Source organism: Mesorhizobium sp. L103C131B0 (assembly GCF_000502275.1).
Taxonomy (GTDB): Bacteria; Pseudomonadota; Alphaproteobacteria; order Rhizobiales; family Rhizobiaceae; genus Mesorhizobium.
In genome coordinates this window covers 57,672-112,943 of record NZ_AYXC01000006.1, presented here as the reverse complement: position 1 = coordinate 112,943, position 55,272 = coordinate 57,672, and the positions used below count along the sequence as shown (strand labels likewise).

General features: G+C 60.7%; 58 protein-coding genes and 1 pseudogene (1 of these 59 cut by a window edge). 40 read left to right on the top strand and 19 right to left on the bottom strand.

Annotation, left to right across the window (positions count from 1 at the left end; all coding sequences use genetic code 11):
• The first annotated feature begins 129 nt into the window (after positions 1-129).
• Together X730_RS150730 and X730_RS1000000167530 are read left to right on the top strand one after the other, a co-directional pair.
• The gene (locus tag X730_RS150730) at positions 130-1,122 is read left to right on the top strand and encodes a YihY/virulence factor BrkB family protein (RefSeq protein WP_023739551.1); all 993 of its coding nucleotides are present in this window, start codon (positions 130-132) and stop codon (positions 1,120-1,122) included.
• A 171-nt stretch (positions 1,123-1,293) separates the two neighbouring features.
• Positions 1,294-1,491: a hypothetical protein gene (locus tag X730_RS1000000167530; RefSeq protein ID WP_023700030.1), complete on the top strand. Its 198-nt coding sequence runs from the start codon at positions 1,294-1,296 to the stop codon at positions 1,489-1,491.
• 91 nt (positions 1,492-1,582) lie between these two features.
• Here X730_RS1000000167530 and X730_RS150735 read toward each other — a convergent pair whose 3' ends face one another.
• Positions 1,583-2,983 carry a phospholipase D family protein gene (locus tag X730_RS150735; protein ID WP_023700029.1) on the bottom strand — a complete coding sequence of 467 codons (1,401 nt, stop codon included), beginning with the start codon at positions 2,981-2,983 and terminating at the stop codon, positions 1,583-1,585.
• A 413-nt stretch (positions 2,984-3,396) separates the two neighbouring features.
• Here X730_RS150735 and X730_RS150740 point away from each other — a divergent pair, with 413 nt between their 5' ends.
• From X730_RS150740 to X730_RS150760, 6 genes are all read left to right on the top strand, one after another.
• Positions 3,397-3,924, top strand: coding sequence for a ferritin-like domain-containing protein (locus X730_RS150740; protein ID WP_023681150.1), 528 nt, complete (start codon positions 3,397-3,399; stop codon positions 3,922-3,924).
• A 54-nt stretch (positions 3,925-3,978) separates the two neighbouring features.
• On the top strand, positions 3,979-4,143 hold the full coding sequence (locus X730_RS150745) for a hypothetical protein (protein ID WP_023713350.1): 165 nt from the start codon (positions 3,979-3,981) through the stop codon (positions 4,141-4,143).
• Positions 4,140-4,352, top strand: coding sequence for a hypothetical protein (locus tag X730_RS1000000166210; protein WP_245259911.1), 213 nt, complete (start codon positions 4,140-4,142; stop codon positions 4,350-4,352). Before X730_RS150745 ends, X730_RS1000000166210 begins: the two co-directional genes overlap by 4 nt.
• A 68-nt stretch (positions 4,353-4,420) precedes the next feature.
• Positions 4,421-5,197 (top strand): exodeoxyribonuclease III, encoded by a 777-nt coding sequence (gene xth, locus X730_RS150750; protein WP_023700027.1) that lies wholly within the window; start codon positions 4,421-4,423, stop codon positions 5,195-5,197.
• A 116-nt stretch (positions 5,198-5,313) separates the two neighbouring features.
• Positions 5,314-5,877: a hypothetical protein gene (locus tag X730_RS150755; RefSeq protein WP_032910046.1), complete on the top strand. Its 564-nt coding sequence runs from the start codon at positions 5,314-5,316 to the stop codon at positions 5,875-5,877.
• Between the two features lie 15 nt (positions 5,878-5,892).
• Positions 5,893-6,189 (top strand): SemiSWEET transporter, encoded by a 297-nt coding sequence (locus X730_RS150760; RefSeq protein WP_023687830.1) that lies wholly within the window; start codon positions 5,893-5,895, stop codon positions 6,187-6,189.
• Positions 6,190-6,306: 117 nt separating this feature from the next.
• On the opposite strand, the gene X730_RS15590 is transcribed toward X730_RS150760, so the two are convergent.
• Entirely contained in the window at positions 6,307-6,888 is a 582-nt protein-coding gene (locus X730_RS15590; protein ID WP_023826391.1) for a cupin, read from the bottom strand.
• A 40-nt stretch (positions 6,889-6,928) separates the two neighbouring features.
• A complete protein-coding gene (locus tag X730_RS150765; RefSeq protein ID WP_023700023.1) occupies positions 6,929-7,438 on the bottom strand; it encodes a pyridoxamine 5'-phosphate oxidase family protein in 510 nt (169 codons plus the stop codon).
• A 140-nt stretch (positions 7,439-7,578) separates the two neighbouring features.
• Here X730_RS150765 and X730_RS150770 point away from each other — a divergent pair, with 140 nt between their 5' ends.
• Positions 7,579-7,755: a hypothetical protein gene (locus tag X730_RS150770; RefSeq protein WP_155922451.1), complete on the top strand. Its 177-nt coding sequence runs from the start codon at positions 7,579-7,581 to the stop codon at positions 7,753-7,755.
• 183 nt (positions 7,756-7,938) lie between these two features.
• On the opposite strand, the gene X730_RS150775 is transcribed toward X730_RS150770, so the two are convergent.
• On the bottom strand, positions 7,939-8,856 hold the full coding sequence (locus tag X730_RS150775; RefSeq protein WP_023826390.1) for a hypothetical protein: 918 nt from the start codon (positions 8,854-8,856) through the stop codon (positions 7,939-7,941).
• Positions 8,857-9,209: 353 nt separating this feature from the next.
• Here X730_RS150775 and X730_RS150780 point away from each other — a divergent pair, with 353 nt between their 5' ends.
• From X730_RS150780 to X730_RS150790, 3 genes are read left to right on the top strand one after another with little or no spacing between them, the layout of a single operon-like run.
• Positions 9,210-10,382 carry a glycosyltransferase gene (locus X730_RS150780; RefSeq protein ID WP_031196947.1) on the top strand — a complete coding sequence of 391 codons (1,173 nt, stop codon included), beginning with the start codon at positions 9,210-9,212 and terminating at the stop codon, positions 10,380-10,382.
• Positions 10,383-10,384: 2 nt separating this feature from the next.
• Positions 10,385-11,527, top strand: a complete 1,143-nt coding sequence (gene glf, locus X730_RS150785) for a UDP-galactopyranose mutase (RefSeq protein WP_023668033.1) — start codon at positions 10,385-10,387, stop codon at positions 11,525-11,527.
• Positions 11,528-11,574: 47 nt separating this feature from the next.
• On the top strand, positions 11,575-12,096 hold the full coding sequence (locus tag X730_RS150790; protein WP_023687824.1) for a ferritin-like domain-containing protein: 522 nt from the start codon (positions 11,575-11,577) through the stop codon (positions 12,094-12,096).
• Positions 12,097-12,165: 69 nt separating this feature from the next.
• Here X730_RS150790 and X730_RS150795 read toward each other — a convergent pair whose 3' ends face one another.
• Complete coding sequence (locus X730_RS150795) at positions 12,166-13,323, bottom strand: hypothetical protein (protein WP_023691420.1); 1,158 nt, start codon at positions 13,321-13,323, stop codon at positions 12,166-12,168.
• Between the two features lie 299 nt (positions 13,324-13,622).
• Between X730_RS150795 and X730_RS150800 the strand changes: the two genes are divergently transcribed.
• The 5 genes from X730_RS150800 to cyoD all read left to right on the top strand — a co-directional run bounded on the left by X730_RS150800 (position 13,623) and on the right by cyoD (position 18,769).
• The gene (locus X730_RS150800) at positions 13,623-14,513 is read left to right on the top strand and encodes an MBL fold metallo-hydrolase (protein ID WP_023668030.1); all 891 of its coding nucleotides are present in this window, start codon (positions 13,623-13,625) and stop codon (positions 14,511-14,513) included.
• A 197-nt stretch (positions 14,514-14,710) separates the two neighbouring features.
• Positions 14,711-15,676 (top strand): ubiquinol oxidase subunit II, encoded by a 966-nt coding sequence (gene cyoA, locus X730_RS15635; protein WP_084627195.1) that lies wholly within the window; start codon positions 14,711-14,713, stop codon positions 15,674-15,676.
• A gap of 2 nt (positions 15,677-15,678) precedes the next feature.
• Positions 15,679-17,679, top strand: coding sequence for a cytochrome o ubiquinol oxidase subunit I (gene cyoB / locus X730_RS150805; protein WP_032910044.1), 2,001 nt, complete (start codon positions 15,679-15,681; stop codon positions 17,677-17,679).
• Positions 17,676-18,362 (top strand): cytochrome (ubi)quinol oxidase subunit III, encoded by a 687-nt coding sequence (locus tag X730_RS150810; protein ID WP_023668027.1) that lies wholly within the window; start codon positions 17,676-17,678, stop codon positions 18,360-18,362. Before cyoB ends, X730_RS150810 begins: the two co-directional genes overlap by 4 nt.
• Positions 18,359-18,769 (top strand): cytochrome o ubiquinol oxidase subunit IV, encoded by a 411-nt coding sequence (gene cyoD / locus X730_RS150815; protein WP_023668026.1) that lies wholly within the window; start codon positions 18,359-18,361, stop codon positions 18,767-18,769. The genes X730_RS150810 and cyoD overlap by 4 nt, the downstream gene beginning before the upstream one ends.
• 70 nt (positions 18,770-18,839) lie before the next feature.
• Here the strand turns inward: cyoD and X730_RS150820 are convergent, their stop codons facing one another.
• Positions 18,840-22,169 carry a DEAD/DEAH box helicase gene (locus X730_RS150820; protein WP_023696344.1) on the bottom strand — a complete coding sequence of 1,110 codons (3,330 nt, stop codon included), beginning with the start codon at positions 22,167-22,169 and terminating at the stop codon, positions 18,840-18,842.
• Positions 22,170-22,381: 212 nt separating this feature from the next.
• Here X730_RS150820 and X730_RS150825 point away from each other — a divergent pair, with 212 nt between their 5' ends.
• The 3 genes from X730_RS150825 to X730_RS0133780 all read left to right on the top strand — a co-directional run bounded on the left by X730_RS150825 (position 22,382) and on the right by X730_RS0133780 (position 23,941).
• Positions 22,382-23,317, top strand: a complete 936-nt coding sequence (locus X730_RS150825) for a Crp/Fnr family transcriptional regulator (RefSeq protein WP_245260109.1) — start codon at positions 22,382-22,384, stop codon at positions 23,315-23,317.
• Between the two features lie 19 nt (positions 23,318-23,336).
• Positions 23,337-23,573, top strand: a complete 237-nt coding sequence (locus tag X730_RS150830) for a hypothetical protein (protein ID WP_023668023.1) — start codon at positions 23,337-23,339, stop codon at positions 23,571-23,573.
• Positions 23,574-23,764: 191 nt separating this feature from the next.
• Positions 23,765-23,941, top strand: coding sequence for a hypothetical protein (locus X730_RS0133780; RefSeq protein WP_023687819.1), 177 nt, complete (start codon positions 23,765-23,767; stop codon positions 23,939-23,941).
• Positions 23,942-24,127: 186 nt separating this feature from the next.
• Here X730_RS0133780 and X730_RS150835 read toward each other — a convergent pair whose 3' ends face one another.
• The 4 genes from X730_RS150835 to X730_RS150845 all read right to left on the bottom strand — a co-directional run bounded on the left by X730_RS150835 (position 24,128) and on the right by X730_RS150845 (position 26,748).
• On the bottom strand, positions 24,128-24,520 hold the full coding sequence (locus X730_RS150835) for a response regulator (protein ID WP_023687818.1): 393 nt from the start codon (positions 24,518-24,520) through the stop codon (positions 24,128-24,130).
• A gap of 240 nt (positions 24,521-24,760) precedes the next feature.
• A complete protein-coding gene (locus X730_RS150840) occupies positions 24,761-25,291 on the bottom strand; it encodes a DUF1003 domain-containing protein (RefSeq protein ID WP_023687817.1) in 531 nt (176 codons plus the stop codon).
• A 19-nt stretch (positions 25,292-25,310) separates the two neighbouring features.
• Complete coding sequence (locus X730_RS01000000164465; protein WP_245261362.1) at positions 25,311-26,480, bottom strand: alpha/beta hydrolase; 1,170 nt, start codon at positions 26,478-26,480, stop codon at positions 25,311-25,313.
• A gap of 13 nt (positions 26,481-26,493) precedes the next feature.
• On the bottom strand, positions 26,494-26,748 hold the full coding sequence (locus tag X730_RS150845) for a hypothetical protein (protein WP_023696347.1): 255 nt from the start codon (positions 26,746-26,748) through the stop codon (positions 26,494-26,496).
• Between the two features lie 114 nt (positions 26,749-26,862).
• On the opposite strand from X730_RS150845, the pseudogene X730_RS15685 reads away from it, so the two are divergent.
• From X730_RS15685 to X730_RS150905, 13 genes and pseudogenes are all read left to right on the top strand, one after another.
• Positions 26,863-29,295 (top strand): annotated as a pseudogene (locus X730_RS15685) (GAF domain-containing protein).
• A 367-nt stretch (positions 29,296-29,662) separates the two neighbouring features.
• Complete coding sequence (locus tag X730_RS150850) at positions 29,663-30,631, top strand: manganese catalase family protein (RefSeq protein WP_023681124.1); 969 nt, start codon at positions 29,663-29,665, stop codon at positions 30,629-30,631.
• Positions 30,632-30,772: 141 nt separating this feature from the next.
• Complete coding sequence (locus X730_RS150855; protein ID WP_023681123.1) at positions 30,773-31,822, top strand: chemotaxis protein CheB; 1,050 nt, start codon at positions 30,773-30,775, stop codon at positions 31,820-31,822.
• 273 nt (positions 31,823-32,095) lie between these two features.
• A complete protein-coding gene (locus tag X730_RS150860) occupies positions 32,096-32,878 on the top strand; it encodes a heme-binding protein (RefSeq protein ID WP_023826387.1) in 783 nt (260 codons plus the stop codon).
• Positions 32,875-34,752 (top strand): methanol/ethanol family PQQ-dependent dehydrogenase, encoded by a 1,878-nt coding sequence (locus X730_RS150865; protein ID WP_031196943.1) that lies wholly within the window; start codon positions 32,875-32,877, stop codon positions 34,750-34,752. Before X730_RS150860 ends, X730_RS150865 begins: the two co-directional genes overlap by 4 nt.
• A gap of 58 nt (positions 34,753-34,810) precedes the next feature.
• Positions 34,811-35,602 carry a substrate-binding domain-containing protein gene (locus tag X730_RS150870; RefSeq protein ID WP_023826386.1) on the top strand — a complete coding sequence of 264 codons (792 nt, stop codon included), beginning with the start codon at positions 34,811-34,813 and terminating at the stop codon, positions 35,600-35,602.
• Positions 35,599-36,132, top strand: coding sequence for a c-type cytochrome (locus tag X730_RS150875; protein ID WP_023681119.1), 534 nt, complete (start codon positions 35,599-35,601; stop codon positions 36,130-36,132). Before X730_RS150870 ends, X730_RS150875 begins: the two co-directional genes overlap by 4 nt.
• Positions 36,129-37,142: a cytochrome c oxidase subunit II gene (gene coxB / locus X730_RS150880; protein WP_245261361.1), complete on the top strand. Its 1,014-nt coding sequence runs from the start codon at positions 36,129-36,131 to the stop codon at positions 37,140-37,142. Before X730_RS150875 ends, coxB begins: the two co-directional genes overlap by 4 nt.
• A complete protein-coding gene (gene ctaD / locus X730_RS150885; RefSeq protein WP_023681117.1) occupies positions 37,139-39,109 on the top strand; it encodes a cytochrome c oxidase subunit I in 1,971 nt (656 codons plus the stop codon). Before coxB ends, ctaD begins: the two co-directional genes overlap by 4 nt.
• Positions 39,106-39,711 (top strand): cytochrome c oxidase subunit III, encoded by a 606-nt coding sequence (locus X730_RS150890; protein WP_023681116.1) that lies wholly within the window; start codon positions 39,106-39,108, stop codon positions 39,709-39,711. Before ctaD ends, X730_RS150890 begins: the two co-directional genes overlap by 4 nt.
• Positions 39,711-40,052, top strand: a complete 342-nt coding sequence (locus tag X730_RS150895; protein ID WP_023681115.1) for a hypothetical protein — start codon at positions 39,711-39,713, stop codon at positions 40,050-40,052. The genes X730_RS150890 and X730_RS150895 overlap by 1 nt, the downstream gene beginning before the upstream one ends.
• Entirely contained in the window at positions 40,049-40,927 is an 879-nt protein-coding gene (locus X730_RS150900; RefSeq protein ID WP_023704606.1) for a cytochrome c oxidase assembly protein, read from the top strand. Before X730_RS150895 ends, X730_RS150900 begins: the two co-directional genes overlap by 4 nt.
• Positions 40,908-41,324, top strand: a complete 417-nt coding sequence (locus tag X730_RS150905) for a c-type cytochrome (protein WP_023826384.1) — start codon at positions 40,908-40,910, stop codon at positions 41,322-41,324. Before X730_RS150900 ends, X730_RS150905 begins: the two co-directional genes overlap by 20 nt.
• Position 41,325: 1 nt before the next feature.
• Here the strand turns inward: X730_RS150905 and X730_RS150910 are convergent, their stop codons facing one another.
• The 8 genes from X730_RS150910 to X730_RS150945 all read right to left on the bottom strand — a co-directional run bounded on the left by X730_RS150910 (position 41,326) and on the right by X730_RS150945 (position 47,954).
• Complete coding sequence (locus tag X730_RS150910) at positions 41,326-42,132, bottom strand: ABC transporter permease (protein ID WP_023681112.1); 807 nt, start codon at positions 42,130-42,132, stop codon at positions 41,326-41,328.
• Entirely contained in the window at positions 42,129-42,854 is a 726-nt protein-coding gene (locus tag X730_RS150915; protein ID WP_023733211.1) for an ABC transporter ATP-binding protein, read from the bottom strand. The genes X730_RS150910 and X730_RS150915 overlap by 4 nt, the downstream gene beginning before the upstream one ends.
• Positions 42,851-43,813, bottom strand: a complete 963-nt coding sequence (locus X730_RS150920) for a PQQ-dependent catabolism-associated beta-propeller protein (RefSeq protein ID WP_023729523.1) — start codon at positions 43,811-43,813, stop codon at positions 42,851-42,853. The genes X730_RS150915 and X730_RS150920 overlap by 4 nt, the downstream gene beginning before the upstream one ends.
• Complete coding sequence (locus X730_RS150925) at positions 43,801-44,976, bottom strand: branched-chain amino acid ABC transporter substrate-binding protein (RefSeq protein WP_023826383.1); 1,176 nt, start codon at positions 44,974-44,976, stop codon at positions 43,801-43,803. Before X730_RS150925 ends, X730_RS150920 begins: the two co-directional genes overlap by 13 nt.
• On the bottom strand, positions 44,973-45,644 hold the full coding sequence (locus X730_RS150930; protein WP_023826382.1) for an ATP-binding cassette domain-containing protein: 672 nt from the start codon (positions 45,642-45,644) through the stop codon (positions 44,973-44,975). The genes X730_RS150925 and X730_RS150930 overlap by 4 nt, the downstream gene beginning before the upstream one ends.
• On the bottom strand, positions 45,644-46,411 hold the full coding sequence (locus X730_RS150935; RefSeq protein ID WP_023741839.1) for an ABC transporter permease subunit: 768 nt from the start codon (positions 46,409-46,411) through the stop codon (positions 45,644-45,646). The genes X730_RS150930 and X730_RS150935 overlap by 1 nt, the downstream gene beginning before the upstream one ends.
• 10 nt (positions 46,412-46,421) lie before the next feature.
• A complete protein-coding gene (locus X730_RS150940; protein ID WP_031196941.1) occupies positions 46,422-47,456 on the bottom strand; it encodes an ABC transporter substrate-binding protein in 1,035 nt (344 codons plus the stop codon).
• A 156-nt stretch (positions 47,457-47,612) separates the two neighbouring features.
• The gene (locus tag X730_RS150945; RefSeq protein WP_023696361.1) at positions 47,613-47,954 is read right to left on the bottom strand and encodes a DUF768 domain-containing protein; all 342 of its coding nucleotides are present in this window, start codon (positions 47,952-47,954) and stop codon (positions 47,613-47,615) included.
• 188 nt (positions 47,955-48,142) lie between these two features.
• On the opposite strand from X730_RS150945, the gene X730_RS150950 reads away from it, so the two are divergent.
• The 4 genes from X730_RS150950 (at position 48,143) to X730_RS0133770 (ending at position 51,470) form a co-directional block, all read left to right on the top strand.
• Positions 48,143-49,099 (top strand): NAD(P)/FAD-dependent oxidoreductase, encoded by a 957-nt coding sequence (locus tag X730_RS150950; RefSeq protein WP_031196940.1) that lies wholly within the window; start codon positions 48,143-48,145, stop codon positions 49,097-49,099.
• Between the two features lie 165 nt (positions 49,100-49,264).
• On the top strand, positions 49,265-50,551 hold the full coding sequence (locus X730_RS0133775; RefSeq protein ID WP_023725526.1) for an SDR family oxidoreductase: 1,287 nt from the start codon (positions 49,265-49,267) through the stop codon (positions 50,549-50,551).
• Positions 50,551-51,033 (top strand): DUF2269 domain-containing protein, encoded by a 483-nt coding sequence (locus X730_RS150955; protein ID WP_023687798.1) that lies wholly within the window; start codon positions 50,551-50,553, stop codon positions 51,031-51,033. Before X730_RS0133775 ends, X730_RS150955 begins: the two co-directional genes overlap by 1 nt.
• Before the next feature lie 110 nt (positions 51,034-51,143).
• Positions 51,144-51,470 (top strand): low affinity iron permease family protein, encoded by a 327-nt coding sequence (locus tag X730_RS0133770; protein ID WP_023681103.1) that lies wholly within the window; start codon positions 51,144-51,146, stop codon positions 51,468-51,470.
• 215 nt (positions 51,471-51,685) lie between these two features.
• Here X730_RS0133770 and X730_RS150960 read toward each other — a convergent pair whose 3' ends face one another.
• Positions 51,686-51,961 carry a hypothetical protein gene (locus X730_RS150960; protein WP_023667991.1) on the bottom strand — a complete coding sequence of 92 codons (276 nt, stop codon included), beginning with the start codon at positions 51,959-51,961 and terminating at the stop codon, positions 51,686-51,688.
• A 217-nt stretch (positions 51,962-52,178) separates the two neighbouring features.
• Here X730_RS150960 and X730_RS150965 point away from each other — a divergent pair, with 217 nt between their 5' ends.
• The 3 genes in view from X730_RS150965 to X730_RS150975 are tightly spaced (each overlapping or abutting the next) and all read left to right on the top strand, a layout consistent with a single transcriptional unit that may run on beyond the window.
• Positions 52,179-53,285: an SDR family NAD(P)-dependent oxidoreductase gene (locus X730_RS150965; RefSeq protein ID WP_023681102.1), complete on the top strand. Its 1,107-nt coding sequence runs from the start codon at positions 52,179-52,181 to the stop codon at positions 53,283-53,285.
• Positions 53,282-54,355, top strand: coding sequence for a GDP-mannose 4,6-dehydratase (locus X730_RS150970; protein ID WP_023696367.1), 1,074 nt, complete (start codon positions 53,282-53,284; stop codon positions 54,353-54,355). Before X730_RS150965 ends, X730_RS150970 begins: the two co-directional genes overlap by 4 nt.
• A protein-coding gene (locus tag X730_RS150975) for a TIGR04295 family B12-binding domain-containing radical SAM protein (protein ID WP_023725527.1) crosses the window boundary here: on the top strand, positions 54,352-55,272 show its 5' portion. The gene runs 372 nt beyond the window's last position; the window shows 921 of its 1,293 coding nt (coding positions 1-921); the start codon lies at positions 54,352-54,354; its stop codon lies off the right edge, out of view. Before X730_RS150970 ends, X730_RS150975 begins: the two co-directional genes overlap by 4 nt.

The window sequence follows — 55,272 nt, the reverse complement described above, 5'->3', positions numbered from 1 at the left end:
GAACATTTCTGGCCGTAGGTGCAGAGACAAGCGGGCGTGTCTCGGCAATCGCGCCTCGCGCACTGGCGGCAGGTCTCGCTTTCGTTGCCGACAGCACTAGGTTGCTCGTTGAGGTAAAAGGAATTCCCCATGCGGGTGGCACGCGAAGCCTGGGTTCTTGGCAAGGAGAGCATCCTCGGATTCATCAACGACAATGCCCTCAGCCACGGTGCGGCGATGGCATTCTATGCCGTTACGTCCCTGGCCCCGATCTTGTTGATCGTTGTTGCGATTGCTGGACTTGTCTTTGGGCATGAAGCAGCTCAACTCGCTCTGTCGGCCGAAATCGCAGGCGTGATGGGATCGCAAACCGGCGACCTTCTGCGCAGCACCATCGAAAGCGCTTCTCACAGAACCGCCGGCACTGTTGCCACTTTGGTGGGCATTGTCACCCTCTTCGTGACAGCCTCAGGGGTGTTTGGCGAAATGCAGCTTTCGCTCAACACAATCTGGAAGATTGAGCCACCACCCATGTCTGTGTCGCGATTGGTGCGGGCGCGGGCGGCCAGCCTGGGTCTGGTTGCAGCGTTGGGATTTCTACTGCTTGTCTCGTTGGCGGCGAGCGCCGCCATTTCCGCACTTGGCGCTGCCATCAACGCCCATCTGCCGTTCGGCACGATCATTCTCGCGTCGATAAACGGCATTGTATCGTTCGTGCTGATTTCCGCTCTGTTTGCCGCGATCTTCAAGATCCTGCCGGACCGGTCGCTCGCTTGGCGCGATGTCGCAATTGGCGCGGCAGTGACCGCTTTGCTCTTCACCATCGGCAAGTCGCTGATTGGCTGGTATATCGGAACCAGCGCGATCGCATCCTCCTATGGCGCGGCGGGTGCACTGCTGGTCGTGCTGCTTTGGGTTTACTATTCGTCTGAGATATTCCTGCTCGGCGCCGAGTTCACGCGGGCCTATTCCGTCCGTCTCGGCAGTCGGTCCGACCTTCAACCGATAGTGGAGGCAGAGAGCCCGTCGCGACAGACATCGAACCCTGGGCCAACCATCCAGCGCGAGGTGCAGGCCTGGATTGTGATCACGGGTTTGCTGACCTTCGTGGCGACACGGGTCTGGCCATCGCGGCGATCTTAGCTGCTTCCCACCAATTCTGTTTCTTTGGAACGCAACCCGGACACCGGAATTGCATAGGAACAGGAGGTTGCCCATGCCAAATTCCGCTTTGAGACGACAGTATCCGGCCAGACTACCGCTCTCGAGGAAGAGCTAGCGAGTGCGGAGATGGCCAGTCCGAGAGCAATAGAGATGGCGCGCGTAGCGGTGGCGGCGGATCCTGGGTCAGGAACCAAGCAATCGGGATCGACTATCAAGGTCTACGATGAAGCCGGATACCTGGTCGCCACAGTCAATTTTTCCGACGTGTTGCCGAGTGATCCGGACGCCGGACAGCATGGGATTGGCGACGCGGTTGTCGAAGAACCGGGTGTGATGCGGTCTGGCTGACCCGTGGTAGATCAGGGTTTCACGTTTCGCTCACGCGATCCCCGGCAGGGCAATTCGCTGAGATCGCGAGGTCCTCGGCCATCATCAGATGCTAGAGCTGAGATTCGATCGGGAGGTGACGGACGAAGACCGCCAGGATACGGCGAAAAAATCCGGCTTCTGGTTCATGCGTATAGTCCTGAATCTTGCCTTCGCCGCATCCATGCCAATGCAGAACATTGTGCTTCAGTTCGAGCCGATAGCTTGTTTCCGGAGATATTTCCGATTGGAATCGATGCCGCAGCTCGGCGACCAATTTCGGATCCTCAAACAGCACGCCCATTTCCGAGTTCAAGGACACTGACCGTGGATCGAAATTGAAGGAACCGACGAAGCCGATATTGTCGTCGACGGTGAAAGCTTTCGTATGCAGACTGGCGCCCTTCGAGCCAAACACCGAGATTGCGGAGCGCCGGTTGAACGGCTGAAGCTCGAAAATATTGACGCCATTCCTCAGCAGCCGCTTGCGATAATTTGCGTAAGCGCCATGGACTGCGGCGACATCCGTGGCGGCCAGGGAATTGGTCAGAACCGAAACGTCAACACCGGCGCCGACAAGGTCCAGCAAGATCGCTGTGCCCCTTTTGCCGGGGATGAAATAGGGCGACACAATTTCCAGACACCCGCGCGTGGATTGGATGATCGGACGCAGCTCTTTCATAAGCCAGCTGCGACGTCTCCAACCACGAACCTTCTCCGGCGGATCGGAAATGACCCGCACGCCATCCACCCAATGAACGTCGTTGCTGGCCGCAATAAACTCCGTGATCGAGCCCCGGTTGCCGATGCCGTTCAAGAATTTGGGATCGGGGCCGGTATCGCTTCCTTCAAGCCATTTGGCATGCTCATGCTCAGCCACTGATCCCAAGGTTTTGATTGGCTTGGCTTCATTGCAAGCCCAGAAGGCATCGAATATCGCCGCGGTTTGCCGTACCGCAGGCCCCAGGAGCAGCAGATCGAGGTCCCGGAAATTGGTTTCTGCCGCATCGAAATAGGCATCGCCAACATTCCGACCGCCGACAATGGCAAATTTGTCGTCAACGATCCAAGCCTTGTTGTGCATCCGTCGCGTCAATGCAAAGAGCCGCAACAGCACTTCCACACCACGCATGATCCGGCCGCGCCTGATACCGCTCGGATTGAACAACTTCAATTCGATGTTTGGATGGTTGTTCAGCGCCAGATATGCCGCATCATTTTTACGCGGATTGACGTCGTCAAGGAGCATGCGCACCCGAACACCGCGCTCAGCAGCTCGAAAAACCTCGCGAAGCAGCAAGCGGCCGGTGTGGTCATCATGCCAAAGGTAATACATCAGGTCGAGGCTGCGCTCAGCGCTCCTTGCCGCCAGCACGCGCACAGCGAAAGCGTCATAATTGTCCGAGACAAGCAGCAAGCCGCTCTTGCCGGTTTTGATGTTGTCGTCTGCGGTTCGCGAAAGTGATACGTCCATAAAAATTGCCACCTTTGGACGGTGCTCGCTGCCATCCCGCTCAAATCATAGCTAGAACCATTCTGAGGTATTCTGGTTGCATACGCATTGTCCAATCACCCAATTGCTGGATGCAAGCAGGGCCAGCAATCAAGCGGCTGCAGAGCGGTCAGGAGGCTTGAGAGGCGTTGCCCCGACTGCTCTGCTGCCGCCGCGGAACTTGCGTCTCCTGCAGTCAGACCGCACGACCGTTGGCGGGAGCCCGATGGCGTGCGCCCCGCCGCGGCTCTTCGACGAGAATGACGTGGTCGTTGTTCTCAGTGAAGCGCAGGACCCTTTAAATTTAGATATCTCCATTATCCCGGAACCGGGTTCGGGTTTCCGAGTTAAGAAAATGCTCGCGACGGGCAATTTTCAACAGAGGAGACGGCACAATGCCCACTGCCAAGAAAGCCAATGGCAACAACAAGGACCTGGAGGACCTTTTCCTCGATGGCCTCAAAGACATCTACTATGCCGAGAAGAAAATTCTGAAAGCCTTGCCGAAGATGGCCAAAGGCGCATCCGAAGAGCAAGTTTCGGCAGCATTCGAGAAGCACCTCGCTGAAACCGAGGGGCAGGTCGAACGTCTGGAGGAGGTCTTCGAGATTCTCGGCGCGGCCGCGCGCGGCAAAACCTGCCCGGCGATCGACGGCATCCTGGAGGAAGGATCTGAAATCCTTCAGGAGTACAAGGGTTCGACTTCGCTCGATGCAGGGCTCGTCGGTGCCGCGCAAGCCGTGGAGCACTATGAGATTGCCAGGTATGGAACCCTGATTGCCTGGGCTACGACGCTCGGCAAGGACGACGTGGTTGCGCTCCTCAATGCGACACTTGAGGAGGAGAAGGCCACCGACGAGGCGCTGACTGCCCTCGGTGAAGCCGGCGTCAACGAACGAGCGGCAGAACGGAAAGCGGCTTGATTGATCGCCTACCCAACCGCCTCGGCGACCTATGTGCCGAGGCGGTCCCGGGAGATGAAGGACATGATCACGCATATCTACAAAGGACTGGAATGTTTCCTGCTTGAGTGTTCGGCCGCGCTGGTCAGGCGCCGCGCCCTTGGTGGTTCGCGCAGCGATCCTCGGCAGTTGCGAGAACAGCGCAGAGATGAGTTCAGGGCCCGCAAAGGCGCCGAATGAGCGCCAAGATGGAGAGTCGGATGGGCTTCTTTGGAAAATATTTCTCAGGACTGTTGAGCAAGAAATCGACTGACGGCAAGGGGAGCGGCGATATGCGTAAAGCTACCGGCGCGGGTCCGGCGATTGCCGCGCATTCCAAAGATGCAAAGACATCCGCTGCTTCCGGTCAAAGCACCAATGCTTCGAGCAAAAATGCAGATGGACGATGACAAAAGGCAAGATTTGGCTACCGACCCTATGTCGCATCGAAGCGGCGCAAAGACGTTAAATCGTCGAGATGACCCGCATCGCAACCTTCAACGTCAATGGCGTCAACGGCCGACTGCCAGTGCTTCTCAAGTGGCTTGGCGAAACCGGCTATGACATCGTCTGCCTTCAAGAACTGAAGACCTCTGACGAAAAATATCCCGTCGATGCGATTAGAAACGCCGGCTATGGCGCAATCTGGCACGGACAGAAGTCCTACAATGGCGTGGCAATCCTCGCTCGCGGGATTGAGCCGCTGGAACGTCGTCGAGGTCTGCCGGGCGATCCCGACGATTCGCACAGCCGCTACATCGAGGCAGATGTGAATGGGCTTGTTGTCGGCTGCCTGTATTTGCCCAATGGCAATCCAGCGCCGGGGCCGAAGTTCGACTACAAACTTCGCTGGTTCCAACGTTTGATCACCTATGGCCAGGTGCTGCTCGGCGATAGCTCACCGACCATCCTGTGCGGCGACTATAACGTCGTTCCAGGCTCGATCGACGCGGCGGTGCCGGGGCGCTGGGTTGGCGATGCCGTTTACTTCCCCGAGAGCCGGAGCGCGTACGCCGAAATGCTTGCTCAGGGCTGGATCGATGCCGTCCGTCGCATTCATCCAGAAAAGGGAATTTACACCTATTGGAACTTCTCCTACCGCGGCGGGTACGATCGGAGTTCCGGGCTCCGGATGGACCATCTCTTGCTGAGTTCATCCCTATTGGATCGCCTGAAGAATGCCGGAGTAGATGCCGAAACGCGTGCATGGGACAAGCCGAGCGATCATGCGCCAGCCTGGATAGAACTTGATTGAGCTTCCTCGGCAAGGAGCCTGAAGACCTGGTGGCGCTCCTTCGTGATTAGATTTGGCCGCATGTCTATCGCCAACAATGAGGACTGCCGGCGCCAAGCGATTCAAAGGACGCAATGATGACAAACACTCAAAAGGAAGCTGAACTGATTGCGCGCCTTGCACGCCAGCATGGCGTCACTGATGGCGCTGTCATGGCTGTCCTTGAGGCGTTGCGGCGTGGTGGTGGAACCATGGCCCAGTTCAGCCACGTCGACTTCGGAGGAATGTCACAATGGTCCTCCGGCATGACGATGGTCGGCGACATGTTCGATGACAGCCTCAAGGCGAAGCTCAACACTATCGCGGCGGAGCTCTCGGCCTACCTGCGCGATCATCCCGCCAAGCCACAACGCGACGACACGAGCTATCATTCTGCAGCTATGGCCCACGCCGGCTCATGGTGGCCTGAGGAGTTTGGGAGCCCATCTGCCGCTGGTTCTCAAAACAATATGCGCTACGCAGCGTTTCCTGAGCAAAGCCGCCTGGTCATCGACGATCATGGAAAGATGGAGATTTATGACACAGGCGACCATCGCATATCCGGTGTTTCGCAGAGCCAGAGCACGGACTCCACCCTGACCTTTGTCAGCCAGCACGGCGTGGTCCGCGTATCTGATCTCAAGCGCGTATCTGCGACGTAGGTCAGGGCCGCTTCAATGCAGACAGTCACGCTCATCGGCTATCTCGCGACCGTCTGCTCGATGAGCAGTTTCACCCCGCAAGCCTGGAAAATCATCAGGACACGAGAGACAAGCGGCATCTCCGCACCGATGTATGCCATCACTGTGTTGGGCTTCGCCTTGTGGCTGGCCTTCGGCATCATGAAGGCAGAGTGGCCGATCATAATCACGAATGGCGTCTGTCTCCTGCTGTCAGCCTTCATTCTCACAATGACAGTCCTGCCGCAGGCTGAGAAAGACGCAGTTGCCAAGGCTTTCGACCCCGACGACTAAAGCGCGTCGCGTTTGAACGGACTCAGAAAACGCGCGCTTTGGGTCTTTGTTTTATGCATCTCGTCGTCTCAAAACCGGAGCCACTTTTGAGCGACATGCATTAGCGCTTCCAACTTTTCAGAAGCGGACCTTGGCTACCATATGCAGGATCCTTGCGCGGACGCCCCACCTTGGGGATGGTTGCGAGCGCATCGCTATGCTGATCCTTGCTCCTACATTCGTCATAAGTCCCAAACGGAGGATACGCGCCGACAACCAAAAAATCATCGGATGCCGAGAGGCATTGGTGCCCGGGCCTGCCGGGAGGACCGCGACGTCGCCAGCCTTCAGCGACAGCGTTCGTCCTTTCTTGCCCCCAAACCGGACTTCAGCATTTCCGCGGGCAATGCCCAGAACCTCGTGTATTTGCGAATGATAGTGAACGTAATCATAGATGCCGTTTCGCCAGCTATCGCCCCATCCGTTTGCATCGAAAAGCACCTCCATGACGGCTGCTGGATCAAGTCCTTCGGGCAATTCGACGGCGCCTCGATAAACGACGAGCGGCCATGCTGGATTATTGGGTACAAGTCCATCATCCTTGAACCAGAACTCATTCGACTTTCGCTGCCTCACAAATCCGGCGACAGCTTGCTTGCGCGGTCTTGCGAAACCGGTGACGTTCTCGATCACTTTCTTGCTGGTTTCCAAAATGCTCATCGACGCTGCCTCTAAAGCAGAGGTTAGTTTAGCCGCTCGCTCAGAGCTCGACCTTTGCGTTGTCGCCCACATTCGGCTTGGCGCCGGTAACGGCCGCAAACACCATCGTTGCGGTAGCCATGATTAGCCCCGGGCTGTCCCACAATTCGCCTTCGTCGGGTTTGACCGTTATCAGACGAATCTCGGGATCATCGGCATTATCCCACCAGGCTGCGTCAGTTTTCTCCCAGAGTTCGGTGATCTTTTCCCTATCATTTGTCACTGTGGCCGGGCCTGACATCGTGACGTATTTGTAGTGGCTGTTGTCACTCCAGGCCAATGTGACCTTTGGATAGGTCGACAGTTGCTCGCTCTTGGCGCTGTCGTCATTGACGAGGAAGTATATGGCGTTTTCTTCACGGACCACACGCGCAGATAGCGGACGGGCTCGATTGTACTCGCCGTCCCAGGTCACAAACATGCAGACGTCGATGTCCTCGGCGAGTTCCCAGATGCGGTCTGTTGCCTCGGCGGGCGTTAGGTCCGTCTGCTGCTCTCGGCGGTTAGCCATAAGCGTCCTCCTGCGGGTGAATATCCTCGCTTACAACTCACGTCCCGCCACGACGTTCCGACTCACTGGGTCCTTCGGCTTGCTAAAGCGGTGGAACTTTCGAAATTGCCGGAAGTTTGGATGGCAAACGCGAGGCCATGATGGCGGACAAGACGCTTCGAACATCAAGACGGACACCCGAGCAGGACGCTAAGGGTCAGTCGGAAAAGGACCACAAGGGCGGCGGAAACGATGGCGTCGCCAGCGCCGATCCGCGGGTGATCTCCGGCAAAAAAGACGGCGACGCGACATTCCCTGTCAAGGGACCGAAGAAATAGCTATGAGCCCATTAGTCGGGCATCTGGCGGTGTCATCGATGCGCGGAGACAATTGACGAACGGGCTGAAATCATTTCGCGATGACACTTTGCTACCGTCACCGACGCGGATCACCTTCAACCCTCCGGAGTTCCATGGCCGCATGACGCGGATCCGCCTCAAGGCGCTAATGGCAGCCTGGAATCACGCGACCTTTGAAAAGAGAGCGACGTCGCATCTGGCCAAACCATAGCGCCATCGGTGATCGGTTGTGGCAACCCGGCTCTGGTAGAACAGTGAAAGCTGACTGCCATCGATCATCACTGTCGAGTGGCCGTTCTCGCCCGGTTGACCTGGCTCCAGCACCGGGCCGATCGAAACGTAAGGTCCGCTGACCTCGTCGGCTATGGCAAAAAACACCCGTTGCCGGTTTCCCCGAAGGCCGTCCGGAAGAAAGCACGTGGCATTGAGAAGGACCCGGCCGTCCGGCAATTCGATCAGTTGCGCGCCCTCAATGCCCCATTCGTAGTCGGGATCATCTCTGGTGTTATGGTGGGGAACATCGTTGTGGTCGAGGATTTTGCCGATCCGCTTCCACGGACCGAACCACGAGTCGGACTGGCTACGCGCCAGATAGATGTCGGGCTGAGGCACCCTGGTGAATTTTGGCATAGCCGAATAAACGAGGTAGCGCCCACCGCCAATGACTGCTGGATGCGGATCGTAAATGCCGTCCTCTTCCGTGTCCGGGATGGCCAGAATGGCCGGACTGAGGACTACCCAATGGAACCCGTCGTTGGAAACCGCATGCTCGCAACGGCCACCCGACTTCATGAATTCCGTCTGAATGAACATGTGGAAGACGCCGCACTCGTGGGTCACACCGGGAGCCGCAACACCAGTGCCGTTGATTGGAAGTTCGATCGGATCATGCTCGGCCCACGGCCCATAAAGATCGGGCGCCGTGGCATGCAAGATTCTCCACGTCTCGGTGGTGACCGTGCCGCTTGACCCGAAGACGTGCCAGACACGGCCATCGAAGACAGGACACGGGTCCTTGAGATCATCCACGCTTTGCGGATGAAACAGTGGAAAAACGTTGGTTTCAAAGTTGATGTTCATGTCAGCCCCGGAATTCGCCTCGGCAGTCGGAGACGCGCAGAGATACAGGCGAATCATTGATGTTAGGCACATTCTATAGCCAACGAGTTGAACGCAAATACGGCAATGCCGCTGTCCACCAGCATTCGTCGTTCAACCACGCTTTCAGTGGCGGCCGGGTCCCGACAGCCGCCCTCGCCTACGCAACCAGATCCCGCTTCGTGCGTGGACCAAGCGGGCGACCGGGCCTTCTTCATTTCAGTTGGAACAACTCACCTGATCGAAAGTTAGGAGCTGGAACTAAGTAGTTCTCTCCATTCGCGATTAACAAATGTTAATCGTAACATAAATAGTGTCACAGAGGGAGTATGTCAATGGAAGCGGCCTTTGGCGGGGTAACCGGCAGTCAATATGTTCGTCGCGAAAATATACTGGTTTGCTTCTCCCACTTACGATGGAATTTTGTTCACCAGCGTCCGCAGCATCTCCTCACTCTCGCATCCGCTCAGCAGCGAGTGGTCTACTTTGAAGAACCCGTTTTCGAAGAATTGCCGCAGCCGCTGATGCGGACGAGCGTGGCATCGGAAAACATTCTGATTGTCACACCAGTGCTGCCGCTTGGCACGTCGGCCGCGAAAGCAGATGCCGTCCAGCGGAGATTTGTGCAGCAGACCATCGCTTCTATGCCGCATAGCCGGCTGATCGCCTGGTACTACACCCCAATGGCTCTTCGCTTTACGGAATTCCTCGACCCAGACATATGCGTCTATGACTGCATGGACGAACTCTCTGCGTTCAGGAATGCGCCCCCCGAGCTGTGCCAGATGGAAAAGGCGCTTCTGCGCCGCGCGGATCTGGTTTTCACCGGTGGTCTAAGCTTGTTCGAGACCAAGCGTCACCTCCATCCCGCCATCTTTCCATTTCCGAGCAGCATCGATGTGAGGCACTTTCACACCGCAAGACGGCCAGGAAGGGACCCAGCCGACCAGGCGGGCATTCCTTCCCCGAGGGTTGGATATTTCGGCGTCATCGACGAGCGGCTGGACGTCGATCTCGTGGCGCTAGCGGCAAAGACAATGCCGGACGTGCATTTCGTCATGCTCGGTCCGGTTGTCAAGATCGACCCTGCAAGCCTGCCGCAAGCCGAAAACCTGCATTGGCTTGGCCCGAAAGCCTACTGCGATCTGCCCGACTATTTGCGCCATTGGGACGCCGGATGGATGCCGTTTGCCCTCAACGAGGCGACGCGTTTCATCAGCCCGACCAAGACGCCGGAATTTCTCGCGGCGGGTCTGCCGGTGATCTCGACGGCAATCGTCGACGTGGTGCGCAGTTACGGTGCTGCCGGGCTGGTGGAAATCGCCGACTGTGACGATCTGGAAATCAAGCTGCGCTCCGTCCTTTCGCGACCGCGTCAGATGCTCCTGCAGCAAGTCGATGCCTATCTTGCGGACATGTCCTGGGAACGGACATGGAATGCCATGGCAGCTCACATTGAGCGCGCCTACCAACGCAAGAAGGTCGTGCCCCTTCGCAGGAGTGCATAGCCATGTTCGATTGGCTGATCGTCGGCGCGGGTTTCGCCGGCAGTGTGCTTGCCGAACGGATAGCGTCGCAGCGTCAGGAAAGCGTTTTGCTGATCGATCGCCGCAGCCATGTGGGAGGCAACGCCTACGACTGCTACAATGAAGCCGGCATCCTCATCCATCGCTACGGCCCGCACATCTTCCACACCAACAGCCAAACGATCGTGGACCACCTTTCGCAGTTCACGCAATGGCGGCCGTACGAGCACAGGGTGTTGGCGGCCGTGGACGGGCAACTGGTTCCCATCCCGATCAATCTCGACACCATCAACCGGCTTTACGGGCTAGACCTGACCTCGGCACAGCTGGAGGATTTCTTCGCGTCGCGACGCGAAACGGTGGAGGATGTCCGAACGGCTGAGGACGTCGTCGTCAGCACCGTGGGGCGCGAGCTCTATGAAAAATTCTTCCGCGGCTACACAAGAAAGCAATGGGGCGTCGATCCCAGTCAGCTGAGCAAATCCGTGACGGCACGAGTGCCGACCAGGACCAACCGTGACGACCGCTATTTCAGCGACAGCTTCCAGAAAATGCCGGCCGGCGGGTACACGCGGATGTTCGAACGCATGCTCGATCATCCGAACATCAAGATCATGCTGCAGACCGACTTCCGTGAAATTCGTGAGAAGATACCGTTCAGGCGCATGGTTTATACCGGCCCGATCGATGAATATTTCGGCTGGCAGCTCGGGCACCTTCCGTACCGTTCGCTTCGTTTCGAGCACGTTACACTGGATTGCGAGCAATTTCAGCCGGTTGCCGTGGTCAATTATCCCCAGACGGAAGATTACACGCGCATTACCGAGTACAAACATCTGACCGGCCAGCAGAGTTCGCGGACCAGCCTGACCTACGAATACCCCACGGACATCGGGGACCCGTACTATCCCGTGCCCCGGCCCGAAAACGAAGTGCTCTACAAGCGCTATGAAGCGCTCGCGGCAAGCTGCCCAGACGTCTGGTTTGTCGGTCGGCTTGCAACTTACCGCTATTACAACATGGACCAGGTAGTCGGACAGGCTCTGGCCACTTTCTCGCGCATCCAAAAAAGCCTCCCGGCCTGGGCGCGCACGGACGAGCCGTTGTTGGCCGAGCCGAGAAGATAGTTTCTTTCAAGACGGAAGATCGGGCGGGTATCAGAAGGAGAAACTCGATGGATACAAACTTCAACTCGGAAAGCCGTGAGATATTTATCGTCGGCTTGCGCAACGCGCACGCCATGGAAAATCAAGCGCTGTCGATCATGAAGCCTCAGGTCGAGCGTATAGAGAACTATCCGGAGGTGGCCGATCGCTTGCGCCGGCACATTCAGGAAACCGAAGGCCAGATCACGAGACTCGAGTCCGTCCTGGAGGGCCTTGGCGAGGAGCACTCCACCCTCAAGGACACCGCCTTGTCGATGGTTGGCAGCGTGGCCGCCATTGGACATTCGATGGCCGGCGACGAGATCATCAAGAACAGCCTGGCGAATTTCGCATTCGAGAACTACGAGATTGCTGCCTACAATTCGCTGCTGGTACTGGCCGACGCTGGGGGCTTCCAGGATGCTGAAAGGGCCCTCAAGCAGAACCTGAACGAAGAGGAAGCCATGGCCAACTGGCTCAAGGAAAATCTGAGCGACGTTACCATGCGGTATGCCAGGCTGCGCGAGGCCGGGGCGACTGCAAAAAGCTGATGCACCGCACCGGCGCGGGCGGCGTTTCGAAACAGACGCTCGCCCGCCCCTCCCTCGTTTGAGGCCTCTTCAAGGCGTCGTGTCCGCCACGAGAAGAGCTTGCTGACGGGCCAGTTCATCTGCTGTGGGTTTGCGCAGGTGTCGCCTGCCGTCAGCCTGGATGACGGAAAACAAACCAACCTCGGCATGTCGCGAATTGTCCCAGCCCGGGTAGGCCGTTATCGGGTACAGGCAAATACCCTCGATCGGCGCTCCGAGACTGATTGCGGAACGCACCTCGTCGCAGACATAATGGAGCCAAGCCGGCCCGCCGGATCCCTCGGAGCCGGTCTCCGCAATGAACATCGGCTTGCCGTATCGATGAGCAACTTCTAGCAACATTTCCGACAGGGCGCGGTACTCGTGGTGTCCCATCGGAATCGTCGGCCCGTTTACGTACCATTGATTGTGCGGGTAAAAATTCAAGCCCACGACATCGACAACATCTTCGCTCCCGCCCAACTCAGGTTCGACGCGGCCCAGCAACATGTCGTAAGCTTCGAACTGTCCCTGTCGGGCGTTTTCGGCCCGGCGCCGTTCGCTGCGGGTCCGGTCACGAGGGGCGATATGGATAAGCGGCTCGGCCCAGACAAATCTGCAGGCGGGATCGATCTCCCGCATTGCACGAACACCCGCGATGGCGGCCTTGACGAGGTGCCGCTTGAACCATCCACGTTTGTTCGGCCCCACGCGCGGGAAATAGCCGACCTCGACAGCCCATGCGAAAAACGAGATTTCGTTGATGGGGCACAACAGAGGCGATGTTCCGGTGATCGAACGGTGTACCTTGACGGCTTCTGCCGCGAACGAGGCATAGGCGTCGATGAAATGCAGCGAGCCCTGATCGACATGGTCCGGAGATCCGTAGTGAAAGATGTCCCAGATTACCTGAACACCTGCCGATCGGGCTGCCTCGACCATTGGCGCCCAACTTGACCAGTCATAGGTTCCGGGAGCGGTTTCGATCAAATGCCAACGCAGGCCGTCGCGGATGGTGCGAAGGCCGAGTTCGGCGCAGCCGCGGTAGTCGCCCAGGGCATGCAAATTATGCGAGGTCGCACGAATAAGATCGAGGCGAACGCCGTCCTTGCGCCGGTGCGAGGAGCATTCAAAGCCTGCCATGAAAAAACTGGCGAAGCGCGAAGCTTCCGGAACCGAGGCCTCCGTCTGGCGTCCCACTTCGCTCATTTTTCGAAGTCTCCTTTGGGCAATCGGCTTCGAACTCGGCCGCCTTGTCCGGACCGGGAACCGCGTTGGCGAAATACCGAATTCAGTCGGGCGCGCCCCATGTTCGTTGCTCAGTCCAGCTCGTCCTTGCGTGGCCGGGTAGTGCCGAACCCATTGGTAGAGCCTTTGTTCCGGTGGTGAACTGTCCGGGCGCCGCGTGCAAATGAGGAACAAGGAGGCCCGTCCCAAGTTCGGGGCGATGTACAGCCGCCGTCATCCACTCGAGCGGCTGCTCGGCAACAACAGAGGCATGGGATCACATGACCGTTCAGATTCGACTTTCCGAGATCGACCACGCCAGGCGCGAGGATCGTGGCGACGGCGCTTGGAGCATCGCACCGGACCTGGGTTACTTGCGGCTAGCAATCGTCAATGTCGTGTTCTTCGGCGCACCGGGCAGCGGAGATCGGAACTGGGTGCTGATCGATACCGGGTTGCCGACGTCTCGCAGCAGCATTCTAGCGGTCGCGGAAAAGCGGTTCGGCGTTAACGCACGGCCGGCTGCAATCATCCTGACCCATGGCCATTTCGACCATGTGGGAACGGTTCTAGAACTCGCAAATGGCTGGGACGTGCCTGTCTTCGCCCATCCACTCGAGCACCCCTATTTGGACGGAACCACATCCTATCCGCCACCGGATCCCTGGGTTGGGGGTGGACTGATGGCGCTGCTTTCACCGCTTTTTCCACGCGGGCCAATCGATCTTGGCAGCCGTTTGCAACCCTTGCCCGCCGATGGATCGATCCCCGGAATGCCCGGATGGCAATGGCTGCACACACCCGGACATGCCCCTGGGCATATCTCGCTCTGGCGCGAGCAAGACCGCTCGCTCATTGTAGGAGACGCTTTCATCACCACCGGTCAGGAGTCGGTCTATGAAGTCGCCATTCAGGATCTCGAGATGCACGGTCCGCCGCGCTATTTCACGCCAGACTGGGATGCAGCGGAAAGGTCCGTGAAGCATCTGGCTGCCTTGGGTCCCCAGATGGTCATCAGTGGACACGGTGCGGCTGCTGCGGGAGTGGGCATGCGGCAGGCTCTCGATAACCTGGCTGAGCGATTCAGGGTATTCGCCGTCCCGCCGAAATTGAAATTCGTGCGCGAGCCAGCGTCGCCGATAGCTAGGCCAATCGAGCCGCCATCGTTCTGAAATTATGGTCGGATTGGCCAACGCGGGACCATCGGACAGAGTAACTCGGTCCAGCGGAACAAACCCGGCCGGCGACAGTTGGGGCACTCGCTCAGGGGGCGACACCCTGCGAAGTGCCGCGAGGTTCCGCGCCATGGGGAGGCTCAGATGGAAACCCGATGAACGCATGCCCCTAGCACGCGTTCCCGCAAAGAGAGATTGCAGAGCCGGTGTTGTTGCCATCCAGCCCTAAGTTGACACGCCAACTGCTCTGGATCCTCGGAGGCGCATTCTTGCCCGGTTGCGCGGGGGGAGTGCTCGATCCCCAAGGACCAATTGGCGTCGGCAATCGCACGATCCTTTTGAACTCGCTGGCGGTGATGCTGGTGATCGTTGTTCCCACGCTTGTTGCACTTCTGGCATTCGCCTGGAAGTTCCGCGCCTCGAACAGCAACGCCCGCTATAACCCGGAGTTCACCTATTCGGGACGCGTGGAGTTGATCGTCTGGTCGATCCCGACGCTCACCATCCTGTTCATTGGCGGTCTGATCTACTACGGATCGTATCAGCTCGATCCGCGCAAACCGATCCCTTCTAGCCAGCCGCCGCTCGACATTCAGGTGGTGGCGCTCGACTGGAAATGGCTGTTCCTCTATCCCGAGCAGGGCGTGGGCGCTGTCAATCAACTGGTTATCCCCGCCGGTGTTCCAGTGCGTTTCAAGTTGACCTCGGCCAGCGTGATGAACACGTTCTTCGTGCCCCAGCTTGGCAGCATGGTCTACGTCATGAACGGCATGCAGACCGAATTGCATCTGCAGGCCGACCGCGAGGGCAGCTTTTTCGGCCAGTCGGCGCACTTCAGCGGCGACGGCTTCTCGGATATGAATTTCAGTGTGAGCGCGGTTTCAGCCGATGCCTTCACCCGCTGGGCGTCATCGCTGCGTGGCGGGGGCGGCGTGCTCAACGCCAACGCCTATCGCGAACTCGCCCGGCAAAGCACAAATGTGGCGCCGGCTTCCTTCGGTCATGTCCAGCCTGGGCTGTTCGAAGCGGTCGTTCAGCAGACGCTCCCACCGGGTCCGGGGCCTGCTGAGAGCGCAGCCAGCGGCGAGCCACAGGTGAGCCCAAGGGCATTACCCGCGGCGGCGGCAACGATGACCCATCATCCACAAGGCGCAGAATGACGATGCTGGGCAAGCTCGACTGGTCGGCCGTTCCTTTCGATCAACCTATCCCCCTCGGCGCAGCCCTTGGCGTCTTTCTGGCAGCAGCCGCCGTGCTTGGCTGGATAACGGTGAAGGGCTACTGGCCATATCTGTGGAGCGAGTGGATAAGCTCGGTCGACCACAAGCGCATCGGCGTGATGTACATTGTGCTGGCGATGCTCATGCTTCTTCGTGGTTTTATCGATGCTATCATGATGCGCACACAACAGGTGCTGGCGATTCACGGGCCGGGCTACCTCCCGCCGGAGCATTACGACCAGATCTTTTCCGCGCACGGCACGATCATGATCTTCTTCGCCGCGATGCCGTTCATGATCGGCCTGATGAATTTCGTCGTGCCGCTGCAGCTTGGCGTACGCGATGTCGCTTTTCCGACGCTCAATTCCGTCAGCTTCTGGCTGACGGCTTCCGGAGCCCTGCTGGTCAACATCTCGCTTGTGGTCGGCGAGTTCGCGCGCACCGGCTGGCTGCCCTATGCCCCTTTGTCGGAAACCGCCTACTCGCCGGGCGTCGGTGTCGATTATTATCTGTGGGCGATCCAGATCTCCGGCGTCGGCACGCTGCTCACCGGCGTCAACCTGGTGACGACCATCCTCAAGATGCGGGCGCCGGGAATGGGCTATCTGCGAATGCCGATGTTCTGCTGGACCTCGCTCGCGTCCAACCTGCTCATTGTCGCAGCCTTCCCGATCCTTACCGCCACGCTCGCAATGCTGACGCTGGACCGGTATCTCGGCTTCCACTTCTTCACCAACGAAGCTGGTGGAAATCAGATGATGTTCGTCAACCTGATCTGGGCGTGGGGCCATCCCGAAGTATACATCCTGGTGCTTCCCGCCTTCGGAATCTTTTCCGAGATTTTCTCGACTTTTTCATCGAAGCCGCTGTTCGGATACCGTTCGATGGTCGCGGCCACGATGTTCATCTGCATCGTCTCGTTCATGGTCTGGCTGCATCACTTCTTCACCATGGGTGCCGGAGCGGACGTTAATGCCGCCTTCGGCATCGCCACGTCGGTCATTGCCGTGGGAACCGGTGTGAAAATCTACAACTGGCTCTTCACCATGTATGGCGGGCGCGTTCGTTTCGACACGCCGATGCTTTGGGCATTGGCTTTCGTGACCACCTTCACCGTCGGCGGCATGACTGGCGTCCTGCTTGCCGTCCCGCCGGCCGACTTCGTGCTACACAATTCGCTTTTCCTCGTCGCGCATTTCCATAACGTCATCATCTCGGGCGTGTTGTTTGGAGCATTCGCCGGCTTCACCTACTGGTTCCCCAAGGCGTTCGGTTTCCGTTTGCACGAAGGCTGGGGAAAGGCGGCATTTTGGGTCACCTTGGCCGGCTACATGCTGGTCTTCGTACCGCTCTATATTGTCGGTCTGCTCGGCATGACGCGGCGCCTGCAACATATCGATATGGACCTTTGGGCACCGTGGCTGGTGGTGGCCGCTTTCGGCGTGGTGGTGATGATCGCCGGCGCGGCGCTGCAGATCACACAGCTTTTCGTTTCGGTCCGGCATCGCGACAAGTTTCGCGACGAAACCGGCGACCCGTGGGACGGGCGTTCGCTGGAGTGGTCGACATCTTCTCCTCCTCCTGTCTTCAATTATGCACGGCTGCCTCACGTGGAAGACGAAGAGCCCTACTGGAGCATCAAGCAACGAGGGATCGAACAGAGCTCGGACGAGGAAAAGGCATATGAGCCGATCGAGATGCCTCGCAACAGCCCGACTGGCTTCGTCACCGCCTTCTTCAGCACACTGATCGGCTTCGCGCTGATCTGGCATATATGGTGGCTGGCGATCGTCGGCTTCATCGGCGCCTACGCAACCTTCGTCGTATTCGCCTGGCGCGATCATGGAGACTACGAGATCCCTGTCGACGAGGTCGCCCGCATCGATCATGACCACAAGGCAGCCCAGTTTGCCTGGCTGCGCGGGTGGGAGCGCCCGGCATGAGCGATCACGCATTCTCCGGCGACATCAGCGCCGGCACCCAGGCACGGGACCCGTATCGGCTTAATCACACCGGTCGGCATGCGGTGCGCTCTGCGACGGGCCACGGAGAAGGCGGCCCGGCCTCAAAGTTCGTCACGGTGACCTACGGCTTCTGGATCTTTCTCCTGTCCGACATCATCATGTTCTCGGCATTTTTCGCCACCTACGCCGTGCTCGCCAAGGCAACCGCCGGCGGACCGACAGGCAAGGATCTGTTCGAACCGACACGGGTTGCGGTCCAGACGGGCCTTCTGCTCACTTCGAGCTTCACCGGCGGCGTGGCAACACTCGCCACCCGTCGCAGATCAATGGCTGCCACGCAGTTCTGGCTTCTCGTCACGGGGTTGCTCGGGGCAGCGTTCCTGTTCCTGGAACTACAGGAGTTCGCGGCAATGATCGGCGAGCAGGCAGGCCCCTCGCGCAGCGCATTTCTTTCTGCCTTCTTTGCGCTCGTTGGCTGCCACGGTGCCCACGTCGGTCTCGGCCTGCTCTGGCTGGGAACGATGATGGCGCAGCTGTGGGTCAAGGGCTTTCGGCCCGACATCTTGCGGCGGCTCCACTGCTTCGGGCTCTTCTGGCACGCCCTCGACATCATCTGGGTTGCCATCTTCACCCTGGTCTATCTGCTGGGAGCATCGTCATGACCGAGTTCGAGAGCAAGACCGGCGAGTTGCAGGACCGCCGCGATTCAGCGCCGGGCGAGGAACACATAAGCGAGCACGAAACGGCTGGGGGCCTCTCGGGCTATGTGCTCGGCTTCGGCCTGGCTATCCTGCTCACGATCGCGTCATTCCTGGCGGCGCGAACCGACCTGATTTACCAGCCCGCGGTCATCTCGGCCCTGGTGGTGCTCGCCGTTGCGCAGATGGGCGTGCATCTTGTCTTCTTTCTGCACCTGACCACCGGGCCGGACAACACCAACAACATCCTGGCGCTGGCCTTCGGCGTGCTGATCGTCGCGCTGGTGGTTCTGGGCTCTATCTGGATCATGGCCCATCTGAATGAAAACATGGCTGCCATGACACCCCATCAAGCCGGAACCATGCCTTGAACGCTCCCCGCGAACGCACGGCCGCCCGCAGCGCCATTCGCACGGATGGCCCCAGGAGACAAAAGGCTCGTCAGATCTCGTGCTTTGGCTGGGCTGCGCGTAGGGCATCAAGCGCTAAGCGAACCGCATCGATGCCTGAGACGCTGGGCTGGATAGGCCTGAAAATCAGGCGGCCGTTCCGGTAGTCCAGGCCCAACGCCTTGCTGTTCCGCCATTGGGACGCCGACGGCTTGTTCCGAGGGGTGATCGCGATGGCCTCGGGACCGACATCGACTTTGCCGACGCCCAATTCCGACGCTGCTATTCGCAACCTGGTAAATTCCAGCAAAAGGGCTACTTCGCCAGGCATGTCTCCAAAGCGGTCCTCGAGCTCTTCGCTGAATGTATCGAGGTCCGGCTCCGAACGGATGCGGGAGAGCCGCGCATAGAGGCCAACGCGCACCGTAGGCTCGTCGACATAGCTCTCGGGAAAAGCCCCCTTTCCCGAGCCATTGATCTCGGCAAGTTGCTTGCTGAAGTTGGCCCCTCCGCCAGCCGCCGAGACCGCCCGCTCCAGCAAGTGCTCGTACAAGCCCACTCCGATCAGCTTCATATGCCCGGCCTGGTCTTCGCCGAAAAGATCTCCGGCGCCACGCAGGTCGAGGTCTCTTTGACTGATTGCCAGGCCGGAGCCGAGCCGATCGAGCGCAAGCATCGTCGAAAGCCGGGCCCTGGTGCCGTCGGCCAGTTCAACGCCAGGCTGGGTCAGAAGAAACGCAACGGCCTGCACCGCCCCCCTTCCGACCCGGCCCCGCAACTGGTGCAACTGCGCCAGACCGAACCGGTCGGGGCGCCAAACGATGATGGTGTTGGCCCGCGGCACATCGAGGCCGCTCTCGATGATGTCGGTGCTCAACAAAATGTCGCCATCACCGTCGGCGAATCCGACCATGACTTCGTCCAGCTGTCTCCCCTTCATTTCACCATGCGCCGTCTTGACCCCGAGTTCCGGCACCAGTCTGTTCAGCTGGTCACAGGCCGGGGCAATATCCTCGATCCGCGGGACCACGAAGAAGCTCTGTCCACCCCGGTGAAATTCACGCAGGAGGGCCGCGCGCACCGATGCTGGATCGAACGCTGCCAAGATCGTGCGAACGGGACGTCGTTTGGCGGGCGGAGAGTTTAGAACGCTGACGTCCTGGATGCCCGACAACGCCGATTGCAGCGTCCGGGGTATCGGTGTGGCGCTCATGCTCAGCGTATGGAGGCGAGGCGTCATGGTCCGCAGGGCCCGCTTCAACTTGACCCCGAACCGGTGCTCCTCGTCGATCACCAGCAGTCCAAGATTGGCGAAGGTGACGCTCCTGGACGCCAGGGCCTGAGTACCCACAACGACCGCAACCTGGCCGCTCCGCAGACCCTCTTTTGCCGCTCTCGCCTCCGCTGCCCCGACCATCCTAGAAAGGTGGGCGACCTGCAGGCCGGTTCCTGCGAAGCGGCGGCTGAACGTCTCATAGTGCTGTCGTGCCAACACCGTTGTCGGCGCTATGATAGCAACCTGTTTCCCGCAGAAAGCCGCGGCGGCGCAAGCACGCAGGGCGACCTCTGTCTTGCCGAAGCCGACATCGCCGCAGACGAGCCGGTTCATTGTTCTTCCCGACGAAAGATCATCGAGCACAGCGCGGATGGCGGCCGCTTGGTCGGGCGTCTCCGTATAGGGAAATCTCGCCGCAAAACGGGCCAAGTCCGTGCGGGAGGGCTTTATGATCTCGGCAGGCTGGCTGGACCTGATTTTGGCAAGACTCAAGAGGCGTTTGGCCAGCCTGTCGATCTCGCGCAACGCAGCTTCGCGTCGCTTCGGCCAGCCCTCGCCTTTGAGGCGATCAAGCGACACTGCCTCCGGTTCCGAGCCGTAGCGCCATATTCGTCCAAAGTCGTCGACCGGAACCAGCAAGGAAGCCCCGCCATGATATTCCAGTCTGACGACATCCTGTTGCTGGCCAGCCAACTCGACCTGTTCGACCGCGGCGAGCACGCCCAGGCCATGGTCTTCATGGACGACGACATCGCCAATGCGCAACTCGGGTTCGAGTATGCCCGTGGTCGCGCTCCCGCTCGCCTTTAACGCGGGCCCAAACAGGTCGGATGCGGCCACCACGGCGATATTGGATTGCGCGTCGACAAACCCTTCGTCGAGGACGAATTCAGCCTTGAGAACAGAGCCCCTCGCGGCCGAAAGGATTTGCGGCAAGTCGGCCGCTTCCTCTGCCCGCCGGCCTAGTCTCCTATCGAGCAGGCGATCTGCTCGCTGCAGTTCAGAGGCATCGCCGGTGAACACTACTCTGACTCCGGCACTCGTCTGCCCTCTGATGAATTCCGCGAAATCATGCCCGGGTCGGGCCTGGCGGAAGAATTTGGGAACTCCCACGGCAGAAACGGCTAGTCTCACGCAGCAGCGGTTAAGCAGAGCAGCGTCCCACTCTTCACGGGATAGGTAAAATCGTCCCGGCAAAGGTTTTTTCGTTCCGGCTGCCTCCTGCCTGGCACGACGTGCATCCTCGACCAGATCCAGAATTCTGCCGAGCGGCTGCCCGTCGGTCCCTTCAAGGAAGGAGATCGAAGCGCTGGATGCCGCATCGAAGACGGATGGCATAGCGCCATACGATGCGACCAGGCGCTCCTCCATCGACGTCGTGCGCATCGCTGTCAACTCAGGATGCTCACCAGCTTTAAAGATCAGCTCGGATGCCGGTCCGACCGTAATCGAGTCTCGAACCTGATCGCTGAGCTGACTGAGCGGGTCGTAGGTCTTGAGCTGCCGGATGCAGGCATCGGGATCAACGATGACGCGAACGGGGCCATCCGCGCCAGCAGGGAAAATATCGATGAGATCGCCCCGAAAGGCTATCTCACCCGGTTCGTCGACCCTCTCGTCGACGACATAGCCAATGGCTTCGGACCAGGTTCTAAAATCGTCACGGTCGAGCTTTTGTCCCACCTCCAGAATTGTGAAACCGCCAGCGATGACCGGAGCAGGCGGCACCCGCTGCAGAATGGCTTCGAGCGACATTACAGCGATGCGCGGGCGATCCGGCTTCGTTGCGATCTCACGCAACGCACGAAGCCTTCGCCCCATATTGGCGCGTGTGGGCCACACCCTGTCGTAAGGCAGGCAATCCCAGGACGGCAGCAAGATTATATCCGCGTCAGGCAGGAACTGACGCAAGGCGCCGGCGATCTCCTCGGCACTGCGTTCCGAGGGAGCTATATGGATGATGTGCTTGTCCCGACTGGTCTCCAGGCCACGGGCCAGCGCTACCGCGATTGCTGAGGATGGCGGTCCGCCGTGCTCTATCGCAAACCCGCTGTCATCCGTGTGATCGATTTGTTCGACATCCGTCCGCGAAATATGCCTGTTCACTGAAATCTCACCTTGCCACTGAGACAACGTCAGCGGAGCCACCCCGTTCCTGGCGGCGCATCAAAGAGTTCCAGGACGGGCTGCGGGTGCAGCCCTTGAATGGGCGGAGCGACAGGGTCAAAGCTGCGCCGTGATCGGCGAACTCCTGGGGCTGGCTGCCCAGCGGGAAAATTTCTAACCGAGCCTATGTCATAGGTTAATGCATTGCTGCCTTGCTCACCTATGGCTGTCCTAAAAAACTGGTGCTTCGATCATTCCGGGATCTTCAACCACGCTCGACGCTGGCAAAACGCTCCAGGCATGGGACCATGCCGCACGGCGGCGCCTTCTGCCGCCGCGCATATGTCCCCATGCCAGTCGGAACTTTTGGCGCGGATAATAGTTCGATCACCAACATCAGCCAGGTAGTCAATTTGTTCCCCACCTCATCCTCGGATGTACTCATTCGCAAGCTTCAGACCATCTCGGATCTTCGAGAGGCCGACATCGGCGTTCTGAAAGGCATTCCGATCCAGGAGAAGGAATATTTGGCCAACCACGATCTGGTGCGTGAGGGCGACCGTCCTGTTTACTCGTTTGTCGTTCTTGATGGCTTGGTCGGTTCCACCAAACATACGGGCGAAGGAAAGCGACAAATCACATCATTCTTCGTCGCCGGCGACATTCCTGATCTGCATGGGCTGCATCTGTCGGTCATGGATTGTAACTTCTCGACCCTTACGCCGGCGCGAATAGGTTTCATGCGGCATGACACCCTGCGTGCCGTTTGCGACCAGCACCCTCGCATCGCCACCGCTTTTTGGCGGTCGACGTTGATAGATGCCGCGATTTATAGGGAGTGGGTCATCAATGTGGGAAGACGCGAGGCATACACCCGCATGGCTCACATCCTGTGCGAACTGATTTTTCGCTTGCGCTCCATGGGGCGCATTGAGGATCACGTGGCGGATATCCCCATTACACAGGCGGCCCTTGGCGATGCGCTGGGTTTGTCCACGGTCCACGTCAACCGGATGCTCCAGGAACTACGACGCAGAGGCCTCATTGCCACCTCGGGATCAAAAGTTCACGCACTGGACTGGGCTGGCCTCACTCACGCAGGAGATTTCGACACGACCTACCTGCACCAAAGGAACCCCGCAGATTAGCAGTGACGGAAGCTCTCCGATGGCACGATTTTTCTTCGACAGCGGCGATGGCGATCTCATCTTCGAGGACGAAATAGGTGTCGAATGCGCTGGCCTCGAAGAGGTCCGCCGCGCGGGATTCGAGGGCCTTGTCGACCTCACGAGAGAGTCACTGAAGAGCGTCGACGGGCAGCAATTGTTTATCGAAGTGCGTGATGAAAACGGCGCCAAGATTTTGCGGCTGAGCCTCTCGCTTCGGGTAAAATCGAACGTATAAATTTGCACTCTACGCGCAGCGTTAGGCGAGCGGACTGGGACTGCAAACATCCACTGGCATGTCGTGTCTCAAAACCAGGCCACTTTTGAGCGACATGCATTAACCCATAGATTGTGCCTCGATTTGTGTACAGGACAGGGAACCATCAAAGAGCCGCCGAGTTCGTCCAACGGACAAGCCCGGAATCTAACATGGAAGAAATCGGCAAGGCACAACAAAAGGTCATAGCCCGCCTCATACGGGAGTGGATTTCATCGGACGCCAATCGTCGCCAGCTTCGCCAGTTGCTGGATCTGCCGACAGACGCGGACATGCCCAGCGAGCATCGGTCATTGCTTGACGAACTCGACCGAAAGCTCAACCAATGAGCGCCCCTGCTTTCGGGAGGGCTCCCGAGTGGATGCGAGCCGGTGGCGAGGGGAAAGGAGCTGAGGTCGACATCTGGTTGAGGCCGCCGACATTTGACCCAAGCAGACGCGAACGCTTTACGCCGGACGGCGCCGATTGGCCGAAGAAGAATGTTCGGTGGTGTTCGCGGAGCCGCGGTCCGATTCCTAAAGGTGAGTTTCTGCACCTTGCTGCGCGTTTAAAAGTTGAGAAACGGCAGTTATGATCTGCGGCAGAAAAAAGGGCTTGGTGATCATTATGCTGTTGGGCACGCCTTCCGCTCCCCAGTGTACCGCGCTGTCGCCACTGATATAGACAACCGGGATGGTCGAGTTGGACCTTCGCAAGTGCCGAGCGACCTCCCACCCCGACTGTCCTGCTCCCAGACGGATGTCCGTGAGCACGGCCTTGAACTTGGTCGGATCGGGGTCGAAAGCCGCCAGCGCCTCGGCGGCACTCCGAGTGCCGACCACCTGGAAGCCGGCCTCCTCCAAAGCTGACTCGAGGTCGAGCAGGATCATTGTCTCATCTTCGACGATCAGAACAGCACCTTCGCTCATCCGGAATCTCCCCAAGCCGCCCGCTAATACGATTTCGGCGTCAACTTGGTTCCATCTGACGCGCAGCAGCCTGTTGGTTATCGAAGCTCTACGCTGCCTCGGTTGCGCGGCGGACTTGTGACGTCGGGAAGCCGCCGTGGAGAACGCCGACGCCGGCTTAGCTGCGTCCACAGCCTTGGACAACGAGGCTGATTACAGGCTGTAGCCGACGCTGAACCGTTGCCGACGAGGTCGCTTTGATCAAGCGTTCTCCTGATCTCCAGAAGCTTGCTGGATCTGCGTCATCACCTTTTGGGGATCGACATTCTCGGCGAGTTCCGGCAGCTCTTTGTCGGCCGGGGTCGAGATATTCAGACGCGCCGTCAAGGCAGCCACCATCTCGATCAGCCGCGTGGTTTCATGTTCGTTTAGAAGGCTGATCTGCAAATCCAGTTCGGCTCGGCGCTCGCTGTGGGCGGCCATTCTGTTCTGATTGATCAGCACAAAGGTAGACAGGAAGATTGCCTCAACCGAGGCGACCATGGCCAGGATCACGAAAGTCGGGTCCCAGGCTGGGACGGCTGGTATCTCGCCAAGGTTTGCGAGGACCCAGACGACAAGAATTGCAAGGTGCAGATAGACGAAAGTCATGCTTCCCGCGAAGCGCGAAACAGCGCCGGCGACCCACGCTTGAACGCCTTGGTGCTCTTCTTGCTGCCGCCTGTGCTCGACCAGCGCCTGTATGTTCTGGTGGAGCACCGACTGCATGTCGGCTGGACGTTGGTCGCTCATTTGAAAGCCCCGTTGGAGATCATTCCGTGCAAGCGGCGTCGCTTATCGCCGGTGGCTCCCGCGAGGCCGGATCTACCTTGAACTCGTCGGCACGCGACTTGGGTCGCTGCCGACGGCCCGCTTGGAACAAGGCGTGCCGCCCTGCAATAGTGTGCACCATGCCGACCACTGCTTGCGGGGCGCTCTGATGAACCATATGGCCGGCGCCCGGAACCACCTCGAGGAGAGACCCACCGACTTCCGCGTGCAAGCGTCGTGCATCGCGTTGCGCGTCGAACAAACGATCCCCGGATCCCGCCATGATGCCGGTGGGCACGGCAATGTCCCTATAGTTGGCTTTTCCCAACAGGGACGCGGCCAGCATCGATGCTGTCTCCAGAGAAACCGCCCGCAGTTGGGAAGGGCGGCTGGCGACATCTTTGGCAAGTGCGGCGAACTCGCCGGCGACGACGGCGGGTTTAAAGATCTTCTCCATTGCCCAATGCCAAGCAAGCCTTACAAGCGGCGGCAGCAAGGTGTGACGAAACGCGGTGCCGATCACAGGCAGTGCAGGGAGTGCGGCCAGTGCAAGATCCAGCCGCGGTGGCGGATAGTAGTAACCCGAGACCAGCACGATGCCGGCGACCGATGGAGAATGCCTGCGCGCCAATTCGAGGGCGATCCAAGCTCCCCAGGAATGTCCAAGCACGAGGTATTTCTCTATACCCAGCCCGCAGGCGGCGGCATGTATAAGGTCGGCTTGGTCGCGAGCGGACCAACGCCGGCCGCGCGGCCGTGAGCTTCGCCCAAAACCGGGACGATCAAATGCAAGCACCCGATAGGTCTTTGCCGCCTCATCGAAGATGCCGCTCGACTTGAAATCCTCCGCCATGGATCCATTGCCATGCAGGAGAAGCAGCGGCATGCCGGTTCCGGCTTCGATAAAATGCAGGCGCAGACCATCGATCTCCATCACACGTCCGCATGCCCGGCCGGCAATCGCACGTTTGGCGCGGATGGCGTTGTATGCCGCCAGCGCCGCCAATGAGGCCGCGAGCAACCCGGTCGCGAGTTTCGGTCCATCTCTGTCGAACGCCATGCCGTGCCTGTTGGAAACCATCTGCCGAACCCAACTCTCGGGGCGAAAGCTTGTTCCGCCAGACAAGACACGCTGTACAACCGGCTCAAGCGTCTTGGAAAGTAGGCCCATGGAGTTGGGACCGTTAAGCCTGGGCAGCGCTGCTGCCTCCCAGTTTCCAATCACCCTGCCAACGTGCGCGCACGGCAATCATCAGCATGGCCGCTTCCGTCATCCCGGTCTGGAAAAGTCTGACCAGCTCTCTCGCGATGGATTCTGCCGCGGTAGTGTCCGACGAAATCTCAAATTCCTCACACAGCGCGTCGAAAACCGACCGAAGCGTTTTCAGGTCGTCTGGATAGAGAGCGTCCGTATTCGTAAGAATGGGTCGGTCAAGCATCAAAACGTCTCCAAACGAGTGAAGTGCGGTTCGGGCACCCAGCCAGCGGGAGCTCGTCAAGTGCCCGCTGGTTTCCCCTTTATCCGCCACAGCGCGCCAAGCTGTCATTAACCTATGACCGCGGTGCGGCGTGTTCGGCTGACCGGCCCGCCAAACAAACTGCCGTCCTGCGGGGAACTCTTGGCCGCAGACTGCATTTAAGTCCGGGCAAAACGGGGGCGAAATGGGGGCCACTTCAAGCAATCCGCGATCTGAACTGCAGCGCTTCGAGCTTTTGGCAGCGTTGGGCGACCGTATTCGCGAGATTACGGATCCCGCAGAACTGGCCTACGCAGCCGCGGAACTGCTGGGGAACCATTTTGGCATCAGCCGAGCCGGATACGGCACGATCGATCTAGAGAAAGAAACGATCACCATCGACAGGGACTGGAACGCGCCAGGCATCAAAAGCCTGGCTGGGACGCTGAATTTCAGGAACTACGGCTCGTATATCGAGGATTTGAAGCGAGGCGAAACCGTTGTCTTTGAAAACGCCGAGACAGATCCGCGAACCAGCAGCCATGCGGAGGCACTCAAAGCCATCAGCGCCCAATCCGTCATCAACATGCCCGTTACCGAGCATGGCGGGCTGGTGGCGCTGATGCTGTCATGCAGATCACCACTCGGCTCCTCGGCGAACATCTTGGCGTCTCGATTTGCGCCTATGCCGACATGGAGCAGGACCAAGACCATTTCACCATCCGCGGCGATTGGAGCGCACCTGGCTCGCCCAGCATCAGGGGATATTACAGTCTTGCCGATTTCGGTCGCCTGGCTGTCACCAACCTCAGCGCCAACAAGCCGCTTATCATCAACAACAACCTTGAGGAAATTGCTCCCGAGGAAGCGAAGACCTTTCAGGATATCGGGATAACGGCAACCATCTGTATGCCTTTGGTCAAACAAGGCCGACTGACTGCCCTGATGGCCATCCACGACAAGCAGCGCCGCGTCTGGTCGCAACGCGAACTGTCCTTGCTGACCGAGGTGACGGAGCGGTCCTGGGCTCACATCGAGCGCGTTCGCTCGGAACAGGCGGCACGGGCCAGCGAGGAGAGGCTGAGGCTTGCCACCGACGCGGCCGCTATTGGCACCTGGGATTACGATCCCATCAGCGGAGTGCTGCGTTGGGACGACCGGTGCAAAGCCCTTTTTGGTTTGCCGCCGGACGCGGAGGTGACATATGAAAGCGCCTTCCTGGCGGGCCTCCACCCGGAAGATCGCGCACGGGCCGACGAGGCCGTACGCCAGTCGCTCGCGCCGGGCACCCCCTCCCGCTACGACATCGAATACCGGACGATCGGCCTTCGGGATGGCAAGGAGCGCTGGATTGCCGCAACGGGGGAAGCGCTTTTCCAGTCCGGCCGTGCGATCCGCTTCATCGGCACCGTGGTTGATGTCACCGCGCGAAAGCGGGTGGAGCATCAGCTTCAGTTGATGAACGCTACTGCGGCAGCCGTGGCGGCCGAGCTTGACGTGGAGCGAATTGTCCAGACGGTAACCGATGCCGGCGTCGTGCTGTCGGGCGCACAATTTGGAGCTTTCTTCTACAATGTGATCGACGACAAGGGCGACAGCTATGTGCTCTACGCCCTTTCGGGGGCACCTCGTTCTGCTTTCGAAAACTTTCCCATGCCGCGCAACACCGCGGTGTTCGAGCCCACTTTCCGCGGCACAAGCGTGGTGCGTTCCGACGATATCCTCACCGATCCGCGTTACGGAAAGAACTGGCCCCGCAAGGGAATGCCGGAGGGCCATCTGCCGGTGCGTTCCTATCTCGCCGTGCCGGTCGTCTCGCGTTCGGGCGAGGTCCTGGGCGGCCTCTTCCTTGGTCATTCAGAGACCGGCGTGTTCGCCGAACAGCAAGAAGCGGCCTTGCTGGGGCTTGCCGGCCATGCCGCGACGGCCATCGACAACTCCCGGCTGTTCAAGGCGCTGCAGACACTCAACGGCACGCTCGAACAACGTGTCAAAGATGAAGTTGCGGAAGTCTATGGGTTTGTTCGCCAGTCCGGCGGCAGTGTGAAGATCTATTCCGAGCGAGGCGTCGGAACCACGTTGAAGATTTATTTGCCGCGCTCGCACCACGGCGTGCTCGACAGCCAAATCGAGGTCGTGGCGGGCGAGCACCCCGGCTGTGCAGACGAGATCATCATGGTTGTCGAGGATGAAGATCGCGTCCGGCTGACGGCGGCGGAAGCGCTGCGGGAACTGGGCTACTCCGTGCTGGAAATGCAAGGTCCACGCGAAGCGCTGGTGGCCGTCGAAAGGGGGCAAGTGCCGTCGCTTCTGTTCACCGACGTGGTGATGCCGGAGATGTCGGGCCGGGAGCTGGTGGATCAGGTCAAGACAATGCACCCGTCGCTAAAAGTGCTCTACACCACCGGCTACACACGAAATGCGATTGTCCACAACGGCACGCTCGATTTCGGAACCGAACTTTTGACCAAGCCCTACACGATCGACGAATTGGCAGAGAAAGTCCGGAAGGTGCTGGATCGAAAGTGAACGGGCAACAGCCCGCGACGCTCGCCGTGTGACCGAACCCGGCGTTTGCCGCGTAAGGTGTGCGGCGAAACGGGCCGAAGGTGTCGACACCGACATCGTATTAATATGGCCCGGCTTCACTTTTCCGAGCCAGTATCCCTCCAGATTTTGTCTACCTCTTGCCCATCCGCGGCCTTGCTCATTGCTGTGATGGCGCAGCACGATCGAAATCTCGTTGCCGCCGGTCACCGGTCGGAGAAATAAATGCCGCCTCTGGCTCCCTGCGATGCTCAACACTGAAGTTACCGTAAAAATGCTCGCTGGCCGATGGCCGGATGGAACAATCAACTTGCCGGGATGTTCGGATGATCTAACCGGAGAGATGTCCATGTTCATGCACAACAAGCGCCTGCAATACACCGTTCGCGTCTCGGAGCCGAATCCTCGCCTGGCCTGCATGATCATGGAACAGTTCGGCGGCGCCGATGGCGAGCTTGCAGCGGCCATGCGCTATTTCACGCAAGGGCTTGGCGAGGACGATCTTGGCCGTCGCGACATGTTGCTCGATATTGCGACCGAAGAACTCAGCCATCTCGAAGTGGTGGGATCAATCGTCACCATGCTCAACAAGGGGCTCAAGGCACAGCTGGCCGAGGGCCAAATGAAGGAAGCCGACCTTTACCTGATGATCGGCGCCAGCGGCACAACAGCCAAGGAATCAATTCTGTTCGGCGGCGCTCCCGCGCTGTGCGACTCAGCCGGCGTTCCCTGGACCGCGGCCTATGTCGACTCGCGCGGTGAACCTACGGTGGATTTGCGGTCGAATATCGCCGCCGAAGCCCGCGCCAAGATCGTGTACGAACGCCTCATCAACATCACCGACGACCCGGGAATCAAGGACGCGCTCGGCTTCCTGATGACCCGCGAGATCGCGCACCAGAAGTCGTTTGAGAAAGCACTCTACGCGATCGAAAACAATTTCCCTTCCGGCAAGCTCCCAGGCGTAGAGAAGTACGCCAGCATGTATGTCAACACCTCTCAAGGCGACGGCGATGTCGCTGGCCCATGGAATTCCGGCGAAGAGTGGGATCGGATCGATGACCTTGAAGAGGTGATGCCCGTCGACGGCGGAGACGGCCTGGCAACTGTCAAGCTGGGGGCCAAAGACATGAAGGTGGTGGCCAGGATGGCCGACCGTACGCTTTCCGATCCGGCTTCCGATCCGACAACAGGCGCTGATCTAGGAGCGGGCCCGGGAGCTGGCCGTACCAAGAACGCCGATTTCGGCGGCGCGGCAAGCATTCAGGAGGCCCCGGCCGTGGCAGAGGCTGCTGTCAAACGCGCACGTAGGCGTTAGTACAGAGCCGACATCATTGCAGGCATCTATGTTCCGCGATGCGGCCGGAAGCTAACACCGACGAAGGCAGGGCGCCCGACCAGCAACGGACTGGCCGGAGCGCTCGCATCGACATCTGTGCTGAATGTGGGTGAAGCAACCATGGCCACCGCCGCACCACGATCAGATTCGGAGCGTGCGGGCCAGCCGGACAAGGTCCGTCCCGACGGTTGCGAGAACCGGTGCATCGTGACAATCGGAGCATCGGCCGGCGGCGTCGACGCGCTGAAGAGACTTGTCCGCGATCTTTCGCCGGACATCCCGGCGGCTCTCCTCGTCGTACAGCACGTTGGTCCCACGAGTTACCTCGGCGACATTCTCGGTCGCGCTGCCAACATGCCCGTTGCAAATGCCTCCAACGGCATGAAGGTTAAAAACGGGCACATCTTCGTTGCACCGCCCGGAGCTCACCTTCTGTTACATGACGATCATATGCTGCTGCGGCGCGGGCCGCGCGAGAACCTGGCGCGCCCCGCCATCGACCCCCTGTTTCGATCGGCGGCCTGCAGCTTTGGCGGCAGCGTGATCGGCGTCGTGCTCACAGGCAGCCTCTCCGACGGCACCGCCGGCCTGCACGCAATCAAGATGTGCGGAGGCGTCAGCGTAGTCCAGGACCCCGGCGACGCCGCAGTACCCGATATGCCGCTGAGCGCCTTGCAGAATGTGGAAATCGACCATTGCGTCCCTCTGTCCGAAATGGCTGGCCTGTTGCACAGGCTTGCTTCCGAAATCGCAGGGCCGACACCAGAAATCCCGTCCGGCATCCGCCTTGAGGCAGCGATTGCAGCTCAGGAGCACAGCACAATGGAATTGACCGAAGGCCAGCTTGGCGCCCCCTCGACATTTGTCTGCCCCGAATGTCATGGCCCCCTATGGGAGATCGAAGACGGGCCGATTACCCGTTACCGCTGCCACACCGGACATGCGTTCGGAGCGGACGTTTTAATGCAGGCCCAGGCTGACGATGCGGAACAGGCTCTTTGGAGCCTTTTAAGAGCGCACCAGCAGCGGGCTGAGTTGGCGAAACGTACGGCAAAACGCGAAGCCGCGCGGGAAAGACACAGCCTGGCCAGCCAAATGGCTGCGCGGGCCGCGGAGTACGAAGCCGACGCGAAACTTATTGAAGAGATCATCCATCGTCGAACGCCGTGACAAGGCAACAGCGTTTGTCAGGGCGGGTGCGTCTGCGCCATCCCGATCGCATTTTCCTGGATCAGCCGCGTTGCCTCACTGCTTGGCCTGTGGCCACGGGTATCCAGGTCCCATGCTTTGATTGAACACCTGCACCCAAATCCAACTGCACGAATTTTATGCAAAGCAGGAACATAGAAGCATTACGCGAGTTAGGCACTGACCCATTGGACGTATCCTCGCATTCTGCGGTCTGCCTGGGTGGTCCTTTTTTTGTAAACGAATGCCAGGACAATGTATCGCTCGCAGCTTTTCGTACCTCTTTTTGGCCTGCTGTTGCTGATGGGTGGCCTGTTCCACGGGCATGATGCCATGGCGCAGGAGCCCTGTCCGGCCGATCACGACAAGCTGCTTGCAGCCCTCAAAGCCAACGTGAAGGCAAGCGGCGGACCAGCCAATGGCGGCTTTGAAACCAACGAATGGGCAGCCATCGTTGCCCGTGACGGCACTGTCTGCGCGATTGCGTTCAGCGGCCCCACCCCCGACTCGCAATGGCCGGGAAGTCGGCTCATAGCAGCGGAGAAAGCCAACACGGCCAACGGTCTCAGCCTGGCTCAGATGGCCCTCTCTACGGCCAATCTCTATGCGGGGGTGCAGCCGGGCGGGCCGCTATTTGGCCTGCAGGAGACCAATCCCGTCAACCAGGCCGCGGCCTATACGGGCGATCCCAAAACGTTCGGAAGCGCCGGCGACCCGCTCGTCGGCAAGCCGATCGGAGGCGTCGTGGTGTTTGGCGGCGGGCTTGCCCTCTACGACGGCAAGAGCATTGTCGGCGGCCTCGGCGTTTCAGGCGATTCCTCATGCGCCGATCACAATGTCGCCTGGCGTATCCGCGCGGCGCTCGGCTTCGACAAGGTCCCGGCAGGCGTCAATCCAAATCGCAAGGATGCCATTGTCTACGATCTGGACCCCGGCGGCAAAAGCGCTTCGGGCTGGGGCCATCCGCTTTGTGCCGGAACGGAGGCCGACATCGCCGCCGAACTCGGCGCCGGCGTGGGAGGCTCGATCAATAAATGAAAGCTATGCCGCAGTTGGCATTAACGCGCGTTGACGTAGAACGACGTACCCGCAAATTGGCAGCCGGGAATTCCTTTGGCGCTATCCTTCTGGTGACGCTGCTCGCCTGCCTGCTGCTTCTGGGCGCTGCGTCCGAGCCTCCTAAAACACCAGCGATCGTACCGCCAGGCGCAGCTTCGCCACCCGATGACGGCCAATGGACGATGCCGGCCAAGAACTACGCGTCGACGCGCTTCAGCGAACTCTCCGAGATCAATGAAGGCAACGTCAAGAACCTGCAGGTCGCGTTCACGTTCTCGACAGGCGTGAACAAGGGCCAGGAAGCAGCGCCGCTGGTCGTCGGCAACACCATGTATATCGTGACGCCCTTTCCCAACTTCGTCTATGCGCTCGATCTCTCCAAGCCCGGCGCCCCGATGAAGTGGAAGTACGAACCCAATCCGGAGCCGGCAGCACAGGGGGTGGCCTGCTGCGACGTCGTCAACCGAGGAGTGGCATTCGCCGACGGGCGCATTTTTTTCAATACGCTGGACGGCCACACGATTGCCCTTGATGCGAACACGGGCAAGCCGATCTGGAACACTCATGTCGGCAACATCAACATCGGCGAGACCATCACCATGGCGCCGCTTGTGGTGAAGGGCAAAGTGCTGGTCGGCAATTCCGGCGGCGAGATGGGCGTTCGCGGCTGGGTAAAGGCGCTCGACGCCGGCGACGGTCATGTCGTCTGGATCGCCTATAGCACCGGGCCGGACAAGGACGTGCTGATCGGATCGGACTTCAAGCCGCACTACGACATGGACAAAGGCAAGGATCTTGGCGTCACGACGTGGCCGCCGGAAGCCTGGAAGATCGGCGGCGGCAACATGTGGGGCTGGATTTCCTATGATCCCGATCTGAACCTGATTTTCCACGGCACCGGCAATCCCGGACCATGGAATCCGGATTTGCGGCCGGGCGACAACAAGTGGACGTCTGGCATTTTCGCGCGCGATCCCGACACCGGCGCGGCGAAATGGTTCTATCAGTGGAGCCCGCATGACCTCCACGATTATGACGGCATCAACGAGCAGATCCTGCTCGACATGACCTGGCAGGGCAAGCCGCGCAAGGTGCTGATCCGGCCGGAGCGCAACGGCTATCTCTACATCCTCGACCGGACAACCGGCGAGGTGCTGTCGGCAAAACCGTTTGGTCCGGTCAACTCCAGCAAAGGTGTGGATCTGAAAACCGGTCGGCTGATCGTAAACCCGGACAAGAAGACCGGCACCGGCAAGGTCGTTCGCGATATCTGTCCGACGGCGTCGGGCCTCAAGGACTGGCAGCCTTCCGCGTTCTCGCCGAAGACCGGCCTGCTCTACATCCCGCACAACAATCTGTGCATGGATGAAGAAGGCGTCGAGGTGAACTACATCGCCGGCACGCCCTATGTGGGCATGAACGTCCGCATGATACCAGGGCCCGGCGGTAATCGCGGCGCCTTCACCGCCTGGGACATCGCCGCGGAGAAACCCGCCTGGAGCCTCAAGGAGAATTTCCCGGTGTGGAGCGGCGCGGTGGTGACCGCCGGCGACGTTGTCTTCTATGGCACGATGGAAGGCTGGTTCAAGGCGGTTAGCGCCAAGACCGGAGACCTGCTTTGGCAGTTCAAGACCTCGTCCGGGATCATCGGCCAGCCCATCACCTATCGCGGTCCCGACGGGCACCAGTATGTCGCCATCCTCTCAGGTGTCGGCGGCTGGGCCGGCGCCATTGTATCGGGCGATCTTGACCCGCGTGACGCCACCGCCGCGCTCGGTTTCGTCAATGCCATGAAGGATCTGAAGAACGCGACAACCTCGGGAGGCACGCTTTATGTGTTCCGGCTGCCTTGATGGATTGTACTTGACCGTAGGTCCGGCGCGAAAGGGGTGTCAACGGCTGGCGATCGGCATGGCCGCGATCGCCTTCGTGTTCTTGACGGCCACAGCCGACGCACGTGAGCTGAGGGTCTGCGCCGATCCGAACAACCTGCCGTTCTCCAACGCGGCAGGTCAGGGCTTCGAGAACAGGATCGCCGAAATCGTTGCGTCCGATCTCGGCGCCAAGCTGACCTATACCTGGTGGGCGCAGCGTCGCGGCTTCATCCGCAACACGCTGAAGGCGGGCCTGTGCGATCTCGTGCCGGGCACGCCGAGCAACCTCGAAATGCTGCGCACCACCACGCCCTACTACCGATCGTCCTATGTCTTCGTCACCCGCAGGGACGGCCCCGACGTAGCATCGTTCAATGATCCGCGGCTGCGCGACATGCGGATCGGTGTTCAGCTCATCGGCGACGATGGCGCCAATTCGCCTCCGGTCCAGGCGCTTGGCCGCCGCGGTATCGTCGGGCACCTCGTTGGCTATCCCGTGTATGGCGATTATTCCGCCCCCAACCCGCCGGCGCGCATCGTCGAAGCGGTGGCGAGTGGCGAGATCGACCTTGCGGTGGTCTGGGGCCCCCTCGCCGGCTACTTCGCCGCCAGGCAGAAGGTGCCGCTCCGCATCACGCCGGTTGCGCCCCGCATCGACGGACCGCAACTGCCGATGATCTACGACATCTCGATGGGCGTCCGCCGCGAAGACGATGCGCTGCGCGGGGACGTCAATGGCGCCCTGTCCAGGCACAAGGTCGAGATAGATGCCTTGCTGTCACAATATGGCGTGCCGCGCCTCGATGCCTCGGGGAGCCCGGTGCGATGAGAGCCGCTGTGGCCATGCTCCTGTTTCCAGTCCTTGCGCTCGCTGCCTGCCAGCGCGAGGAACGTGACACGCGCCCGCAATCGGCGCTCGGATCGGGCGAGCAGCCGACGCCTGTGACCACGCTGGAGCCCGGCGGACAGCGGCCCCCCGCCAGCGACAACAAGGCGGCGAGCTTCGAGGCCAACGCCTTCCACATGAGCGAAGGGAAACGGCTTTTCGGCTGGTTCAACTGTTCGGGATGCCACGCCAATGGCGGCGGCGGCATGGGGCCGGCCCTGATGGACCAGAAGTGGCTCTATGGCAGCTCGATCGAAAGCATCCATGCCACGATCCGCGACGGTCGGCCAAACGGCATGCCGAGCTTCCGCGACAAGATTCCCGACGACCAGATCTGGGAGCTTGCGGCTTTCGTGCGCTCGCTGAGCGGCAACGCGCCGTCTTCCGCCGCGCCGCAACGCAATGACGACATGATGGCGCATCCGTCGGAAAACCGCATGCCGGACGCGGCCACGCTGGGGAAGTCGCCGTGAAACGTCTCGTCTCGATGGCGTTCGCCACCGCCGGCGCTCTGTTGCTCCAGGGATGCGCGGGCTGGCAATCCGCCCTCGACCCGAAAGGTCCCGCGGCGAGCGAACTGGCATGGCTGATCTGGTTCTTCACCGCGCTCTGCGCCGTGGTGTGGGTGCTGGTGATGATCGCCCTCGTCGTGCCCTTGATGATGCGGTCGCGCGCGCAGGCGGAGCCGCTCGCGATCGAGGCCGGCGCCGACGACCGGAAGCTGCGCGCGGTGATGACCGCCGTCGGGTTGACCGCCATTGTCCTGATCGGACTGACCTTGCTGAGCTTCTTCGCCAACAGGACGCTCGCCGCGATCGGCTCGCATGCCGCGCTGACCATTCGGGTCACCGGCCATCAATGGTGGTGGGAGGTGCGCTATGAGGATGCCACGCCAAGCCGCATCCTGACCACGGCGAACGAGATTCATATCCCCGCCGGGGAACCGGTGCGGCTTCTTCTGACCTCGACCGACGTCATCCATTCCTTCTGGATTCCGAGCCTTTCGGGCAAGCTCGACCTCATTCCCGGCCACATGAACGTGCTCGACCTCAAGGCCGACAAGCCTGGTGTTTACCGAGGTCAATGCGCCGAGTTCTGCGGGGCGCAGCACGCAAACATGGGTACCTTCATCATCGCCGAGCCGCGTGCGAAGTTCGACGCTTGGTGGAACGACCAGTTGCAGCCGGCAGCTACTCCGACGGGGGACGAGGCCAAGGCCGGCCAGGATCTGTTTCTGAAGCGCCCTTGCGTGATGTGTCACAGAATAGGCGGCACGCCTGCCGGAGGAACGGTCGCCCCCGACCTCACCCATATAGCCAGCCGGCAGACGCTTGCCGCCGGGACATTGACGATGAGCCGCGGCAACCTCGCCGCCTGGATAGCCGACCCACAGGGCATCAAGCCCGGATCCCACATGCCGGTGGTGGAACTCAGCGGCGACGAACTCAACGCCATGGTCGCCTATCTCGAGGCGCTTAAATGAGCAGCGCGGATCTCACAAGCGAACGCGACCTGCCGCGCGAAACGCCCGCCACAGGCGACGTCGCACCCGAGCATGACGGACCGCGCGACACCGGCATGGACGATGCCAGCCTGGATCGCTGGCTGGCGCGGACATGGCGCACGCCCCCCGGCATCATCGGCGCGCTGTCGAGCGTCGACCACAAGGTCGTCGCACGGCGCTATCTGATCACCGCCTTCGTGTTTCTGTGCCTGGGCGGGCTCAACGCTGTCGCCATGCGCATCCAGCTCTCAGGGCCGCAGCGCGGTCTGATCGGCCCGGACCTCTACAACCAGCTGTTCACGATGCATGGTGTGACCATGATGTTCCTGTTCGCCGTGCCCATCGTGCAGGCGACAGGCATCTATCTCGTCCCGCTGATGGTCGGCAGCCGCAACATCGCCTTTCCCCGCCTGAATGCGTTCAGCTACTGGATCTATGTTTCGGGCGGCATATTCGCCTGGGTGTCTTTCGCGCTCAACATGGCGCCCGACGTCGGCTGGTTTGCTTATGTGCCGCTGTCAGGCCCCGAATTCGCGCCGGGCAAGCGGGCCGACGTCTGGGCCCAGATGATCACTTATACAGAAGTATCCTCCCTGGCCGTCGCGGTGGCAACCATCGTCACCGTGTTCAAGCAGCGAGCCCCCGGCATGTCGCTGGACAGGATTCCGCTCTACGTCTGGGCAATGCTGGTTACCTCCTTCGTCGTCGTCTTCGCCATGCCCGCGGTGATGATCACCTCGACCTTCCTGATCCTCGACCGGCTGGTCGGCACACATATCTTCAACCCCGCCGAGGGCGGCGACGCACTGCTCTTCCAGCATCTGTTCTGGTTCTTTGGCCATCCCGAGGTCTACATCATCTTCCTGCCGGCGACGGGCATGGTCTCCGCGATCATCCCGGTCTTCGCCCGGCGTCCCGTGTTCGGGCATCTCGGGCTGGTCTTGTCGCTGATTGCCGTCGGTTTCCTTTCGTTCGGCCTCTGGGTCCATCACATGTTCGCGACGGGGCTACCCAAGCTCGGCGCCAGCTTCTTCACCGCGTCGAGCATGCTGATCGCCATCCCCAATGGCGTTCAGATCTTCTGCTGGCTGGCAACCTTGTGGGACGGCAGGCCGGTGATCCGCACGCCGCTGCTGTTCGTGTTCGGCTTCTTTTTCATCTTCGTCATCGGCGGCCTCACCGGCGTCATGCTCGCTTCGGTGCCGCTGGACCTCCAGGTGCACGATACCTATTTCGTCGTCGCCCATTTCCATTACGTGCTGATCGGCGGTTCGGTCTTCCCGCTGCTGGGCGCCGCCTATTTCTGGTTCCCCAAGATCAGCGGCCGCATGATGAGCGAGCGTCTCGGGCGCTGGCATTTCTGGCTGGCTTTCATCGGCTTCAACGCGGCTTTTTTCCCAATGCATCTCGTCGGGCTCTGGGGCATGCCACGAAGGGTCTACACCTATCCGGCCGAGCTTGGCTGGGGCAACATCAACCTGTTCATCAGCGCTGGCGCGGTGCTCTTTTTCCTCAGCTTCGTACTGTTCACTTTCAATCTTGTACACGGCGCGTTGAAGGGCGCGCTGGCCGGAAACAATCCCTGGGATGCCGGTACGCTCGAATGGGCGACGTCTTCGCCGCCGCCAAGCTATAATTTCGCGCGGATACCGATTGTCACGCATGTCGAGCCGCTCTGGGCCGAACGGGAGGCGCTGCCTGTGGCGACCGGTCTCCGCGTCGATGTCCGTGAGCTGTTGATCTCAACCGTGGCGGAAGCCCACCCCGACATTCGCGAGAAATCGGCGACACCGTCGATCTGGCCGCTGCTGGCGGCAATCGCTGTCGGCGGTACGTTTGTCTATTCGATCTTCACGCCCTGGGCGATCGTCTGGGGCGCCGCGCCGATCGCCATCACCTTGATCGGCTGGTTCTGGCCCAAGGACGACCCGGAGGATGAGGGATGAGTGAGCGTCCCAGCTTGGATCTTTCGGACCTCCCAACCTTTGGACATGGTCCGCGCAGCCCGACCTGGTGGGGAACGCTCGGCTTCATGGCGCTGGAAGGCATGGGCTTTGCGTTGGCCGCCGGCGCTTATCTCTATCTCGCCACTTTGTGGCCCAACTGGCGTCTAAGCGCCCCGCACCCCAACCATTGGCCCGGAACGATCGTCACCATCCTGTTCATTATCAGCGTGGTGCCGAATCACATCCTCCACGGCCATGCCAAGCAATGCGCGATCGTGCCGGTGCGGATCGGGCTGGTGGTGATGTCGCTGCTCGGTCTGGCCCCGCTTGTCGTGCGCTGGTTCGAATTCCCGGCGCTGAACATCTACTGGGACACGAACGCCTATGGTTCGATGCTCTGGGTGCTGCTCGGGCTGCATACCACACACCTGATCACCGATGTCGGCGACACCATCGTTTTGACGGTGCTGATGTTCACACGCCATGGCTATAGCGGCCGGCGCTTCGGCGATGTCGGCGACAATGTCTTCTATTGGGATTTCGTGGTGCTGACCTGGATCCCGATCTATCTGCTCATCTACTGGATGCCGAGGCTAGGCTGATGCGTGCGTTGAAAATGGGAACGTCCTGGGGTGGTCTTCTGTCGGGGCCGATGGCTTGGGCAATCTCGACGCAGCTGAACTACGCACTCGTACCATGGCAGTGCAACCGCCAGGTGCCGGTGGTGCTTCCCGTGGCACTGGTGCTCGCCGTGCTTTCGCTGCTCGGCGGTGCCTTGTCATGGCGGGCGAAGCGGCAGGGCGGCGCCGCCTTCAAGCCTGAGCGCACGCGCAGCACCGAGCAGTTCGTCGCCGATCTCGGCATGCTTGCGGCATTGCTGTTTGCCCTCGTCATCATCATGCAAGGCAGCGCGGCTCTCATTCTCGACGAGTGCCTGCGATGAGCTTCGACGCGTTCTTCTCGACCTCGATCTGCTACGGCGCCGGCGCGCCCGAGGCCGGATGGACGCTCGCATTTCCCATCACGTTTCCGCTGGCCGCGATTGCCTTCCTTTATTCCATCGGAGCGACTCGGTTGTGGCGCCGCAGCAGCCGAGGCCGTCCCGAGCGGATGCGGCAGGCGTTGTTTTTCGCCGCCGGTTGGGGCGTGCTGACGGCAGCACTGGTCAGCCCCATCCACGCGCTCGGCGAGCGGGTGTTTGCCGCCCATATGATCGAGCATGAACTGCTGATGGCGGTGGCGGCGCCCCTCCTTGTCGCCGCTTGCCCAGGCGCAGTCCTGCTCTGGTCCTTGCCGGCCTCACTTCGCCGCGGAACGGGCAAGCTCACGCGCGCAAAGACGCTGCAATCGGTTTGGGCCCTGGTGATCCGCCCCCTCAACGCGACGATCATTCACGGCGTCGCCATCTGGATCTGGCACATTCCGGCGTTGTTCCAGGCAGCGCTCCAGCAGGGCTTTCTTCATTATGCCCAGCATGCGAGCTTCCTCGGCACAGCCTTGCTGTTCTGGTGGGCGCTCCTTCCGCGCCCCGGTCGACAGCAGACCTATGGCAGCTCCGTCATGCATCTTTTCTTCACCTCGCTTCATACCGGCCTGCTCGGTGTCCTGCTGCTGATGTCGCCCAAACTCTGGTATCCGGAGAATGGCGCCGGCGCCGCGTTGTGGGGCCTGACCGCGATCGAGGACCAGCAACTTGCCGGATTGGTAATGTGGGTTCCGGCCGGCTTGATCTATGGCGGCGCCGCCCTGCTGCTCGCCGGCCTGTGGATAAGCAGCAGCGCAACCAGGGAGGCAACACATGCGCTCCGACCTGGGTAGGCTGATCGGGGGCGCCCTTGCCGCAATCCTGCTGCTGACCACGGCTGTAGCAGCGGCGACCTTGTGGTCCGACCGGCGCGACCGTGTCCGGCACGAGTCGGATGCGGCGACCGGGGGCGTAGGCGCTCGCGCCATTCCGATCATGACGGCGAATGGCTGCTCCGGCTGCCATACGATACCCGGCGTGCCGGGTGCGCAAGGCCAGGTCGGACCCCGCCTGGACGGTGGCCTTGCCGACAGGGTCTTTATCGGTGGCCTGCTGGCAAACAATCCGGAGAACATGATCCGCTGGATACGCTCGGCGAGGGAAGTCAATCCGCACACGGCCATGCCGTCGACGAGGATCACCGAGCAACAGGCGCGGGACATCGCCGCTTATCTCTATGCTTTGAGGTAAATCAGCCCTCGCCGCCGCGCCGGGACCACAAGCCCCGGCCGGGGTCATAGCCGATGACCGCCGCGAGGAAGAAGGCGATGAGGCAGCCAAGGACCACAATCGCCGCGACAGGATCGAACCGCAGATAGAGCGCGAAGCGTATCAGCTCGACCGCCGAGCTGAACGGGTTCCAGGCGGCGATTGTTGCCAGCACCGGTCCCGCCTCGGCAAGCCGCCACAGCGGATAGAGCGCCGTCGAGGCAAAGAACACCGGAAAGATGACGAAATTCATGACACCGGCAAAGTTCTCCATCTGTGTCGAAACCGAGGAGACAAGCAGTCCGAACGCGCCAAGCATGAGGCCCGCCAGCACGAGCGCCGGAAATACCGCGACGTAGCCGAGAACGGGCGGCCGCACATCCCAGAAACGCGCGATCAACAGAAACAAGTAGACCAGCGGCACGCCGACGATCACGCTGGCCAGCAGGCGCGCCGCAAGCAGGTACCAGCGCGGCAATGGTGCGGTCAACAACAGGCGCATGCTGCCCATCTCGCGATCGTAGACCATGGCCAGCGAACTCGCCATGGCATGGAAGAGCAGCATCATGGCCGCTAGCCCAGGCACCACATATACGTCATAGAGAACATAGGTCTGGTAGGGTGGCGTTATCGACAGACCGAGAACGGAGCGGAAGCCAGCGGCAAAGATTGCCAGCCAGACCAGCGGCCGCACCATCGCCGAGAGCAGCCGGCCGCGTTGCCGCAACGTGCGCAGCATCTCCCTGCGCAGGATGCCGTTGAGCGCGCGCACTGCGTGAGACGTTTTCATTCGGACTCCGTCAGCGACGCGAAGGCCTCGCCCGTGCTCGCCACACCGAGATCGGCAGCCAGGCGATCGGCGCGGCCGGCCCACCGGATTGTGCCTCGATGCAGCACCACCACATCGTCATCCGCCGTTAGTTCTTCCAGAAAATGTGTTGCCCACAGAACGGCAATGCCGCGCTGGCGGCAAAGCTCCCGCACGTGCCGCTCGAGCGCGCGGCGGCCCGGCACGTCGAGCCCGGTGGTCGGCTCATCCAGCAGCAAAAGGCGTGGGCTATGCATCAGAGCACGTGCGATCTCGACACGGCGACGCTGCCCCCCGGAAAGCGCTCGGGCAGGATCGTCGATCCTGTCCAGCACGTCCAGCCGGCCGAGTTCGTGGATGGAGCGCTCCTTGCTCAAGGCCTGGCTAAGCCCATGCAAGGCCGCGTGGTAACGCAGGTTCTCGCCGGCCGTCAGATCGAGGTCGAGGGTCGGCAACTGGAAGACGACGCCCATCTGCGCCAACGCGGCGGACGGGTTGACATCCATCGCCTGGTCGAAGACATGCACCGAGCCGGAGCGGGCGTGATAAAGACCGGTGATCAGCGAGAACAACGTCGTCTTGCCGGCGCCGTTGCGGCCTAGCAAGATGCACATCCTGCCTTGGGCCACAGAGAAAGAGACGCCGTCGAGAACCCGCCGGTTTCCGAAACTATGGCCCAGATTCTCGACCGACAAGGCGTTCATGGCCCGATCACGACGCCCCACGGCCCCCGCCCTACCGGCAGCGATTTCACCACCTCCTGGTTTTCCAGATCGATAAACGAAATATCGCCGGAATTCCCGTTTGCGCTGACCAGGCGCTTCTCGTCGCCGGAGAGCGCAACGTGCCAGGGTCGTTGACCAACAAGGTAGAGCCGACGGACCGCCAGCGTTTTCACATCGACTTCCGCAATCCTGTTGGCGGGGCCGAGCGCCACATAGACGGTCGTGCCATCGCGAGACGTCGCCATGCCGACCGCCTGCACACCCTCGCGTCGTATACCCGGCACCTCGAACTCGACTTTGCCGGTCTGTGCGCGCGTTGCCGTGTCGAAGACGGTGACAGTGCCCCGGATCTCCGAGGACACCCAGAATTGCTTCCCGTCCGGCGAGAATAAAGCCGCGCGCGGCCGGGTATCGACCAGCAGATTGTCGACGAGTTCAAGCGTGCCTGCGTCGATCAGATGCACCATGCTGGTGGTCTCCGAAGTGCAGGCGACATAGCGGCCGTCGGCGCTGGCCGCCATTCCTTCCGGTTCGACGCCGACATCCACGGTGCCGATGACCTTGGCCGCGGCGATGTCCACCACCGACACCAGATTGTCATTCTCGTTGGCGACGAACAGCCGCTTGCCATCGGGATGGACTGCGAAGAATTCCGGATCGGCTCCCGAAGGCAATTCCCCGACGACCCGCCGCTTCGCGACGTCGACCACGTCGATGCGGTTGTCGTCGCCTTCCGCGACGAACAGCATCTTGTTGTCGATCGACAGTGCCAGCCCGCGCGGACGGCGGCCGACATCGATCGTCGCCAGCAAAGTCATTGTCACGCCGTCGACGACCGCAACCGTATTATCCTGCTCATTGGAAACATAGATGGTCTCGGCGGCGGCGGGAGCAGCAAGAGCGAACGCCGCCAACAACAGCGTCATCAGAACTTGCATGTGCTCTCCTCCAGGTCGATGCCCAGCGTGTCGAGCGGCGTGCGCTGATGCAGGAAGCCCGGTTGCGGTGAGCTGGAAATCAAGAGGCGAGGCCCGGCGATCAAAATGGGCTGGCGCATCTGTCCGTCCCAGGGACGGAAACTAAGCCCCTGCCCCTTGAAGCCAGCGAGAAGAAACGCGTCGCCGCGTATATATCTGCCGATTGCCGCGGGATCGAGACTGTGCAGGCGCGTCGCCGCTTCGCCGATACTGCGCACAGCGAGCCAGGCCGCGTAGTCGCTGGGCAACATCCAGCGCCCTGCCTGCCTGTGGAAACGGTCCTGCAGTTGCGTGGCGCCCCATTCCTCGCTGACAGCGCTCCAGCCTGTGGCGACAAGCCCTTGCGTGCCGGCGACGATTCTCGGCAGCGCAGTGCGGCCCTCCAGATAGGCGCCGAATTCATCCGCCTCGTCGGCGACCACGAGCACATCATAGTCGCTGACCTGCGTGACCGCCGGTATTTCGGTCTGCAGCGTGACATGCCCTGTATCGGCACGTCCGTTGGCGGGCCTGAATGTCCACGGCTGGTCGATCGTGATCTCGGCTCCGAAGCGAGCCGCCGCCCGTCGAAAGGCCGCAGCCATCGCCTGATCCTGCGAATGCGGCCCCACAAGCAGGAACCAACGCTGCCAGCGCTTCCAGGCGAGATATTGCGCCAGCCCGTCGGCGAGCATGGCGCGGCTCGGGATCGTGTGCAGCACGTTCCGACGGCAGTCCTGCTGGCGAAGCTCGTCGTCCGGCGCCCGGCTGTTGAGCAACGTCATCCGCTCGGCACCGGGCGCGGCACTGGCCTGTAGAAGCTGACTGGCGTCGAGATCGGCGACGACAAAGGCGATGCCGGCATCGGCGAATTGTCTTACCGCGTCGTCCGGCGTTTCGGTTGGTTTCAATATCCTTTCCTCCAGCCGAAATTTCTGCCCAAGAAACCGGCCGGTGCTTTCGTCGTCGGCAATGCCAAGCCGTGCGCCTTGCAGGCCGTCGTCGGTGACGGTTTCATCAAGGGGTCCAAGGGGCAGAGCCGGTTTGCGCTCCTGGCCGATATACCCGATCACCATCGTCTGTTGCTCGGTGGCGCCAGGGCCGGTGATCAGCAAAAGAAAGAGAAGGCCCAGCAACAGTCTCATTGTGTCGCCCCCAGCCCAAAGCGCGACGATCCCGCTTCATCGCCACGAGAGATTGCGACATCGCGCACGATGCGGGCCGGCGATCCCTCCAGAACAATAACCCGATCACCCAGCGACGAGGCATATGCGAGATCATGCGTAACCAGCAGCGTGGTAGTCCGCCGACTGGCGAAACAATCCTGCAGCAGGCGGCGCATGTCTTGCGCGGTCGCCTCGTCGAGTGAAGCGAATGGCTCGTCGAGGAGCAGGAGCGCAGGCTCCACGGCGAGCGCCCGGGCAAGCGCTACGCGCCGCGCCATGCCGCCCGAGAGTCGCTGCGGATAGCTCTTCTCATTGTCTTTCAGGCCGACAGCGGCAAGCCACCGGGCCGCATCGGGCGCGCGATCCGGGATGGCCATCTCTACATTGCGCAAGGCGGTAAGCCAGGGCAGCAGCCTCGGTGTCTGGAACAGCATGCCTATCGGAAGCGGTCGTCCGCTCACGCTGCCGCGAAATTCGCGGTCGACGCCCGAAACGATCGACAGCAGCGTCGACTTGCCGACACCGGAAGGGCCGGTCAGGACGCAGACCTGTCCGTCGGCTATATCAAGCGACAGCGCGCGAAAGATCGTCCGGCGCTGGCCGTCGTCACCGGGGAAAGTCTTGTCCTCGATCCTGATCCTCAGCATCAGCGTCGCCAGGCGAACAGACGACGTTCCAACGGCACAAGCAGTCCATACTCTATGGCAAGCATCACAACGCCGAAGCTGATCGCATAGGCAAGGATGTGGGTGACGTCGAAGTTCTGAAAATAGACCTGTAGCTGGAACCCGACGCCGTTGGAGCGGCCGAGCAGTTCGGCGAGCAACACGATCTTCCACGTCAATGCCAGCCCGCTGCGCAGGGTGACGAGAAAGAACGGCGCCAATTGCGGCAGCACGACATGCTGCAGCTTTGCAGCACGCCCGAAGCGATAGAGCTCAGCCATTTCGGCAAAGTCCTTGTCCAGCCGGCTGGCGCCTTCACGAATAGTCACCACGACATTGGGGATCTTGTTGAGCGCGACCGCAAGGACAAGCGCGGTCTCGGCAAGACCAAGCCAGATATAAATTAGAATGACCGTGATCAGCGCCGGCATGTTGAGGAGTAAGACGATCCAAGGCCTCATCCATATGTCGGCTCTGTGCGAGCGGCCTGCCGCGTAGCCAAGGGCCGCGCCGATGAGTATTGCCGACCCGAGGCTTGCCACGACGCGCGCAAGCGAGATGCCCAAATGGTATGGCAGCTCGCCCCGAACCGCTTCGTGCAGGAGAACCGAAACAACCTGGACCGGACCAGGAAACAGCCGATCGGCGGCGATCGATGATGCAATCTGCCAGACGAGCACCATGGTCAGCAATGCCGCAGCCGATTGCCAACGCTGCATTGTGATGGGGAACGCTGGGACATCGGTCATTGGCGCGAGCTCAAGCCGGTATGGCCCGGAAGACACCAGGATCGAGGCTCGTCGCCTTGCCGACCAGATCCTCGCCGCCCAATTTGGCCAGGATTGCAAACAACCGGGCCGCGCCATCACGTTCGTCTTTGCCGAAACGACGAGGGATTCCGGCTCGATAGGCGGCGCGTAACGCCGCCTGTAGGTGAGGATCGTCCGTGCCCAATTGAGGCGCGAGCACCCGCCACTCGTCGTCCGAAGACTCGAGCAGCGACTTCGCTGCCGCGGTCGCGCTCGTGAATCGCGCGAGGGCTATCGGGTTGGCCCGCGCCCAGCTTTCATGGAAGACGTAGCCGAGCATCGGCAAGTCCACGGATACGCCAAGCCCCTGCAGGATTTGCGCGACACTGAGCAGAGGCCTTGCCCCCTCTGACTCGAGACGAGCGGCGAAATTCCAGAACGTCAGCAGTGCATCCAGTCGCCCCGCCAGAAATTCCTGCTCCAACAAAGGCGGCGCGCCGAACACTGGCTCCACCTCTTCAGCAAGATCGCGCTTCACCTGACGGAGGCCGAGCGCGCGCAACAGGATCCAGCTTTTGTCCAGCGGACCACCTGCGATCCCCAGCCTTTTGCCCTTGAGGTCCGCAAGAGTTCGAATGGACGAGCCTTGCGGCAGTTCCAGCGCGCCGACGGCACGAGAATAGGGATAGAACACCAGATCAGCGCCTTCGCTGCGCTGGCGCATGACCCACACCCAGTCCGAAACGATGACGTCGACGCTGCCCGCCAGCAATGCGGTCTTACCGGCTTCGGTCCCGGCAAGCCGCTGAGCCTCGATTGATACGCCGTGCACAGCGTCCAACGCATGTCGCCGCATGACGTCAACTTCCCAGGCGGCGGTGCCAAATCCCAGCACGCCAAATCGCACGAGCGGCGATGGCTGTGGCGCGGCTTCTGCGGAAGCACCCAATAGCCAGCAACAAATACCCGCAAGAGCGGCCCGCCGCGAGATGTGACCCTGATCATGCCGGGTCAGCCATTCGCCTGGAAGGGTAGCAGTCAGCACGGGCGCACCGGGTGTGAAGGAACTTTCCTAACGCGGTGGCGGCAGGAATGTTCCTCGATGGTGCATGGAACTAACGGGAAAGCACCTAAGGTCCGTTTTTCGGCTCGTACGGCAGTCCGGGGGCTTGTTCAGGCGAACAGAAGAAGGTGTCAGGGGCTACGGTCCGCTCTTGGCATCATCGACCTCCAACGCGTCCATTACAGGTGCCGGATCGCTCTTTTCGGAGCTCGGGCTCTGCACCCCGGACCCGGCGTTCTCGATCGCTTGCACGATAGCATCTTCGATGTTTCCGAGTTCGTCCTCCCTTACTTCACGCCCATAACCAGCCACCTCGGCATCCTGCTCGAATTGCTGAGCGAGCACCGCGACGCTGACTTCCTCTCGACCAGGAAGTGTGCCGACATTCTCCTGTAGCCAGTTTTGAAAAAACTCTCTGGTCGCGCTCATCTCAGACCACCCTTTCGCCAAACTAAGCGCGACGGTGAGCCGAAGTTCCATGATGCGTTCACTTTCCCAGTGGTGCTGTACTCACAGCGTTGGGAGCCACGAGGTTTTTGCAGGCTTGATGAGGCAGTGGCCTTTCTCTTCACGACTCGATTGGAGTTCACTCTTATTGTGCAGTGTGCATCCTGATTGCGTCCATTTCGACCCTGTGGAACAAGCTCGTTGAGTTGAAGTTAGGCCCGATGCCAAGCTTTTCGGGCGAACCAAGCTTTTCGGGCGCACTAGTTTTTGACGTTGCCATCGTCGGCGGCGGCCCCGCGGGGCTCGCTGCAGCCATGTATTTAGCCAGGTTTCTGCGTTCGGTGATCTCGCTCGACGCGGGGCATGCGCGTGCCAAGCTCATCCCAAAATCCCGCAACTGTCCCGGCTTCCCCGACGGCATCAGCGGGGAAGAACTGCTCGGCCGCCTACGAGCCCAGGCACAGCTATACGGCGCGAGCCTTGTCCATGGTTGCGTAGGCCACGCCGAAAAACGCGAGGGGTTTTTTGTTCTGACGACCACCTGCGGGATTGTCCAAGCAAGGCGCGTGATTCTGGCAACGGGCATTGTGGACAAGGCACCTCCCATTGAAAGACTGGAGGAGGCGATCGCAACCGGCATTGTCAGACTGTGCCCGGTTTGCGATGCATATGAGGCCCGGGGTAGCCGCATCGGCGTTGTTGGTCCGGAGCATCTCGCCGTCAGGGAGGCTCTGTTCCTGAAGGGATATGGCAGTCAGGTCGCCTTGCTCGCCAATAACCAGGATGATGTTTCCGAAGCTGCCCGCGGCGCCGCCTTGGCAGGCGGAGTTGAAATCTGGGACGCGGTCGATGACCTGATCCCTCGACGAACCGGGTTCGATGTCGTCATGGCCGAGGGCGCCCCGATGCGCAACATCGATGTGGTGTACCCTTCGATGGGCAGCGACGTACGCTCCGAACTCGCGGTTGCTCTGGGGGCTAACTGTGACGCAGAAGGCTATGTCCTGGTCAACCGACACCTTGAGACTTCAACGCCAGGACTCTATGCCATTGGCGACGTGGCCGAGGGGCTCAATCAAATTGCTGTTGCGTTCGGAGACGCCGCCAAGGCTGCAACTCACATTCATAACGACCTCCGCGATTGCGCCGAGCCGGCGACGAACTTCCGGCGAAGTTGACCTGCAGATGCGAACGCACCGTACCGGCTCACCTTTGGCTGCGTTGATGCCCGGAACCTGTTCCACCCGGCGTGAGACTACCGGCTTCGGCTTTGCTAGAGTTCTCCCAGGCGCAGCCGCTGGGTTGATGGACGGGCACGCGCTGGCGAACGGCTGGAGGAAGGAATGAAAATTCTCGTCACCGGCGCGTCAGGTCTGATTGGAGCCGCGCTTTGCGCGCGCCTGGCCGGCGAGAGTCATGAAGTGGTCCGCGTGCTTCACCACGCAGACACTGGCGTCCACCCGGAGATCCAAACCGTTTCCCGGGATATGGCGCGGGCCTTGCGACCTCAGGATTGGATCCCCTATCTCGCCGGTGTGGACGCCGTCGTAAACTGTGCCGGCGTCCTCCAGGATAGTGCCCGGGAAAACACCCGGCATGTCCATTCTACCGGCGCCTCGGCTCTCTTCACCGCGTGTGAGCAAGCAGGTGTGAACAAGGTGATTCACTTTTCTGCCATCGGGGTCGATCGCCAGCAGCCGTCCGCCTTTTCCGCCAGCAAGCTCGCCGGCGATGAAGCACTGATGGCACGTAGCCTTAGCTGGGTCATCCTGCGCCCCTCCGTAGTGCTGGGAAGGCCGGCCTTCGGCGCAAGTGCACTGTTTCGCGGCCTCGCGGCGTTGCCGCTCTTGCCGTTGATGCCCGACACGGGCCATCTCCAAGTCGTCCAACTCGATGACGTCATCTCCACCGTCCTGTTCTTCCTCAAACCCGGCAGCCCATCGCACCTCACGCTGGACCTGGCTGGGCCCGAGGCACTTTCGATGAGCGAGGTCGTGGGTCGCTATCGCCGCTGGTTCGGATGGAGCAGTGCTCGGGAGTTCATCTTGCCGAATTGGGCCGCAGCTATCTTGTACAGGTTCGGGGATGCCGCGGCTCAGCTGGGCTGGCGCCCGCCCATGCGCAGCAATGCAGCAAAAGAGATTGCCCGTGGCGCTGTCGGCGATCCCCAGCCGTGGATGACGGCGACCGGCATTCAACCATCAGGTCTTACATCTGCACTGCGTCTAAATCCTGCGACCGTGCAGGAGCGATGGTTCGCCGGTCTTTACTTCGTCAAGCCGGCGCTCTTTGTCGTCTTGCCGCTCTTCTGGATCATGACCGGCATCATTTCCCTCACCGCCGGCTGGCGCAGCGGAGTTGACTTGCTGATTGGCACTGCTGCCGGCCCCTTGGCCGAACCGGCGGTAGTCGCCGGCGCGCTGGCTGACATCGCCGTCGGGGCGCTTGTCGCCTGGCGCCCAACCAGCCGGCTTGGTCTTTTCGGCGCAATCGCGGTATCGCTTTTCTATGCGACCGCTGGGAGCATTCTGCGGCCGGATCTTTGGCTTGAGCCACTCGGGCCGCTGATCAAAATCCTCCCGATCCTCGTTCTGCATTTTGCAGCGCTGGCCATTCTGGAGGAACGCTGATGATGTACTTCGTGCTTAAATACCTGCACGTGATCGGCGCTGCTGTGCTGCTCGGAACTGGTGCCGGCATTGCTTTTTTCATGCTTTTGGCACACCGGACCGGGAATGCTGCGACGATCGCAGCCATCGCCCGAATTGTCGTGCTGGCTGATTTCCTGTTCACGGCTACGGCCGTTGTCGCACAACCTCTGACCGGACTGGGCCTCGCTAGGGTTGCGGGGTATTCGCTGTCCGAAGGATGGATCGTTCTCTCGATCCTGCTCTACATCTTAACGGGCCTGTTCTGGCTGCCTGTCGTGTGGATGCAGATCGAGATGCGAAATCTAGCCACACAGGCCGCACTCTCCAACCAACCTCCTCCCGAGCGCTACCATCAGCTGTTCAGACGCTGGTTTGTCTTCGGCTTCCCAGCTTTCGGCGCCGTGCTCGCCATTTTCTGGCTGATGATTGCGCGCCCGGCAATCGAGTGGTCATCGTTGTAGCTGCGATCGGCAAGCACTGCGCCGTGAATTCATCCGTCGCGCCTAGCTGGCTCGTGCCGGCGCGATGCACTGCGGTCGGGAACCACGGTCACTGCCGCGAGTTCTTTCGCATGGCCAATCATCCCGTCACCGGCGTGCTTACCTCAATCGGCACATTAACCTCCCGCCCCGCGGCATTCCTGATCCTGTTGGTCTACGCAATCCTTTGGATGATCTTCGAGCGACAGACCCTGGACTGGCATGGAGCGGCTACCTTGTTTACGTGGGCCATGACGCTGTTCATCCAGCGTGCCGAGCACCGCGACACTCAGGCCATTCACGCCAAACTGGATGAGATCCTGCGATCAGACCACAATGCCTCGAACATCACGCGGATCGACGATGAAGAGCCCGAGGAAATCGAAAAACACCGCCACCGCAGGCAGCAGGACGACTGATGAGCGGCGTTTTGGTTTCACGGCAGGACGAGTAGCGGGTTTCCGGCTTTTGACGCCTATCCAGCCCCGCCGCCTCCTGCGCTCAGGGCCAAGGCCTTCGATCCTTGCTGCGGCTGTGGTTCAGCGACGGAAGGATCGGAGCCCCTATTGTTCCACCGCATCCAGAAAAATTTGCCCGAGAACCAGGTCAGGCAAATCGGCCGGCTCGAAGTGCGTCATTCGCCCTTCTGGTTGCGCTCGACGAACTTGTTGAAACGGCTGGTTTGTCCGTCACCAGTCTTGGACTGGTAAAGAAAGGCCAGATCGTTCTCGTCGAATATGCGGAAGAACTCATCCCATTCGACCGGCTCGAATGCTTCCTCGGGTTTGCCGAAGTCGATCCGCAGGATGCCGCCCGCGCCTTTGGTGCGAACCACTGCCGGCCGTCCATCCCGCTCCTCCGCCCATTTGCGGATTTCGTCGTGATTGGTGGTCGTTTGCGACTGGGACATTGAAATCTCCTTTGATCATCGGCGTTGCCAACATCGGGCATCGTCGGGGCTGCCGGCGTCCTAACAGCACAAGGGCGGCAATGTTCCGGCACGGCGCGGCGAGCGCGATGTGGCTGCTTCCGAACGAAGCCGGCCAAAGGAACTTTGTTGAAGCCAAGGGAACAAACCTTTTGCCGAAAAGTTCGGGTCGCCAAGATTACCTGTCTGAGGAGTGGTCGTGAAACGGATATTGGTTACAGGGGGCTGCGGCTTCATCGGCCGGCATGTCGCCCAGGAACTCATCGAGCAGGATTATTCGGTTCGCATTTTGGATGTGCTGCTGGAGCAGGTGCACGCAGGCGAAACAGTCGCCCTTCCCGCCGGGGCCGAGCTGATCAAGGGCGACATTCGGGACCGGGAGGCGGTCGCCAAGGCGCTGGAAGGCGTTGACGCGGTCATTCATCTAGCCGCGGAAGTCGGCGTCGGACAGTCGATGTACGAGATCGCGCGCTATGTCGGCACCAACGATCTCGGCACCGCGACGCTGCTTGAGGCGCTGATCAAACACCCGGTCGAGCGCATTGTCGTCGCCTCATCAATGAGTGTCTATGGCGAGGGCCTCTATGCTACATCGGACGGCCGGCGCATCGACAATGCCCGGCGCAAGGCGAGCGACATCAAAAACGGACAGTGGAATCCGCTGTCGCCGGAAGGCGAACCCCTCTCCCCCCTGCCGACGGACGAGGAAAAGCCGGTCGATCTCGCCTCTATCTATGCACTGACGAAATACGCCCAGGAACGCGCCGTGCTGATCTTCGGCGAAGCCTATGGCATCGATGCGGTCGCGCTGCGCCTGTTCAACGTCTTCGGCGCCGGCCAGGCGTTATCGAACCCCTATACCGGCGTGTTGGCCAATTTTGCTTCGCGTCTCGCCAACGGCCAACGTCCAATGATCTTCGAGGATGGCGAACAGAAACGCGATTTCGTCCATGTGGATGACGTCGCCCGCGCCTTTCGTCTTGCGCTGCAGCAACGCCAGGCAAGGGGTCACGTCATCAACATCGGCAGCGGCCGAGCCTATGCTATCAGCGACGTCGCGCGGGTACTTGCCGAGGCCATGGGAACGCCGGACCGCTCGCCAGAGTTGCTCGGCAAGGCGCGCTCCGGGGATATCCGCAACTGCTTCGCCGATATTTCCAAGGCCCGTGAGCTGCTCGGTTTCGAGCCGAGGCAACAACTGGAGAATTCGCTCGCCGATTTCGTTTCCTGGGTGCGCAACTCGTCCGCCATCGACCGCGGCGCCGACATGAAACGCGAGCTTGAAGAACGTGGGCTGGTGTCATGAATACGCGCAATCGACGCGACGCGCCCGTCGCCATTGTCGGCGGCAGCGGCTTCATAGGATCGAACCTGGCCGACAGCCTGTTGTCGGATGGCGAGCCGGTGCTGGTGATCGACAATCTCAGCCGCCCCGGCGTCGAACAGAACCTTGAATGGCTGGCGCAGAAACACGGAAGCCGCCTCATGGTCGAAACGATTGACGTGCGCGACGCCAACGCGCTTGCGCCCGTTCTGAAGAGTTCCAAGGCGATCTTCCACCTGGCCGCGCAAACCGCCGTCACAACGAGCCTGGTCCAACCGGACGAGGATTTCGACATCAACCTTCGAGGAACGTTCAATGTCCTCGAGGCGGCGCGGCTGAGCAGTGAGTTTGTTCCGGTGGTCTTCGCCAGCACCAACAAGGTCTATGGCAGCCTGCCCGACGTCGCGGTGCGCGAGGACGGCGATCGTTACCTGCCTTGCGACGGCATCATCCAAGCGAATGGCATCGACGAGACCCACGGCCTGGATTTCTGCACGCCCTATGGCTGCTCCAAAGGCGCGGCGGACCAATATGTGCTCGACTATGCCAAATCCTACGGCATGCCCACGGCGGTGCTGCGGATGAGCTGCATCTACGGGCCGCGCCAGTTCGGAACCGAGGATCAAGGCTGGGTCGCGCACTTCCTGCTGAGTGCGCTGACGGGACGTCCAATCACCATTTACGGCGACGGCAGACAAGTGCGCGATATACTGCATGTCTCCGATGCGGTCGCCGCCTACAGGGCCACGCTCGATCGTATCGAGACGACCAAAGGCCAGGCATTCAATCTTGGCGGCGGCCCCGATAATGCGATCAGCCTGCGCATGCTGTTGAGCGAGATCCGTAGCTTGACCGGCCATGAGCTTTCGATCCGCCATGATGACGAACGCACCGGCGATCAGCCCTTCTTCGTCGCCGACACCCGCAAGATCAAAGCGATGCTTGGCTGGAAAGCTCGTGTTTCATGGCGCGAAGGCATTCGCGATCTCGCAGACTGGCTGCAACAACACCGGCTCCAGCCTCGCCCCGAAGTCGTGAGGTACGTCGCATGAAAATCGCCCTGGTAAACCCGTTCTGGACCTATGACGACAGCATCTATTTCGGCTGCCGCCAACCACATCTCCCGCTGGAACTCGGCTATTCGAAATCCCTCCTCGAAACAGCCGGCCATGAGGTGTTGATGCTGGATGGGCAATTGCAGAAGCTCGACAACTCGGACCTCTCCGAGCGTGTGGCTGATTTCGCGCCTGCAATGACGGTCGTCAGTACCGCCCCGACTTATCTGTTCTGGCGCTGCGCACCACCCGAGTTGCGCGTGCCGGCCGATTTCCTCAACCGTCTCGCCGGGCGCGGTGGACGCACAGTCGCGGTCGGGCCGCATGGCTCGGCTACGCCCGCGCCAACCTTGCGCAAGCTTGGCGTCGACATTGTTGTGCGCGGCGAATGCGAGGAAATCGTCGCGGAACTTGCCCGGCGCGACGACTGGAGCGCGGTCCCCTCGACCGCTTACCTGCGCGACGCCAAGGTGGTTTTGAACGGCGGCGTCCACGCCAGCTCGTTTGTCGATCATCCGCCACTCCAATGGCCATCAGACTGGATCGCAGCCCATTCGCATCACCATCACAGGTTCGATGACAAGCAGGTTGGGTTCGGCGCGGAGGTCGAAGCATCGCGCGGCTGCCCCTACAATTGCAGCTTCTGCGCCAAGATCGATTTCCGCGATGCCTATCGCCGCCGAAACCACGAGGCTGTCATAGCGGAAATCGATGGGCTGATTGCCCAGGGGGTCGGCTACATTTATTTCATCGATGAAATCTTCCTGCCGCAAAAAGCGCTGCTGGAAGCGTTGATCCATCGCGACGTGAAGTTCGGTGTGCAGACCCGCATCGACCTTTGGAAGCCCGAGCTGCTGGAACTGCTCGGTGCGGCTGGCTGTGTCTCCATCGAGGCCGGCCTCGAAAGCCTGACC

What these genes read in the sequence shown, in the direction of transcription:
- X730_RS150730 (WP_023739551.1), top strand. Translation starts at nt 130, where the DNA reads ATGCGGGTGGCACGCGAAGCCTGGGTTCTTGGCAAGGAGAGCATCCTC.
- X730_RS1000000167530 (WP_023700030.1), top strand. Translation starts at nt 1,294, where the DNA reads ATGGCGCGCGTAGCGGTGGCGGCGGATCCTGGGTCAGGAACCAAGCAA.
- X730_RS150735 (WP_023700029.1), bottom strand. Translation starts at nt 2,983, where the DNA reads ATGGACGTATCACTTTCGCGAACCGCAGACGACAACATCAAAACCGGC.
- X730_RS150740 (WP_023681150.1), top strand. Translation starts at nt 3,397, where the DNA reads ATGCCCACTGCCAAGAAAGCCAATGGCAACAACAAGGACCTGGAGGAC.
- X730_RS150745 (WP_023713350.1), top strand. Translation starts at nt 3,979, where the DNA reads ATGAAGGACATGATCACGCATATCTACAAAGGACTGGAATGTTTCCTG.
- X730_RS1000000166210 (WP_245259911.1), top strand. Translation starts at nt 4,140, where the DNA reads ATGAGCGCCAAGATGGAGAGTCGGATGGGCTTCTTTGGAAAATATTTC.
- xth (WP_023700027.1), top strand. Translation starts at nt 4,421, where the DNA reads ATGACCCGCATCGCAACCTTCAACGTCAATGGCGTCAACGGCCGACTG.
- X730_RS150755 (WP_032910046.1), top strand. Translation starts at nt 5,314, where the DNA reads ATGACAAACACTCAAAAGGAAGCTGAACTGATTGCGCGCCTTGCACGC.
- X730_RS150760 (WP_023687830.1), top strand. Translation starts at nt 5,893, where the DNA reads ATGCAGACAGTCACGCTCATCGGCTATCTCGCGACCGTCTGCTCGATG.
- X730_RS15590 (WP_023826391.1), bottom strand. Translation starts at nt 6,888, where the DNA reads ATGAGCATTTTGGAAACCAGCAAGAAAGTGATCGAGAACGTCACCGGT.
- X730_RS150765 (WP_023700023.1), bottom strand. Translation starts at nt 7,438, where the DNA reads ATGGCTAACCGCCGAGAGCAGCAGACGGACCTAACGCCCGCCGAGGCA.
- X730_RS150770 (WP_155922451.1), top strand. Translation starts at nt 7,579, where the DNA reads ATGGCGGACAAGACGCTTCGAACATCAAGACGGACACCCGAGCAGGAC.
- X730_RS150775 (WP_023826390.1), bottom strand. Translation starts at nt 8,856, where the DNA reads ATGAACATCAACTTTGAAACCAACGTTTTTCCACTGTTTCATCCGCAA.
- X730_RS150780 (WP_031196947.1), top strand. Translation starts at nt 9,210, where the DNA reads ATGGAAGCGGCCTTTGGCGGGGTAACCGGCAGTCAATATGTTCGTCGC.
- glf (WP_023668033.1), top strand. Translation starts at nt 10,385, where the DNA reads ATGTTCGATTGGCTGATCGTCGGCGCGGGTTTCGCCGGCAGTGTGCTT.
- X730_RS150790 (WP_023687824.1), top strand. Translation starts at nt 11,575, where the DNA reads ATGGATACAAACTTCAACTCGGAAAGCCGTGAGATATTTATCGTCGGC.
- X730_RS150795 (WP_023691420.1), bottom strand. Translation starts at nt 13,323, where the DNA reads ATGAGCGAAGTGGGACGCCAGACGGAGGCCTCGGTTCCGGAAGCTTCG.
- X730_RS150800 (WP_023668030.1), top strand. Translation starts at nt 13,623, where the DNA reads ATGACCGTTCAGATTCGACTTTCCGAGATCGACCACGCCAGGCGCGAG.
- cyoB (WP_032910044.1), top strand. Translation starts at nt 15,679, where the DNA reads ATGCTGGGCAAGCTCGACTGGTCGGCCGTTCCTTTCGATCAACCTATC.
- X730_RS150810 (WP_023668027.1), top strand. Translation starts at nt 17,676, where the DNA reads ATGAGCGATCACGCATTCTCCGGCGACATCAGCGCCGGCACCCAGGCA.
- cyoD (WP_023668026.1), top strand. Translation starts at nt 18,359, where the DNA reads ATGACCGAGTTCGAGAGCAAGACCGGCGAGTTGCAGGACCGCCGCGAT.
- X730_RS150830 (WP_023668023.1), top strand. Translation starts at nt 23,337, where the DNA reads ATGGCACGATTTTTCTTCGACAGCGGCGATGGCGATCTCATCTTCGAG.
- X730_RS0133780 (WP_023687819.1), top strand. Translation starts at nt 23,765, where the DNA reads ATGGAAGAAATCGGCAAGGCACAACAAAAGGTCATAGCCCGCCTCATA.
- X730_RS150835 (WP_023687818.1), bottom strand. Translation starts at nt 24,520, where the DNA reads ATGAGCGAAGGTGCTGTTCTGATCGTCGAAGATGAGACAATGATCCTG.
- X730_RS150840 (WP_023687817.1), bottom strand. Translation starts at nt 25,291, where the DNA reads ATGAGCGACCAACGTCCAGCCGACATGCAGTCGGTGCTCCACCAGAAC.
- X730_RS01000000164465 (WP_245261362.1), bottom strand. Translation starts at nt 26,480, where the DNA reads ATGGGCCTACTTTCCAAGACGCTTGAGCCGGTTGTACAGCGTGTCTTG.
- X730_RS150845 (WP_023696347.1), bottom strand. Translation starts at nt 26,748, where the DNA reads ATGCTTGACCGACCCATTCTTACGAATACGGACGCTCTCTATCCAGAC.
- X730_RS150850 (WP_023681124.1), top strand. Translation starts at nt 29,663, where the DNA reads ATGTTCATGCACAACAAGCGCCTGCAATACACCGTTCGCGTCTCGGAG.
- X730_RS150855 (WP_023681123.1), top strand. Translation starts at nt 30,773, where the DNA reads ATGGCCACCGCCGCACCACGATCAGATTCGGAGCGTGCGGGCCAGCCG.
- X730_RS150860 (WP_023826387.1), top strand. Translation starts at nt 32,096, where the DNA reads ATGTATCGCTCGCAGCTTTTCGTACCTCTTTTTGGCCTGCTGTTGCTG.
- X730_RS150865 (WP_031196943.1), top strand. Translation starts at nt 32,875, where the DNA reads ATGAAAGCTATGCCGCAGTTGGCATTAACGCGCGTTGACGTAGAACGA.
- X730_RS150870 (WP_023826386.1), top strand. Translation starts at nt 34,811, where the DNA reads ATGGCCGCGATCGCCTTCGTGTTCTTGACGGCCACAGCCGACGCACGT.
- X730_RS150875 (WP_023681119.1), top strand. Translation starts at nt 35,599, where the DNA reads ATGAGAGCCGCTGTGGCCATGCTCCTGTTTCCAGTCCTTGCGCTCGCT.
- ctaD (WP_023681117.1), top strand. Translation starts at nt 37,139, where the DNA reads ATGAGCAGCGCGGATCTCACAAGCGAACGCGACCTGCCGCGCGAAACG.
- X730_RS150890 (WP_023681116.1), top strand. Translation starts at nt 39,106, where the DNA reads ATGAGTGAGCGTCCCAGCTTGGATCTTTCGGACCTCCCAACCTTTGGA.
- X730_RS150895 (WP_023681115.1), top strand. Translation starts at nt 39,711, where the DNA reads ATGCGTGCGTTGAAAATGGGAACGTCCTGGGGTGGTCTTCTGTCGGGG.
- X730_RS150900 (WP_023704606.1), top strand. Translation starts at nt 40,049, where the DNA reads ATGAGCTTCGACGCGTTCTTCTCGACCTCGATCTGCTACGGCGCCGGC.
- X730_RS150905 (WP_023826384.1), top strand. Translation starts at nt 40,908, where the DNA reads ATGCGCTCCGACCTGGGTAGGCTGATCGGGGGCGCCCTTGCCGCAATC.
- X730_RS150910 (WP_023681112.1), bottom strand. Translation starts at nt 42,132, where the DNA reads ATGAAAACGTCTCACGCAGTGCGCGCGCTCAACGGCATCCTGCGCAGG.
- X730_RS150915 (WP_023733211.1), bottom strand. Translation starts at nt 42,854, where the DNA reads ATGAACGCCTTGTCGGTCGAGAATCTGGGCCATAGTTTCGGAAACCGG.
- X730_RS150920 (WP_023729523.1), bottom strand. Translation starts at nt 43,813, where the DNA reads ATGCAAGTTCTGATGACGCTGTTGTTGGCGGCGTTCGCTCTTGCTGCT.
- X730_RS150925 (WP_023826383.1), bottom strand. Translation starts at nt 44,976, where the DNA reads ATGAGACTGTTGCTGGGCCTTCTCTTTCTTTTGCTGATCACCGGCCCT.
- X730_RS150930 (WP_023826382.1), bottom strand. Translation starts at nt 45,644, where the DNA reads ATGCTGAGGATCAGGATCGAGGACAAGACTTTCCCCGGTGACGACGGC.
- X730_RS150935 (WP_023741839.1), bottom strand. Translation starts at nt 46,411, where the DNA reads ATGACCGATGTCCCAGCGTTCCCCATCACAATGCAGCGTTGGCAATCG.
- X730_RS150945 (WP_023696361.1), bottom strand. Translation starts at nt 47,954, where the DNA reads ATGGAACTTCGGCTCACCGTCGCGCTTAGTTTGGCGAAAGGGTGGTCT.
- X730_RS150950 (WP_031196940.1), top strand. Translation starts at nt 48,143, where the DNA reads ATGCCAAGCTTTTCGGGCGAACCAAGCTTTTCGGGCGCACTAGTTTTT.
- X730_RS0133775 (WP_023725526.1), top strand. Translation starts at nt 49,265, where the DNA reads ATGAAAATTCTCGTCACCGGCGCGTCAGGTCTGATTGGAGCCGCGCTT.
- X730_RS150955 (WP_023687798.1), top strand. Translation starts at nt 50,551, where the DNA reads ATGATGTACTTCGTGCTTAAATACCTGCACGTGATCGGCGCTGCTGTG.
- X730_RS0133770 (WP_023681103.1), top strand. Translation starts at nt 51,144, where the DNA reads ATGGCCAATCATCCCGTCACCGGCGTGCTTACCTCAATCGGCACATTA.
- X730_RS150960 (WP_023667991.1), bottom strand. Translation starts at nt 51,961, where the DNA reads ATGTCCCAGTCGCAAACGACCACCAATCACGACGAAATCCGCAAATGG.
- X730_RS150970 (WP_023696367.1), top strand. Translation starts at nt 53,282, where the DNA reads ATGAATACGCGCAATCGACGCGACGCGCCCGTCGCCATTGTCGGCGGC.